Origin of the sequence: Phyllobacterium bourgognense (assembly GCF_003337575.1) — a bacterium.
Taxonomy (GTDB): Bacteria; Pseudomonadota; Alphaproteobacteria; order Rhizobiales; family Rhizobiaceae; genus Phyllobacterium; species Phyllobacterium bourgognense.
In genome coordinates, this window is the sequence record NZ_QPJM01000005.1 from 1 (window position 1) to 55814 (window position 55814).

The following is a 55814-nucleotide window of genomic DNA, read 5'->3' on the forward strand; positions in this document are numbered from 1 at the left end:
CGGACTCCAGGCGTTCATCCACTCGCCCTTCGGAACAAGCAGAAGCTGGCCGGCAGGGGGACAACGTTAGCGGGCGGTCTTCGGATCGCATTATTTATCTACAAAGACGCGCTTCGACGACCGCCCGTCTTCCCACAATGCAAGCAATGGCCAGACGCGAAAGCGGGCGTGGCGAAGGGGAAGAACATGCGACCAGATACCCGCAATGATTGCTCGACCCCCGTGCTGTTTCGGTGTATAGCGCACGCCCATAACGAACCCTTTTTAACCGGACCCAACCCTATGGAAGAATTTCATAAAGTTCGCCGCCTGCCACCTTACGTTTTCGAACAGGTCAATCGCCTGAAGGCAAGCGCGCGAGCGGCGGGTGCGGACATTATCGATCTCGGCATGGGCAACCCGGACCTGCCGACACCGCAGAGTATCGTCGACAAGCTGTGCGAGGCTGTCCAGGATCCGCGCACGCATCGATATTCGTCGTCAAAGGGCATCCCGGGTTTACGCCGCGCGCAGGCGGCCTATTACGACCGCCGGTTTGGCGTCAAGCTCAATCCAGACACGCAAGTCGTTGCGACGCTGGGCTCGAAGGAGGGCTTTGCCAATATGGCGCAGGCCATCACCGCTCCCGGCGATGTGGTGCTTTGCCCTGACCCGACCTATCCGATTCATGCTTTCGGCTTCATCATGTCGGGCGGTGTCGTCCGCTCGATCCCGGCACTGCCCGATGACCAATTCATTCCAGCACTGGAGCGCGGTGTCCGCCATTCCATTCCGAAGCCTTTGGCGCTGATTCTCAACTATCCGTCCAATCCGACCGCGCATGTTGCGTCGCTGGATTTCTACAAGGATGTGGTGGCGTTTGCCCGCAAGAATGAAATCATCATTCTGTCGGATCTGGCCTATTCGGAAATCTATTTCGACGGTGCGCCGCCTCCCTCCATTCTGCAGGTTCCCGGTGCGATCGACGTCGCTGTTGAATTCACCTCCATGTCCAAGACTTTCTCCATGCCCGGTTGGCGCATGGGATTTGCGGTCGGCAACGAACGGCTGATTTCGGCGCTGACCCGTGTTAAATCCTATCTCGACTATGGCGCGTTTACGCCTATCCAGGTTGCTGCTGCCTCGGCATTGAATGGCGACGGCTCGGATATTGCGGAGGTGCGCAATGTCTACAGGCATCGCCGTGACGTGCTGGTGGAGAGCTTTGGCCGTGCGGGCTGGGATATACCCGCACCGGCTGCGACCATGTTCGCCTGGGCGCCTATCCCGGAAAAGTTCCGCAGCCTCGGTTCGCTGGAGTTTTCCAAGCTGCTGATCGAACACGCGGACGTCGCGGTCGCGCCTGGCATCGGCTTCGGTGAGCACGGCGATGATTATATCCGCGTCGCGCTTGTTGAGAATGAGCATCGCATTCGTCAGGCCGCCCGCAATCTCAAGCGGTTTCTTTCAACTGCGGAAGAGAAATTGCATAACGTTATTTCGTTGAATGCGCACCGCTAAGCGCCCGTGTTGAAACTCTACTGCGGCGGCCATCTGACGCGATTTTCTGCGCTTCCGGTGCTCACGTACTTTATGTACGCTGCGCTCCGGTTCGCGAAAACCACGCCACCTGACTCGCCGCAGCGACTTTCAAAACGAGCTTCAAGAGGCGGTACCGGCACTGAAATTCGCGGCGCCTCTCGGCGCCGTCTCAATGAAAATTCAGGGAATTTGAATAATGAGTGAAGCGCTGCGCGTGGGAATCGCCGGACTGGGTACCGTTGGTGCCTCGGTTTTGAAAATATTGCGTGACAAGGGTGAAATGCTCACGCGTCAGTGCGGCAAGGAAATCATCGTCACCGCCGTATCGGCGCGCGATTCAAAGCGCGATCGCGGCGTCGATTTCTCGTCCGCAACCTGGTTCGATGATCCGGTTGCGTTGGTCAAGTCCAACAATATCGATGTCTTTATCGAACTGATTGGCGGAGATGAAGGGCCAGCGCGTGCCTCGGTCGAAGCTGCATTGCGGTCCGGTCGGCACGTGGTCACCGCCAACAAGGCCCTCCTTGCCAAGCACGGCGTTTCGCTTGCGAAAATCGCGGAAGACAAGGGTGTTCTCCTGAATTTCGAAGCGGCGGTTGCTGGCGGTATTCCGGTGATCAAGGCTTTGCGCGAATCCCTGACAGGCAACACGGTTTCGCGCGTTTACGGCATCATGAACGGCACCTGCAATTATATCCTGACGAGGATGTGGGACGAGGGCATTTCCTTCGAGGATTGCCTCGCCGATGCGCAGCGCCTCGGCTATGCGGAAGCTGATCCGACCTTCGACATCGAAGGCAACGACACGGCGCACAAGCTTGCGATCCTGACCAGTCTTGCTTTTGGTACGCAAATTGCGGCCGACGATATCTATCTCGAAGGTATCAGCAATATCTCGCTGGCCGATATCAAGGCGGCCGACGAACTCGGCTATCGCATCAAGCTTTTGGGCGTGGCACTCAAGACCGAGAGCGGCATCGAACAACGCGTGCATCCAACGATGGTGCCGGTCGAATCGGTCATCGCGCAGGTGCACGGCGTCACCAATGCGGTCGCGATCGAGACCGATCTCCTGGGTGAATTGCTTCTATCCGGGCCTGGGGCAGGTGGTGCGGCAACGGCGTCCGCCGTCATTGGCGACCTTGCTGATATTGCAAAAAGCCGGCCGGGCTTCCAGCATGGGCCCGTGTTTGGAACGCCGGCCAAAGCGCTCGCGCCGTATAAACGCGCCAAGATGCGTGCGCATGAAGGCGGTTACTTTATCCGCCTGACCGTGCACGACCGGGCCGGTGTGTTCGCCGCCATCGCCAAACGCATGGCCGACAATGACATTTCGCTGGAATCGATCGTTCAGCGGCAGAGCGCCACCGACCAACCGGAAGCGACGAAAACAGTTATTCTCGTGACGCATGAGACGACTGAGGCGGCGGTGAAAAAGGCGCTCGAAGGCATCGTCAAGGACGGGCATGCGACCGACAAACCGCAGATGATCCGCATCGAACGGGCGGGGTAAAGCTGCGAGAAACGCCTCCTATCGCGTTTAATCGATTAGCTTTTTCGGCAAGGCGGATTTCTTGTCTTGAAGGTCTTGCCGCTGCGTTTCGACTTTGACAAAAGGTTTGCATAGCAATGCTATGGAAGGCCGTATTCATCCGGAATGCTGCATGTCCACACCAACGCAGGGATTACTATGCTGAAAACCAACGACCAGAATGAAGCGGGTCTCGACCGCATTTTGACGCTCGAACTCGTGCGCGTAACCGAGCGCGCAGCCGTTGCTGCAGCACGTCTGCGCGGACGTGGCGACGAGATGGCGGCGGATCAGGCGGCCGTTGATGCGATGCGCCAGGAACTCAATCGCCTGCCGATATCAGGCACAGTCGTAATTGGCGAAGGCGAGCGTGACGAAGCGCCTATGCTCTACATTGGCGAGGAAGTCGGCACGCGCAATGGACCAGAGGTCGACATCGCCCTCGATCCTCTGGAAGGCACGACAATCTGCGCCAAGAACCTGCCCAACTCGCTTGCCGTTATCGCCATTGCCGAAAAGGGTAACCTTCTCTACGCACCTGATGTCTACATGGAAAAGATTGCCGTCGGACCAGGCTATCCCGCCGGTATCATCAATCTGGACGCACCTGCCATCGAAAACATCATGGCTGTGGCCAAGGCCAAGGGCGTGCCGATCAATGAAATCACAGCGTGCATCATGGACCGGCCGCGTCATGCGCGACTGATCGAGGAAGTACGCGCAACCGGTGCCGCCATCCGCCTGATCGGCGATGGCGACGTGGCTGGCGTCATCCACACGACCGACCCTGATGAAACCGGCATCGATATCTACATCGGCATCGGTGGCGCGCCGGAGGGTGTGCTTGCGGCTGCCGCTTTGCGGTGCATCGGTGGTCAGATGCAGGGTCGCCTGCAGTTGAATAGCGATGACAAGATCGCCCGTGCCGCCAAGATGGGCATCAGCGATCCCAAGAAGATCTACACGATGGAAGAGATGGCGAAGGGTGACGTCCTGTTTGCCGCAACGGGTGTTACCGATGGCAATATGTTGTCCGGCGTGAAATTTGCCCGGGACTACATTCAGACCCATACCGTAGTCATGCGCTCCCATTCGCAAACGGTGCGCGAAATCAAGGCGAAGCATCAGGATATGGCGAAGTTCCTGTAGAACCATCGTTCCGATGGGCTCGACTGCCGGTCCGAAAGGGCCGGCAGTTTTATTTTAAGGCTGTTTACTGACAATTGTCGCTGTACCCTATTGGAACGACAGTATTTTTGCTATTTTGCTCTGAGAGGAATTCATTCGGGCGGGACAACCATGAGTATCCAGCACAGAATAGCCGGTTGCGCCTTGTTGGTGGCCATGGGTTCGACACAGTTCTCGGCACTCCATGCCCAAGAAGCCGATCCCGACCTTATTCAAGGTTATCGTTCTGGGGATATTCTGATCAGTCTGCCTGACACATCCGGCCCGTTCACCGTAATCAGCCGCACCAGCGATCCGCAGAATTTCAGTGCGACAATCGAATATGGCGGGCTGGATGCGCGTGCCATCGTATCGATCAATGGTGTAAGGGCCAGCAATGTGCCCGGAATTTATCCGGTCAGGGACGGACCGGACGATCCGGTCGTGCGCAGCCTTCTCGATCAGGCTTTTCAATATCATAGTACCCAACCCGGCCAGATCGCGCAGCGGACGAACGTCAGCTATGGCAACCGGGCCATGGCCTGCGTCAGTTCCGACGATCCGCAGAAGAAGGATGATTTTTTGGTCTGCGCTACGGGCGTTCTTGGCCGTTATCTGCTTATCCAACCTGTCATCAACTACAGGCTGAGTTCCAAGGAACTCGTTGACCGCCAGCTTACGGACTTCGCGTCGTCTGTCGCATCCACCGTGAGTTCCCTCGCGCTGCCGCCTGGGAACTGAGCAAGTACGGGCAAAAGCCGTTGGATAGGTCTTTCGAAGCATTGCATTCAATGCCGCCGAGTGATTAACCGGAGTGATGGTTCCTGAACGGCTTTTCCTCGGTGTTGAACAATCGGCAACCGGTCTGAAATGGATCGACCGGCTGGGGCAACGCGAAGCCAATGTCGCGCTGGCGATGGCGCAAAACCACGGTTTTCCGGACTTGGTGACGCGGGTTTTGGCAGGGCGGGGTGTTGGGCTGGACGAGGCGGTCGCCTTCATGGAGCCGTCTGTCAAGAGCCTCATGCCTGATCCTGCTTCGCTGACCGACATGACCAAGGCTGCCGAGCGCATTGCCAGAGCGATCGCAGCCCGCGAGAAGGTCGCGATTTTTGGCGACTATGACGTGGATGGCGCCTGCTCTTCGGCGATCCTGTCGCGTTTTCTCACCCATTATGGCATTGCCAATCGAATCTACATCCCGGACCGGATTTTCGAAGGTTATGGCCCCAATGCTGCCGCCATGCAGGAACTGGCGCAGCAGGCGTCGCTGATCCTCACTGTGGATTGCGGCACCAACAGTGCGGCGGCGATCGCGGCGGCCAAGGACGCTGGCGCGGATGTGGTGGTGCTCGATCACCATCAGGTCGGCGGCGAACTGCCGGCTGCGGCGCATGCGGTGGTCAATCCCAATCGCGAGGATGAACTGTCGGGGCAGGGGCATCTTTGCGCCGCCGGGGTGGTCTTCCTGACACTGGTGCAGACGTCGCGGGTGCTGCGCGAGCAGCACGTCAACCTGGGCATTCTCGGCCCGGACCTCCTGTCACTGCTCGACCTCGTGGCGCTTGCCACCGTGTGCGATGTGGTGCCGCTAAAAGACCTAAACCGCGCTTTCGTGGTCAAAGGTATACTCGTTGCGCGGGCGCAGCAGAACGCCGGCCTCGCCGCGCTGGCACGGGTGTCGCGCATTGGCGAGCCATTAAATGCCTTTCATTTCGCGTACTTAGTGGGCCCCCGCATAAATGCAGGCGGGAGGATCGGCGATGCGGGGCTCGGTGCAAGGCTGCTGACGCTCGACGATCCCAATGAAGCGATGCGTATCGCCGAGGAACTCGACCGCCTGAACCAGGAACGCCAGGCCATGGAAACCATCATGCTGGAACAGGCGGAGGCCGAGGCGATGGTCGAGCTCTCCGCGGGGTCCGGCCCGGCGGTTCTGGTTACCGCCAGCAATGATTGGCACCCCGGCATCGTCGGGCTGATCGCGGCGCGGCTGAAGGAGCGGACGCGGCGACCGGCCTTCGCGATCGCATTCAACGCCAACGGTACGGGGAGCGGTTCGGGCCGTTCGATCAACGGTTTCGACCTCGGAAAACTGGTGCGAAACGCCGTCGAACAGGGGCTTCTGGTCAAGGGCGGTGGTCATGCGATGGCGGCCGGAATCACCGTGGAACGCAGTAAAATGGCGGCTTTACGGGCGTTTTTCGAGGAAAGCGCCAGTGAAATGGTCGGTAACCTGCGCGGCAACGCGTCGCTTGCCATCGATGGCGCGCTGAGCGCCGCCGGGGCGACTGTGCCGCTCTACGAAACCATGGAAAGGGCGGGTCCCTTCGGTTCCGGACACCCTCAGCCAGTGCTGGTTTTGCCACATCACAGGCTGGTCGATGCGAGGACGGTCGGCACGAGCCATGTCAAGGCAACGCTGGAGGGTGCGGACGGCAAACGCATCAATGCGATCGCGTTTCGGGCGGTTGGAAGTGCGCTCGGAGACTTCCTTTTCAAGGAGTTAGGTCAGTCGCTGCATGTGGCGGGGAACCTTGCGCTCAATCACTGGAACGGCTCGACCACGACGCAATTTCGTATCCTCGACGCCGCAAGAGCCGTGTGAGATCCTGAAATTCTTGTGTGAGTTCCAATTATTCTTGCGTGAGAATCGACGATTCTTGCATGAGAATCGGCGAAACTTATCCTCATTTTTTGCAGATTCCTGTTCCATTCTTTTGCGATCCATGTTCTAGTTTTGTTCTCAGCTGAGAACTTGTGACCATGCGTAAACCGACCCATACCGAAAAACTTTATCTGGATTTCGACAGCTTCTTTGCCAGCGCCGAGCAACAGCTCAATCCGGCACTGCAAGGACGCCCGGTTGCAGTGGTGCCACTGGACTCGCCTCATACGAGCGTCATCGCCGCCAGCCGCCAGGCGAAGCCATTCGGCATCAAGACGGGGACGAGCGTTGCCGAGGCGAAGCAGAAATGTCCGGATATCGTCTTCATCGAGGCACGACCGGACATATACGTAAAGTTGCATAATCGCATCCTCGAGACGATAGAGCGCTGCGTGCCGATCGCCGCCGTCCGCTCCATCGACGAGGTCGCCTGCAACCTGTTGCAATCGGAAGCCCGTGACGCGTCGGGTCTGGCCGCGCGAATCAAGCGCGCCTTGCATGATGAGATCGGCCCGGTCCTCACCTGTTCGATCGGCATTTCCGTCAACGAGCTTCTGGCCAAGATCGCGGCGGAAATGGACAAGCCCGATGGCTTCGTGTTGCTCAACCATGACGATCTGCCGGGCCGCCTGTTCGACCTGGAATTGCGCGACCTGCCGGGCATCTCCAAAGGCATGACGGCGCGCCTCGGCGAGGCAGGCGTCAGCGACATAAGGGGCCTGTGGGACCTCGCGCCCAAGCATGCGCGCGCGATCTGGAACAGCGTCGAAGGCGAGCGCTTCGTTGCCGCGCTGCATGGCTATGCGGTGGAAAAGCCGGAGACGATCAAGCGCATGTTCGGCCATGGCCGCAACCTGCCGCCGGACTGGCGCGCGCCGGAAAAGGTGCTGCAATGCGCAAGGCTGCTGAGCCTGAGCGCCGCGCGCCGCCTGCGCCGCTCGCATTACCGCGCCGGGGCGATGAGCTATACGGTCGGCGTCAGGCGCGACAGCCGTGTGACGCTGGAGGGCCAGTTCCGCCCGGCGCGCGACGATCATACTTTCCTGAATTGTCTCAATGATTTGCACGCGAAAATGATTGCAGCGGGTGAGATGCGCAATATCAGCTCGGTCACGGTGGTGCTGCATGATCTGTCGGCCGAGGAGGAGGCAAGCCGCGACCTCTTTGACACCGGCGCAAGTGTAAAGCAGCGCGGCCAGTGGGAACGCGTGTCGGACGTGCTCGACAAGATACGCGGGCGGCATGGGTCTAAGGCGCTCAACCTTGGCCCGAACAGCGGCCCGGGCAATTATATCGGCTCCAAGATCGCATTCGGGCGGATACCGGAAGCCGAGGATTTTTGAGGGCCGTAGTTGCTTCGCGTGCAATGCGCCTCCCTAGTGGAATGCTCCTTCCTCCCTCATGGTGAGCTTGTCGAACCACGCACAACCATTTTGCGTGGTTCGACAAGCTCACCATGAGGGAGGTCAGTGGATGGCAGATACACGGCAAATGCGGATGTCAAAGCGCAGCCGCCATGCTAAAGCGGGTGCAAATCCGAACGCACAAGAGGAGACAGATATGGATATTGTGAAACTGGCTGCCGCCCTTGTGGCTTTGTCCATGCTTGCCGGCTGCAATAGCACGAGCACGCGCAATAGCTGGCAGCGCGTGGAGAATTATTTCATGAACCCCGCACGGTCCTGCGCAGCCGGCTACTATGATTGCACGCTTCGCAGCAGCAACAGCGCGCGCGACCAGAGCCGCGGCATCCGACACTGAAATCATACGCGATGCAGCGCGGGCTTAATCCGCCGGCGGCGGCAAGGCGGCGATCTGTTCTTGCAGCCGCAGGAACGGGCCGGGGCTCAGTTCCGCCGGCTGGGTGTAGGGGTTGGAGAAGGCATAGATGAGAAACAGGATTACGCCGGTATAGGCGCCGAAAAGCGAGATCAGGATGACATTGCGGCGCGTTGGCGGATAGGAATAATAGGCGACGGCGATGAAGATCACCCCGGAAATGGCGGCGAACCAGAATATGCCGCTGAGGGAATCGGCAACGGTGCTCTCGCGCTTGGTGCGGCTTTCCGAGACGAGATAGATCCGGTCGAGCATGTGACCGCGCAGGCTTTGCTGGCGCGGATTTGCCGGCACCAGATCGAGGATAGCGCGATAGGCTTCATCCCACTGTGTCCAGGCTTCCGGTGAAAGCCGGTTATTCTTGCCAAGTCCCGGCCATTCCTTGTCGATGACGACGCGGATATATTCGGAAAGCTCCTTCTGGATATTCACCTTCTCGGAGTCGCCATAGCGCCCGGCATCGAAATAGATGTCGGCGATGGCATTGGCCTCGGTGGCGGTCTGAAGCCTGAGTTGCTGGTAGCTGAACATCTCCTGCGCAAAAACCAGTGCCAGGATCAGCCCGTGCAGGGCGGAGACACGGAAGACGACCGAACTTGCCAGGTCCCTTTCATGGTTCTCGTGCTCATTGCCACTCATCCACCGCATGAGGAAATAGCAGGCGAGGGTCAGCGCAATCGTTCCGCCGACGAATATGGACCCGATAAAAATCCCCAACACCATGCGTGTCTCCCCGCCAGACGGTTTGGTTCGGCCTCTGATCGCGCGCATCGAAAGGGCGCAGACCCAGCGGACCGATACAACCGATGGTACTCCCCGGGGAGCAATGTACGGAGTTTTGCCGGAAAGGCTACCGGGGACTCATCTGAGCGTGCGGCAGCTGATCAGCCCTTCGAGCTCATGCCTGCCGCTTCGAGGATGAGTGCTGCCACGGCCTCCGGTTGCGAGATCATGGAAACGTGGCTGGATTCAAGCTCGATCGTCTTCGCGCCCATGCGTTTTGCCATGAAGCGTTCGAGATCGGGATTGATCGTGCGATCGTTCTTGGAGACTGCGTAAAACCTCGGCTTCGATCGCCATGCGGCTTGTGTCGTCTTGCCGGCGAGTAAAGCCTTGTTGAAAGGCGCCTGTACCGCAAAGAGACAAGTGTTTGTTGCTGCACAGCAACAAAAGAAGAAACAATTAATCACACTATTCTGTGATCGCAACCGGCGGTTGCGGATGCGTTCGAATCGCGTGTAGTGCTTTTGGACTACTTTTGGGGCAGATCACGCGGGGCGATCATGAACGGCAGTGCTTTTGGAATTCTCGTCACCAGCAAGGAAAAGCTGCTGGCGGGGGCCTGCTCGGTCGCACTGGCCACAGGTTGCCTGCTGCCATCACCGGCATCGGCTGCCACCTATCTGGTCAGCAATGAGACGCAACTGCGCAACGCCATCACAACCGCGAATGCAGATGGGGATCCGAGCGCCGTGATTCGGCTGACTGCTGCGTTCAGTATCGGAACGTCAGCGCTGCCATTGGCGACCAAGCCCATGACCATCGACACGCAGGGTTTCACGAGCAGGCCAATGCGCTTCAGCGGGCTGGGTGCGAACGTGACGCTCGTTGGTTCGTTCCAAGGGGCGGCCGGTACTCCTGGGCAAATCGGCCTTAGCGTTCAGACCCAGGCAGTCGTCATCAACAACGCATCCATTACCGGGGGCGATGGTGGTGGCAGCAGCCTCTCCGGTACAGGAACGCATATTAATGATGGAGCAACGCTGGTCAACAACGGTACAATTCGCGGCGGCGGTTCGGGGGCTGCTACTTCTGGAGGACTCGGCGCGCAGGTCGCCGATGGCTCCACGCTGGTCAACAATGGTCTTATGCAAGGCGGGGAAGGTCAAGGAGTATCCGGTGGTGTTGGCGTCTTTATGATCGCCGGTCCTTCGACGGTCGCCAGTACACTCACCAATACGGGTACTATCCGGGGCGGTAACGATGACACCGGCGTCAGTCCAGGCGGCGTGGGCATACAAGCGCAAGGAAAACGCCAAACGATCGTCAATTCCGGCATGATCGAGGGCGGGGATCGGGCCGCTGGCATTAATTCGCTGACCGGCGGTCTGCAACTGACGAACAGCGGAACGATCCGCGCCGGCAGCGGTGGAACGACGGCGATCCAGGTATCCGGTGCGGCGACGACCGACCTGACCCTGGAGCTGCAGGCCGGATCGGTGATCGAAGACAATGTCCTCGCCAACGCGACTTCAACCACTGACACATTGCGCCTCGGTGGCACGGCAAACGACACCTTCGACGTTTCGGCAATCGGGCTGCAATACCTAAACTTCAACTCATTCGAAAAGACCGGCACCAGCACCTGGGCGTTGACCGGCACGGGCACGGCCACCACGAACTGGAATATTCAGGACGGCACCCTGCAACTCGGCAATGGCGGCACCAGCGGCAGTGTCATAGGCGATATCACCACCGCGAGTGCCGGCACGCTCGCCTTCAACCGCTCCGACATTTTCAGCTTCGACAATCTTGTTCTGGGCACTGGCACGATCAGCCAGATCGGCACTGGCACGACTATTATGACCGCCGACAATTCCGCCTTCGCAGGCAGCACCACGATCAAGGCGGGCACGCTGTCGGTGAACGGAATCCTTGGCGGGACGGTGAATGTGCAGACGGGCGGGCGGCTGCAAGGCACTGGCGAGGTCGGCACAACGACGAGCGACGGAACGATTGCGCCCGGCAACTCGATCGGCACACTGACGGTCAATGGCAACTACACGGGCAATGGCGGCACGCTGGTGATCGAGTCCGAGCTCCGCGGCGACGCGTCGCCGACAGACCGTCTCGTCGTGACCGGCGACACCGCAGGCACGACCAACGTCAAGGTCGTTAATCTCGATCCCGATAACGTGGGCGGCCAGACGGTCGAGGGCATCAAGATCATTGACGTGGGCGGTGCGTCGGGCGGCGCCTTTTCGCTGCTCGGTGACTATGTGATCTCCGGGCAGCAAGCGGTCGTCGCAGGTGCCTATGGCTATACGTTGAACAAGAACGGGGTGAGCACCCCTGGCGATGGCGACTGGTATCTGCGGTCCGAGCTGGCGCCGACAACCCCTCCAACGACGCCCCCGACCACACCGCCAACGACGCCCCCGACCACGCAGCCGACGACGCCACCGCCAGCGACCGGCCCGCTCTATCAGCCGGGGGCGCCGCTTTACGAGGCCTATGCCCAGAGCCTGCAGGTGCTCAATGGCGTTGGCTCGATGCAGCAGCGCATCGGCAACCGCTATTGGGCGGGCGCAGGCAGCGCGGTGATTGCCGAAGGCGATGGACCGGGAACGCCGGAGGCAGCACCGTTGCCTTCCGAAGGCGGCACGGCAACCATTGATGCCGGAGCCATATGGGCACGCATCGATGGCGCGCATTCGCGGGTTGATCCTGATACCTCGACCACGCAGGCGGAATATGATTACAACACCTGGCGGTTGCAGTCGGGACTTGACGGCAAGCTTTACGAAAACCAGTCCGGTACGCTGATGGGCGGCGTGACGTTCCAGTATGGCGAGATTTCAACCGACGTTTCGTCCCTGTTCGGCAAGGGTTCCATCGACACCGACGGCTACGGTTTTGGCGGCACGCTGACCTGGCTTGCCCAGAACGGCTTCTATGTCGACGGGCAGACACAACTCAACTGGTACGATAGCGACATTACCTCCGACACGCTCGGCCAGAGCCTGACCAATGGCAATGACGGTTTCGGCTACGCGTTGAGCCTCGAAACCGGCAAGCGGATCGTCGTCGACGAGAACTGGTCGATCACGCCGCAAGCGCAACTGGCCTATTCCAATGTCGATTTCGACGACTTCACCGATTCATTCGGCGCGGCCGTTTCGCTGGACAGGAGCGACAGCCTGAAGGGACGCCTTGGCGTCTCCGCCGACTACCAGAATGCTTGGCAGGACAGCTCGGGCAGGATGGCCCGCAGCAATGTCTACGGGCTCGCCAACCTCTATCACGAATTCCTCGATGGTTCGGAGGTCGACCTTGCCGGTGTCAATTTCGCCAATGAGAGCGATCGTACCTGGGGCGGCGTCGGCGCTGGCGGGTCGTATAGCTGGGCCGATGACAAATACGCGCTCTATGGCGAGGTGTCTTTGAATACCAGCCTCAGCAACTTTGCCGACAGTTACAGCGTCAATGGAACGACCGGCTTCAAGGTGAAGTTCTGATCCCTGTTTCGTCCGGGCACTTATGGCTGACCTTCGATTTGCCGTCGATCCTATCATAGCCACCGCAACTTAACTGTTACGTACTTGCCGTTTCCTCCGGACGCGGGTTCAATTGTTTCAAGCATTTTTCCGGGCGTCCCGATTGTCATGCCTTGCAGCTGAACCGGCGAGGATGAGCGCTACGAGAAGCGGTCACGGCTTGGTGTAGCGTCTGTGCCCCGGTCGAGGATGTGCATGAAAACGTTGGGGCGTGTCGCCGGGATTTTTGTGACCGATGTGCATGCCGTTCCTTTCCAATCCAGCTCTCACAAAGGACCTCCATCATGTCGGACAAGTCTAAAGATGGTCTCGACCGCCGCGACTTCATGATCGCATCCATTGCCACAGTCGGCGTGTCGGCTGCCCTTGCTGTCAGCGCTGGCGCTGCGAATGCCCAGGACACAGCTGCACCAGCTGCGCCGCAGGCAACCGTCTATACCGGTGATGTGGTACAGGGGAAAAAAGTCGTCAGTACGCTCGACGTCAACGACCTCGAGCCCGGCAAGAAGCATTTCCTGTATTTTCAGGGTGTGCAGATGCCCACGGGCCAGCAGCGGTATGCGTCTGTGATTGTCGCCAAGGGGGCAAAGCCGGGCAAGCGCGTCGTGCTGGTCAGCGGCGTTCATGGCGACGAGATGAGTTCGGTCCATACGGTCCAGACCGTATTGAACCAGCTCGACCCGGGCGAGATGTCCGGCACGGTGATGGGGGTCACGGACGTGTCCGGCCCGGCCATCGAGGCCATGCAGCGGCGATGGCCGAATTCAGGCAGAGGCCCCGATCTCGTCGATATGAACCGGGTGTGGCCCGGAAACGAGAACGGTCTCACCCCGACCAGCCGGCACGCCGGGCTGCTGTTCAACCGGCTTCTCCGGCCCAACGCCGATGTCGCGATCGACTTCCACACCGGGACAACCGGTTTCGAGGTCTCCGCATTCAATATTGCCAGCATGGATGTGCCCGAGATCAAGGCGATCGTGGATCTTTATCCCGTCGGGCAGATTTTCGACAATCACACTTATCCCGGCGTCCTGCATAATGCGTTCATCGATGCGGGCATCCCGTCCTTTTGCCCGGAGGTCGGCGCTGCGCGTGTCCTCGACCTCGAAATGATCGCCCAGTTCGTCGAAGGCACGATGAACGTTCTCAAGCATCTTGGCATCCTTGCCGGCCCGATGGGACGCACCGGTAGGGATGCGGGTGTCTTTGTCGGCAACAGCGCATTCCCGATTCTGGCAACGGAGGGCGGGTTCGTCGAGCATCTGGTCAAGCTCAACGACAAGGTCGAAGCCGGACAGAAGATATCTATCCAGCGCAACAGCTTCGGCGAGGTGGTTGCGGAGTACACCAGCGGCGTGGCTGGAGAGGTGGCGGGCCTGCGCAGCGATGTAACGTCCGAAGCCGGCAATCCCCTGGCATTTATCCTGTACCAGAAGGCGCCGCCGGAGGCTGTCGAGTCTTATCCCGAGTAGTTCACCGATCAAAAGGGAGGGAATGGAGATGACAAGACTTATCAAGACGCTTGCTGCAGTCACGCTTTGGTTCTTGGTTATCGCCGTCGGCGGTGCGCCGCCAGTGCTCGAGGCAAATGCGCAGGCAGCCGAAGATACATCGATAAAGTCGTTCACTATCCATGTGCCGGAAGAGGAACTCACCCAGCTCAAACGCCGGATCCAGGAGACGCGCTGGCCCGACCCGGAGACGGTGACCGATCAATCCCAGGGCATACAGCTCGCGAAGCTCAAGCCGCTAGTCGAGTATTGGGGCAGCGACTACGACTGGCGGAAGATCGAGGCGAGGGTAAATACCCTGCCGCAGTTCACCACCAGAATCGACGGGATCGATATTTACTTCATCCACGTCCGCTCGAAGCATCCGAATGCCTTGCCTGTGATCATCACCCATGGCTGGCCGGGATCGGTGTTCGAGCAGCTCAAGATCATCGATCCCCTCACGAATCCGACCGCCCATGGCGGAAAGCCGGAGGACGCGTTCGATGTGATCATCCCGTCGATGCCAGGCTATGGTTTTTCCGGCAAGCCGACGGACACTGGATGGGGGCCCGACCGCACCGCCAAGATCTGGGCAGAGCTAATGAAGCGCCTCGGCTACACGCGCTATGTCGCCCAGGGTGGCGACTGGGGTTCACCAGTATCCAGCGCGATGGCGCGCCAGGCCCCGGAAGGTCTGCTCGGCATCCACATCAACTTGCCGGCGATCGTACCGCCAGAGATTGCGGCAGTGCTTGCCGTCGGCGGGCCTGCACCTGAAGGATTGACCGAGAAGGAACGCGAGACGTTCGACGTGCTCGCCGCGGCCGGCAAAATGGGGAACAGGTCCTATGCGACGATGATGGGCACGCGGCCGCAGACGATCGGCTATGCCATAACGGACTCGCCAGCCGGCCTAGCGGCATGGATGCTGGGGCATCCGGGCTTTTCCAGATGGACATACAGCAACGACGATCCCGAAAAATCTGTCGACGAAGTGCTGGACGACGTCACGCTGTATTGGCTGACGAACAGCGCGACCTCCTCCGGCCGGCTCTACTGGGAATATGGCAGTGGACGCAGCCCCGCATTATCGGCCGGCGAGATGACGTCGGACATATCGCTGCCGGTGGCGATCACGGTATTTCCTTTCGAAAACTATCGTGCTCCGGAGACATGGGCCCGGCGCGCCTATCGCAACCTGATCTACTTCCACGAGGTCGACAAGGGCGGGCACTTCGCCGCGTGGGAACAGCCGGAGCTTTTCAGCACAGAGCTTCGGGCGGCGTTTAAATCGCTGCGTCAGTAGTAGATGGATTACGACTTCGTCCCGCCAGCCCGGACCAACTCGGCCATGGCCCGTGCTTCCGTCGTGTGCTGATCGGCTTCGAGCCCGTCCGCGACGCCGGTGCGGTCGTTCTCCGGGCGGTTCTGGCTGACCTTCCACTTGCCCTCGATCGCGGCGATTTCAATCTCGATGCCGACGATCCCTTTCAGCTGTGAGTCGATATAGGTTTCCGGGGCGTCATCCACCGCCCATGGCGCAACGCGGGGCGCTTCGTTGCGGGCGGTGAGGGCTGAGACATGGGTCCGCAGCCAGTCGCGATCCTCGATGATCTTTGCCGTGCCGCGCACTTGTACGATGGCATAGTTCCATGTGGGTACGACCTTGCCGGTTTCCTGCTTGGTCGCATACCAGGATGGCGTCACATAAGTCTGCGGCCCCTGAAAGACGATGAGCACGCGTCCGTCATTCGCGAGCTGGCGCCATTGCGGATTGGCGCGGGCCACATGGGCGAAGAGCGTGCCCTTCGGCGAGGCCCCTGCATCGAGCAGGAAGGGAATGGCATTGGCGTTCGGGCCGTCTTCGCCGCTGTTGATCAACAGGCCGAGCGGATGCGCCCTGATGAGCGCGTGCTGGATTTCGAGCCTCTCCTCGCGGAAATGCGGCGGCTGGTACATGGTGTGCTCCTTGGCATTTTAGCGCCGGAGTGTGCATCAGGAACGGGCTTTGCACAAGGCGGCGAGGCGCCGCGGTTCACGTGGCGGCGACCTGCCTGCCATAGGCGAGGATGAAGGCAATGAGCGCGCCGATATTGGTGAAGGTGCGGAGATGGTTCCAGGGCAGCCACTCGGCAAGATAGCGGGTCCACAGGGCGGCGCCCTCCGGACTCGTTCCCGAGACGGCGGCGAGCGCATCGTTGAGCGGGACGTTGAACGCCATGGTGACGACGATGACGCCGGCAAGGTAGAGTAGGCTGCCGGTGAGCAGCCATGCGGAGCCGGGTTCCCCCCAGCGCAGGATGCTGGCGATGCCGAGGCCGAGGCATAGCAGCGCCGTGCCGAAGAAGGCGAGGCCGAACGTGGCATTGAGGATCGTCACGTTGATCGAATTCATGGCGGCGATGCCTTGTTCGGGCGGCAGCTTCGCCAGCGCGATCATGATGAAGCTGGAGAAGGCAAAGAACAGGCCGGCCATCAAGCCGCTGCCAAGCGCGGCAATGAGGGTGAGAAGCGGGATAAGAGCGATCATTGCGCGCCTTCCCAGATGCCGATCGCCATGGCTTCGCGGGCGTAGGCGGTGAAATCGCGGGGAGCGCGGCCGAGCGCCTGCTGGACGCCGTCGGTCAAATATTCGTTGCGCCCGTCGAGCACCACGGTGAAGAGCTCGTTGACGAGCGCGGCGATATCGGCGGGCACCTGTTCCTGTTCGAGACCTTGCATGAATTCCTCCGGGCTGATGGTGGCGTAATTTATAGGGCGCCCGGTGGCCTTGGCAATCTCGGCCGTGGCTTCGGCGAAGGTCAAGGCGCGCGGGCCGGTGACCTCATAAAGCCGGCCGATGTGGCGGTCATCGGTGAGCGCGGCGGTGACGATATCGGCGATATCATCGGCATGGATGAAGGGTTCGCGCACTGTGCTGACCGGCAGCGCCATCTCGCCGGCGAGGATCGAGCCGAGCAGCATGCTTTCGCTGAAATTCTGCATGAACCAGCTGGCGCGGACAATGGTCCAATCGGCGCCGGAGGCTTGCAGCATCGCTTCCGCGCGCTGGGCCTCGGGCTCGCCCCGGCCGGAGAGGAGGACGAGACGCTTGACACCCTTGGCGATAGCGAGGCGGGCGAGATCGCCTACGGCTTCGGCGGCGCCCGGGGCGGCGAGGTCGGGATAATAGGTGATGTAGGCGGCCGAGACGCATTCGAGCGCGGCTGCCCAGGTTTCGCGATTCTCCCAATCGAAAGCGGGGCTGGCACTGCGCGAGCCGACACGCACGGGGACGCCCCGCGCGGTCAGGCGCTCGGCGACGCGGCGACCGGTCTTGCCGGTGCCGCCAATGAGCAGAACAGGGAATTTCGAGGTGCGGAAGGTGGTCATTTTCATCTCCTCTTAAACATGAGTGACTCTCATATTTGCAAATGTGATAAATCCTCATATTATAGGAGTCAAGTGAAATGTGAGGAATGCTCATGAATGAGATTGGACCCATCGAGAGCGTCCGGCGCGAGCCGACGCAAAAACGCAGTCGGGAGCGGGTAGAGCGGATATTGAGCTGCGCCTCGACGCTGATCGAGAAGAGCGGAAGCGATGCCATGCGCATGAGCGACGTGGCGGAGATGGCGGGGATTTCGATCGGTTCGCTCTACCAGTACTTTCCCGACAAGGGCGCGATCATCCGCACGCTGGCCGAGCGCTACAATGTGCTTGGCCAGCAATGTATCGCGGAAGGCCTGCAGGATGTGCAGGGCAGGGAAGACTTGCGGCGGGCGTTCGGCGAATTGATCGATGTCTATTACGCGATGTTCCTCGCCGAACCGGTGATGCGCGACATCTGGTCGGGGACGCAGGCGGACAAAGCGCTGCGCGATATCGATCTTGCCGACAGCCGTATCAACGGCGCGGTGCTGGCGGCGGCGCGAGCGCGGGTCGATCCCAAGGCGGACCGCGATGAACTGGAGGCGTCGAGCTTTCTGATCATGCAGCTCGGCGAGGCGACGATGCGGCTTGCGATCTCGGTTGAGCGCAAGGAGGGCGACGCGCTGGTCGAGCATTTCAAGCGCATGGTGCTGCGCGAGATGATGGAGGGGTGAGATGATGATGATCAAAGCCACCATCGACACCTGCGCCGGGATTTTCCTCAACGGTGAGGCGCTGATCGAGACCATTCCGGACACCTATCTTGCGCCAAGCAAAACGCAGGGGCGAGGGCTGCACACGTACCGGGCATGGGCGAAGGATGAGGTGCTTTGCGTGCTCGACGGGCAAGTGGTCGAAGCGAATCGTTATCCCGTGCTACTGACCGAAATGGAATGGAACGCCCTGCCGGGCGAGATGCTGCTGGTGCGTCCATTGCGTACGAGCTACGGTTTCATCAATCACAGCTTTGATCCGAACCTGGAGATCGGGGCGGACTACCGGACGATCAGCGCTATTCGGGCGATCGCGGCGGGAGATGAATTGAAGCTCAATTACGCCGCGCAGCCTGTGCCGGAAGGTTATCTTGAGCGCAATGACACCGATTTCCTGAGGGACTGAGTATCGACACCTGCCTCCGCAATGGTATCGCCAGTTAACCTGCTATAAGATATGGCGGGAGCCGTTGTGCTCCTTGTTTTTTACGCAATTCCGGACGGAAAATCGCTGGAATTGTTCAAAGGGGCCCGGGGCATGGAGCGCCGTCTTGCAGCCGTTCTGATCGCTGATGTCGTCGGTTACAGCCATTTGAGCCAGATCGACGAGGAGGGAACGCGCGCCCGTTTTCAGGCTGACCTCTGCGAAGTCTTCGAGCCGAAGATCGCCGAGCATGGTGGACGGCTGGTCAAGACCATGGGGGACGGCCTGCTGGTCGAGTTCCAGAGCGTGGTCGCTGCATTGCGTTGTGCTGTCGAGGTGCAGCGCGAAAAGGCTGAGCGCAATGCTGCCGCTCCAAAGGAAAAGCGCCTGGTTTTTCGCATTGGTGTCAATCTCGGGGACATCATGGTCGAGGGCGAGGATATTCACGGCGACGGCGTCAATATCGCCGACCGGATACAGACGCTCGCGGAACCTGGCGGCATTGCGATTTCCGGAACGACCTATGATCAGGTGAAATCGAAGCTCCCGATTGGCTATGTTTCGCTTGGCGAGCAGGTGGTCAAAAACATCGCCGAGCCGATCCGGATATATCGCGTCGTGCTCGACCCTGCCGGAGCGGGCAAGACAGTCGGCGCACGCAGACGCTTGCGCCGATGGCGCGTGCCGGTCGTCGCAGTCCTTGTTTTGATGGTGCTCGGCGCAGGGTTGCTGTGGTGGAAACCTGCGCAGTTGTTCCAGCCTGCGTCCCTTGTCGAGCGGTTTGCCTATCCGCTGCCGGACAAGCCTTCTGTGGCGGTGCTGCCTTTCATCAATGTGAGCGGCGACACGGATCATGACCACCTTGCGGCGGGATTGACAGACGATCTCATCACCGAGCTCTCAAAGGTCTCCGGCCTGTTCGTGATCGCACGGCATTCGGTGTTCGCCATCCAGAATACGGCCGGAAAGATCCAGGATGTGGCCGCGGAGCTCGGCGTCCATTATGTTCTCGAGGGGACATTGCAGCGCGCAGATTCCCGACTGCGGATCAACGTCAAGCTGATCGATGCGCTTACCGGTCTTTCCTTGTGGGCCGAGCGCTACGACCGCCAATATGCCGACCTTTTTGCAGTTCAGGACGATGTCATCGGCAAGATCATTTCTGCGCTGGAAGTCAAGCTAAGCGAAGGCGAGCGTGACCAGCTGGCGCGAATACCGACTGAGAACCTCGAGGCCTATGACTACTATCTTCGCGCGGAACAGGAAGGTTTTTATTACAGCGACGTAGAGACTTACCGGCGAACATTGTCATACTACCAGAAGGCACTCGATCTCGATCCGAGTTTTGCCAATGCCCATGCCGGGATCGCCCGCGTGGCTGTGGATGTCTGGCGCAACGACTACAACTATCTCTGGTCCGCAGCAGTGGCACGAAAGATTGCCTATGACGCGGCCGGTCAGGCCCTGAAGCTGGACCCAAACAACGCTCGTGCCCATACGGTGCTTGCGCTTCTTCAACTGGTCGATGGGCGCGAAGTTGAAGCGAGGGATTCCGCCAACAGGGCGGTTGCGGCACAGCCGAACGACGCGGAGATTGTCGGCAATCTTGCCCTTATCCTGGCACAGACCGGCAGCCACACGCAGGCGGTGACCGAGATGGAAAAGGCGTTGCGGCTCGATCCCACGCCGCCACCAAGCCTTCAGTTGCTTGCCGGCATTGTTTTTTACACCGCGCGCGACAGCGAACGGGCGGTTCCCCTGATGGAGACCGCGCGCGATGCTCTTCCCAAAGCGGAGCCAGCACGTGAATATCTTGCTGCTGCCTATGTGGATCGCGGCGACCAGACACTTGCATCCCGGGAAACGGGAAAGTTGCTGGAACTGTTTCCAGACACCAATCTGACCTATTACGGCTATCTCTACGACTATTGGCGGGAAGACGATCTGCGCCATCATCTGGACGGGCTACGGGCTGCCGGGGTGCCCGAGTGGCCGTTCGGCTTTGAAGCAAATCCAGCCGACCAGATCGGTGAGGCGGAATTGAGGGCGATGGTCAACGACAAGACCTGGACGGGCAAGCACAAGAACGGCACCGAGTTCATCCAGTATTTCGACACGGCAGGCAACACCGCATACCGCAGCGCCAATACGAATATAACCGGCTTCATCGAAGTTCGCGGCAATCGCCTATGCGAGCGGTTCGGGGGGTATTTCCTGGACCGGATGGTATGCGGCTATGTTTACCGCAACACGGCGCCGGAGCCCCGCGACGCGAAATATGTTCACGTCACGCCGCGCGCATTGATGTATTTTTCTATCGCTCCTTGAGGTATCTGTCAGTTGGCCGGTGCCTTCTGCCAATCCGTCTGCAACTTCTCCGCAACGAGCGTGTTCTCCACATCGGACCAGTGCTTGCGCGAGTCGGTGAGCTTGGTCGGGTTCTTTTCAAACCCATCCGCGGCACCCGGATCATAGCTTATGTAGAGCTTGCCTTCGATGATCCGCCAGGCTTTGGGGTCGACATTGGTCGTGACAGTCCCGAACGAAACGCCGTCTGCGCAATAGCCGCCATATTGCGGCGCGTACTTGGCTGGATCTGCGATGAAGAGATCGCGATTTTCTGCGCTGGCGAAATGCCATGTCGCGCCGAGCCAGCGATGTGAGTATTTGTCGGATCCCTGGACGGCCTGGTTCTGCGTGAAGTAGGCAACCGGGTCATAGCCCTTGATTGCCACGTCGCCGAAATAGCCGGTGTTGACGAGTTCTTCGGCCCCGGCAGGTGGCGTGAACGAGAGCAGCATTGCGGCCGCAGCCATAGATGCAGCAATTTGAAACTTGCGTTTCAAGCGGTGTTCCAGCATTTCAGTTTCTCCCTTGGTTCCGGTGCGGCGTTACGGGCGACCAGCCGTCATTTGCGCTTGGTGCACTCGGTAAAAAGCCATTGGCCGACCAGATCGGCCTTCTGGCATTCAGCGCCCGCCTTCATAAGCAGGGCAGCCGCATCCCAATGTTCCCGCCATCCAGCCTGGGTGAGTGGCGTATAACCGTTGCGTTCTTTTGGTTCGACTTCAGCCTTGTTGGCCAATAGAAATGCGACCACATCGGCGTGACCTTCCTCGGCAGCAGCGTGCAGAGGTGTCATGTGATAGAAGTTCTTTTCGTCATTGACCGCCGCACCTTTCTCAACCAGCAACTTTACCGTATCGAGATTTCCACCATAGGCAGCAGCGTGCAAAGCCGTCAGCCCGCCTTTGTTGCGAATTTCGATGTTCGAGCCGCGTTCGAGCAGAAGCGCCACCACGTCCGGCTTTCCTGCCAGCGAGGCGATGAGGAGAACCGGCTCGCCGGCGTCATCCGGTTGCGCGATGTCGGCACCCTGATCCAGCAATTGTTTAACGGTTGCGACATCGCCATTTTTGGCAGCGTCATGCAGCGGCCCCGCCAGCGCGGACGAGACCCCCAGCATTCCCCCGATAAATGCAACGCAAAAAAGGTTCACCGAACGTCCCCCGTCTCAGCATCCATGAGCGGCGGGGGAACGTATCACATTGGGCCCTAGACCGGAATTAACACGTAGGGATTAGGATGTGTCGATATTCACGCCATGACGGTCTGCAAACGGCATTTTTCTGCGATACGGTGCTCACGTACTATAAGTACGCTCCGCTCCGCTTCTCGAAAACCACCGTTTTCGCCTCGTCATGATCGCGAATCTCGACACATCCCGGTATTTAACTTGCGTGGGCGCTGATGATGGCATCGGCCTCTTTCCCATAAAGTTCTTCGAAATGATCGAAGTTCTTCGAAAATGTACCGATGCCCTGTGTAGCGGAGCGCAGCGAGCGTGCCAGTTCGTCGAGCGCGCTGCCGGGAATGAGCGCGCGGAAAACATCCCATCCTTTGGCGGTCTCATCGCGATCGAAGCCCAGAACCTGGCCCTTGAAGGAGGAAACGATCGGTACGAGACTGCCGGAGTAGATGGAGGGGATGTGGATCTCCACACGGAAGATCGGCTGCATCAGCACGGCGGATGCTTGGGCCAGCGCGTCCCGCACCCCCATTTTGCCCGCGGCCCGGAATGCGAATTCGGAACTATCCACGGAATGGTGCTGGCCGTCGGTCAGCGTTACGCCGACATCGATGACTCTAAGACCCAGTGGGCCTTTCTCCATCGCTTCGCGAGCTCCAGCCTCGACTGCGGGAATGAAATTGCGCGGAACAGCACCACCTTTGACCGTTTCACCGAAGCTGAAGCCTTCGCCGCGTTCATTCGGGTGTATGCTCAGTTTCACATCGGCAAATTGTCCGGCACCGCCAGTCTGCTTGCGGTGGCGGTAGTGAACATCCGATGTTTTTGAGATCGTCTCACGGTAGACCGGGCTCGGTGGGCGATCGGTTACGTTCACATGAAAGACCTCAGCCAGGGTCTTGCAGAGATCGCGCAAATGCACCGGTCCCTGGACGCAGACGAGTTGGGCGCCGGTCCCTTCCTCCTGCATGACCTTGAGGCCGTGATCGGTCTCTGCGAGCTTTGCCAGCGTTTCGGAGAGCTTGGTTTCGTCCCGTTCGCTGTCGGGTACCAGTATCCGTTCCAGCATGGGGGTAGGCGGCGTCGTCCATGCCGGTGGCGCGACAGCCGTATCGGGGGCCAGCAGCGACGGAACAGGCAAATGGTCGGATTTTACCGTGGCGAAAACGTCGCCCGGGAGTATCGCCGCTGCAACGGGTTTACCGGTTCCGGGATCCTGCACTGGTCCCAAGCGCGAGCCGGCAAGCAGGGATCCCTGCTTGAGACCATCGCCGAGACTACGGACAAGCACCGTCTTGCCGACGTTCTGGCGGTGGTAGGCGTGAAAGCTAACGCCGACCAATGCCGTGTCCTTGATGTTGGCGGCCGCTGCAAGGCGTGCGCGAAGGACATCGGATTGCGGGGCTTCGTGACGAAGTGCCTTCATCAGGCGCATGATGCCGTTGCTGTGGCTTGCGGCGCCGACGAGAACGGGGATGATCCGGTTTTCCCGCAAGACGCGCGAAGAGATGGCATAGATGGCATCGCTGGCCGGTTCGCGGTCCTCGATGAGCTCCTCGAGCAGCCAATCGTCGAATTCAGAGAGAGATTCGAGAAGTTCGGCACGCGCTTCGTGTTCGCGTTCCACAACATCGGTGGGAATTTCGACCAGCGCAGATATCTGGCCCTCGCGGTAGCGCCAGGCGCGCTCCGAAATAAGATCACAGCTGCCGACGATCTTGTCGCCTTCGCGAATCGGGATCTGCCGCAGCAATAGTGTGTGGCTGGCGAAGTCCTGGAGCGAGGCGATGACGTCTCTAAGCCGTCCTCTCGGTTCATCCATCCGGTTCACGAACACGATACACGGCGTTCCCGAAGCTTCAATCACCCGCAAATAGGGAGCTGCAAGTACAGCTTCCTCGGGGTTTGGCGACACACACAGGATGCAGGCGTCACTGGCCAAAAGCGCATGCTGGGCGTGGGCCAGGGCCTCACCCGAGCCAGGCGCGTCCAGCGCACACCATGCTTCATTTCCGAACTCGAATTCCGTCAGGCCCAATCCGTATGGAGAGATGGATTTTTTCGATGCACCTTCCAGTGCGGCCAGTTTTTCCACGAGCGTGGATTTCCCGGCCTGCGAAGGACCGAGTACCGTAAAGCAGCGCATGGCGTTCCTCCCTGCCACGAACAATCTCTACCGTCAGGATGCCCCAGACCGGCGCAAAGCGCTAGAGCGGCTTTACCTTATGGAGCCAGTTTAAAGTTCGATTGTTTTTGCGCCCACGTGGATCGAACGCCCGGCGCCCCAACCGAACACGGCCGCTCCAAGCCCCAGAAGCACGAACAGCACAGCTGTAGCGGCGAAATTCCCGGTGATGCTGTGAACAAGCCCGACCAGAAGCGGACCCGTCGCGGCAAGCGTATAGCCGATGCATTGCGCCATGCCGGAAAGATGCGAGGCTACATGTGCATTCGGCGATCGCAAAACGATGATGGTCATGGCAATGGCAATCAGTCCGCCTTGACCAAGGCCTTGGACGACACCCCACAGCCAGACGGTTGACAACGGTGCGAAGAGAAAACCGAGCAGGCCGGTGACCGCAAGCGCAACGAGCGCTATGTTGAGCAGCCGCTGGTCCCTGCAGCGCACTGCGATCGATGGAACGAGGAGGCAGGCACAAACCTGCGCCATGACCGACACGGATACGACGACGCCCGCCGTAACGCCGTCAAGCCCGCGCTCGCGCAGGATCGGCGATAACCAGCCGAAGACGCAGTAAGCCAAAGCCGATTGCAGCCCCATGAACAGGGTGACCTGCCAGGCAAGGCGATCGCGCCACAGACCTTCGACCCTGAAGCCGGCATGTTTCGTGCGGACTTTCCTGAAGAAGGCATGCGGGAACCAGATCACGGCGACGAGTATCGCCGGCAGTGCCCATGCACCCAGTGGTAGCGACCAGGAGCCGCCGAGCAGGCGCTGCAAGGGTAGGGTGAAACCGGCTGCGCTGGCAGCTCCTGCGCAAAGCGCCATCGTGTAAAGGCCAGTCATCATGCCGGTTCTCGAGGCGAAGTCGCGTTTCACAAGGCCCGGAAGCAGAACGTTGCCGACAGCGATACACGAACCGGCAAGGGCAGTCCCGAAGAACAGCAATGGCAGCGAGCCGAAGCCACGCAACGCGGTGCCCAATGCCAAAAGCAACAGCACGGCCAGCAGTGTGCGTTCGGCGCCGATGCGCTGTGCCAGCCTTGGCGCGAGCGGGGCGAAGACGCCAAGGCAGACGACGGGCAGGGTTGTCAGAACGCCGGCGCCGAAAGAGGACAGTCCCGTCTGTTCGATGATTTCGGGCAACAGCGCCGAGGCGCTGGAAAAGACCGGGCGAAGATTGAAGGCAATGAGTACGAGGCTCAGTCCGGTCAAAACTTTTGCGGCACGGCTTGCAAAAATTGGAGGCCGGGGCTGTGGGACGCTGTCGGCTTCGGCATCGATCAATTGTTCGCTGGCGATATCCTGTGGTCCGGAACTGGGGGATATATGCTGGTTCATGATGCGAGAAGCCGATCGAGTTCAAGAAGAATGGGAGCCATGAAAGCCCGGGTGGTGAGAGTTGCTTTCTCCGGATCGCCCGAGGCGATGGCATCGATGATGGCGGAATGAGCAGCCATGTCAGGTTCGGGGAGTTCGCCGGTCACCGTGGCCTTGATGATTTCCTGGGTCGAAGCCGAGAAGAATTCGTAGACCTCCATGAGTGCGCTGTTTCCGGAAGCCGCAACAACTGCCTTGTGAAATGCAAGATCCTGTTCGACATAGTGACCATGATCGGCAGGGTTGTACTCGCCGCGATCCCTCAGCATTTGCCGAAGTTCTGCGATGATCTCCGGAGTATGCCGCGTTGCCGCAAGGCGTGCGGCCTCTACTTCGAGTGCACAACGCGTCTCGACCTGATCGCGAAGCCCGGTCCGCCGGATTCGCAGCAGGCTGTCTTCCGCATCGATCACCGAACGCACGTAGGTGCCCGAGCCCTGTCTGGTTTCAAGGATGCCCTGAGAAACGAGTACGCGAACGGCTTCCCGCACGGTGCCGCGACTGACGCCCAGCATGTCGGCAAGCGTCGCTTCATTCGGGATGCGCTCTCCTATCTGCCAGCGGCTGGTGGTGATTTCAGCGCGAATATTCTGAATCGCGGTGTCTGCAAGATTGGTACGCACGGCAGGCTGCATCGGGATAATTCCTAAAGTCATTTGATGACTTAATGAGTACTCCCGACTTTTCCGTCTGTCAATTGAACGACAAACAACTGCCTGAGGCGCGAAAGACTTGCCTCATAGGGCGGATTGCACTAGCCAGTATGGAGATATTTTTTAGCCAGGAATTACACACCAGCATGACTCTCGTTGATACGCGTACGCCGGAACCCAAGCGTTTTGTTTCAGGTGCCACAGGCGATTGGGAGATTGTCGTCGGCATGGAAGTCCATGCGCAGGTCACCTCGAATTCGAAATTGTTTTCTGGCGCATCGACCACTTTCGGCGCCGAGCCGAACGAGAATGTCTCGCTGGTTGATGCCGCCATGCCGGGGATGCTGCCGGTGATCAACGAATGGTGCGTGCGCCAGGCAATCCGTACAGGGCTTGGCCTCAAGGCGCAGATCAACCTGAAGTCCGTTTTCGACCGCAAGAACTATTTCTATCCAGATCTGCCGCAGGGCTACCAGATATCCCAGTTCAAGCAGCCGATTGTCGGCGAGGGCAAGATGATCATCTCGGTCGGTCCGGATAAGAAGGGCGAGTTCGAGGACATCGAAATCGGCATCGAGCGCCTGCATCTGGAACAGGATGCCGGCAAATCCCTGCACGACCAGAATCCGACGATGTCCTATGTGGATCTGAACCGGTCCGGCGTGGCGCTGATGGAGATCGTCTCGAAGCCGGACATGCGTTCCTCCGATGAAGCGAAGGCATACCTTACCAAGCTGCGGACGATCGTACGTTATCTCGGTACCTGTGACGGCAATATGGATGAGGGCTCGATGCGTGCCGACGTCAACGTCTCGGTGCGCAAGCCCGGCGGTGAATTCGGCACGCGCTGCGAAATCAAAAATGTAAATTCGATCCGCTTTGTTGGCCAAGCCATTGAATACGAGGCGCGCCGCCAGATCGCCATCCTTGAAGATGGCGGCTCCATCGATCAGGAAACGCGGCTGTTCGATCCGGTAAAAGGCGAGACACGCTCGATGCGCTCCAAGGAAGAGGCGCATGACTATCGCTATTTTCCTGATCCAGATCTCCTGCCGCTTGAAATCGAGCAGGCCTTTGTCACTGCTCTCGCGGACGATCTGCCGGAACTGCCGGACGACAAGAAGGCGCGCCTCGTCTCGGAGCTGGGGCTCTCGGTGTATGATGCATCGATCCTCGTCACGGAAATGGCGATTGCCGATTATTACGAGGCTGTCGCCAAGGGCCGCGATGGCAAGCTTTCCGCCAACTGGGTGATCAATGATTTGCTCGGCGCCCTGAACAAGGTCGGCAAGGGCATAGAGGAATCGCCCGTGTCGCCGGAACAGCTCGGCGCCGTAATCGATTTGATCAAGGAAGGCACGATTTCAGGCAAGATCGCCAAGGATCTTTTCGAGATCGTCTGGAATGAAGGTGGCGATCCCCGCGAGTTGGTCGAAAGCCGGGGCATGAAGCAGGTCACGGATACCGGCGCGATCGAAAAGGCCATCGATGATGTCATCGCCGCCAATCCCGACAAGGTGGAGCAGGCCAAGGCAAAGCCAAGTCTTGCCGGCTGGTTCGTTGGACAGGTAATGAAATCGACGGGCGGCAAGGCCAATCCTCAGGTTCTCAGCGACATGGTCAAGGCAAAACTCGGGATCACCGAATAGATGTGGGTTCGCAGCGCAACGAAGGAAGATCTGGATGCGGTGCGTGACATGCTCGCCCTGACCTGGCACGCGACCTATGACGATGTTTACGGCGTCGAAAAAGTGAAGGCGATCACTGATCGCTATCATTCGCTCGATGCGTTGAAGAAGCAATTGGCAAAACCCTATTCGGAATTCATCATCGCCGATGATGGCGCCGATATCATGGGAATGGCCTACGCGTCGCAGAAGGATCACAAGCTCTCGATCCTCAACCAGCTCTATGTCCATCCGGAACATCAGAAGAAGGGTGTGGGTTCGCTGCTGCTGGCGGAAATGGAGAGCGCCTTTCCCGGTGTCTACGCGCTGCAGCTCGAAGTTATCGAATCGAATCAAAGGGCTCTGAGCTTTTATGAAAGCAGGGGATTCGAGCGCACCAACAACCGGATTGAAAACTGGGGTGAGCCGAATTCCGGTATTTCCGTAGTCGTGCTGGAGAAATCCCTGACTGGATTTGAGCTCGCACCGTGACAGCAGAAATTGATGTGACGTTCCGGCAGGCCACAATCGAGGATTTGCCTGCACTGATTGCACTGTTTGCAGATGATCCGATCGGTGGTCACGGCGACACAACCGATTCCTCGGCGTTGCCACTGTATGCAAGTGCCTTTGTCGCAATCGAAGCCAGTCCAAACGATCTACTTTTTGTGGGTGTTGTCAGCGATGAGGTGGTCGCAACAGCGCAGGTAACCTTCATCACGTCACTGACAGGCCGAGGGACGAAGCGCATGGTTATCGAGGCGGTGCAGACGCGATCCGACATGCGCGGCAAGGGAATTGGCGCGAAGTTGATCCAGCATTGCCTTGATGTTGCGCGCGAGCGTGACATTGCGCTGGTGCAGTTGACATCGAACGCCAAGCGCCAGGACGCGCACCGTTTTTACGAGCGGCTTGGTTTCGAGAAGAGCCACTCGGGATTCAAAATGCGCTTGGCTCCAGCGTCAACTTGACCCTTGCTATCGGGCAATGATACGGCCATACCAAACAGTCTCAAGCGTTATGGACAAAGCAGGATTGCTATGAAGACCTTCATGACCCAGTTTTTCACGTGGTGGAATGGACCGACACTCGGTACCCGCTTCTTCACATGGCGCAAAGGCACGAAAGTTGGCGAAGATCAGTTCGGCAACGTCTACTACGAGGGCACCTTCGATTCGGAAGGGCGCAAGCGGCGCTGGGTAATCTATAACGGTTATGCGGAAGCTTCAGCTATCCCTGCTGGCTGGCATGGCTGGATACACCACAGGGTTGACACTGCACCTTCGCAAGAAAATTATAAGCCGTATCCTTGGGAAAAGAATCACCAGGCGAATCTCACCGGTTCCGCCGCTGCCTATCGACCACAGGGTTCGATTGCGCATGGCGACAACCGGCCAACCGTGACGGGCGATTATGATGCCTGGACACCGGGCGCCTAGTCGGGTCTTGTTCTGCCACATTTGCTCTTTATCGACAGGCTGGAATTGAAATCCTCTTGCGCGCGCTTAAACCGGGAATGACATGATCAGTCGGAAATTTCGCTCTCTTGCCGTCGGGCTGATCGCTGCTGGTCTATGTGGTGCTGTCTCCGGCGCATCGGCCCAATCGACCGAGAAGATTTCAAATCCGATCGCCGTCTTTTCCGGCCTCGACAAGATCACCGGGCGAATCACCACTTTCGACGTCTACATCAACGAGACGGTGCAGTTCGGTGCGCTGCAATTGACGCCGCATGTCTGCTACACGCGTCCCGATACGGAGACGCCGAAGACAGATACGTTTGTCGAAGTCGACGAGATCACGTTGGACCGCAAAATCCGCAAGATCTTTTCCGGCTGGATGTTTGCCGACAGCCCAGGCCTCAATGCGGTCGAGCATCCGGTGTACGATGTGTGGCTAAAAGCCTGCAAACAGAAGTCGGACGTTCCAGCCCCGGATGCCGCCCAGACGGGCGGAACCCAGAATTAATTAGTTCACCAAAGCTGATAGCCTACATCGGCTTCGAGCAGTTGATCATCCAGGGTGTACCGTAGCGATCGACGAACATAGCAAAGCGCTGAGCCCAGGATGTTTCTCCTATCGGCATCATGATGCTGGTCGCGCCTTCAGAGAGTTCGGCAAACACTCGGTCCGCCTCATCGGGCTTATCCGTGTTGATGCTCACGGTCATGCCCTGGGCCTTCTGAAAATAAGGCGGCGGTGCATCTGATCCCATCAGCATGGTATCCCCGACCTTCATGCTGACATGCATGATATTCTTGGCGAGTTCCGGCGCCGACGTGTTGCCTTCCGGCATCTCGTCATAGCGGACCATGAACTCGATCTTCCCGCCAAGCACCTTCTCGTAAAATTTGAACGCTTCCTCACATTGACCGTCGAAGTTCAAATAAGCATTGAGTCTCACGATAGCTCTCCTTGTGGTTTTCAAGTTGTTCCGTTCCAAGGACGAACGGAAATCCAGCTCCCCGACATTCTTCTCGAAAATGTTTGAACATTGGTCGGGTTCCAACCATACAACGGATCTGCGACGGTTTTTAGAATTCAGCCGGCTGTGCCAAGGCATTTTCCAGCATCTTCTGGTATTGGCGCCGGGGGACTTCAACTGCGCCGAAGGTTTCCAGATGATTGGTGGTGAACTGCGTATCGAGCAGCGTAAATTTTTTTTCGATCAAATGACTGACCAGATGGACGAGGCAGACTTTCGACGCGTCCCGCTCGCGTGAAAACATGCTTTCGCCGAAAAACGCCGATCCCAACGCGATCCCGTAGAGGCCGCCAACAAGGTGTCCGTCGCGCCAGGCTTCGACGGTGTGGCAATAGCCAAGGTCGAACAGCTTGCCATAGGCTTCGCGGATCGGGCGATTGATCCATGTGCGGGCGCGTTCGCCGCTGCCGCTGGCACAACCAGCAATAACGCCCGCGAAATCCGTATCGTAGCGAATGTTAAAACGCCCTTGGCGCACCTTCTTGCGCAGGCTGCGCGAAACATGGAAATTCTCAAAGGGGAGGACGCCGCGCTTTTCCGGGCGCACCCAGAAGATTTCGGGATTGTCCGCCTCTTCGGCCATAGGAAAAACCCCGGTTGCATAGGCGCGCAGCAACAATTCGGGGTCTATTCTGAATGCTTCTTGCGGGTTCTTACCCGTCATGCCTTATTCTTCTGCAGCGTCTGCTGCGTCACCAGCCAGATAATGTTCCAGCCAATGGATATCATAATCGCCATTGGCAATGTCAGGATTATTGATCAGATCCTGAAACAGCGGCAGCGTGGTCTTGATACCGTCGACAACGAACTCATCGAGCGCCCGGCGCAGGCGCATCATGCATTCGACGCGGTTACGGCCATGAACGATGAGCTTGCCGATGAGACTGTCATAGTAGGGCGGAATCTTGTAGCCGGTATAGACGCCGGAATCGACGCGAATGCCAAGGCCACCCGGCGTATGCCAATGGGTGATCGTACCCGGTGACGGCGTAAACGTCCGCGGATCTTCCGCATTGATGCGGCATTCTATGGCATGACCCGAAAAGCGGATGTCGTCCTGGGTAACTGACAGTCCGCCGCCGGAGGCAACGCGGATCTGCTCGTGCACAAGATCGATACCGGTTATCGCCTCGGTTACGGGATGTTCGACCTGAAGGCGGGTGTTCATTTCGATGAAATAGAACTCGCCATTCTCGTAAAGGAACTCGATGGTGCCGGCGCCACGATAACCCATGTCGGCCATGGCATTTGCACAGATCATGCCGATGCGCTCGCGCTCATCGGAATTGAGGGCAGGCGAGTTGGCCTCTTCCCAGACCTTCTGGTGCCGGCGCTGCAACGAACAATCGCGTTCACCGAGATGGACAGCCTTGCCAAAGCCATCGCCCATGACCTGAACTTCGATGTGGCGCGGCTGCTGGAGATATTTTTCGATATAGACGGCATCGTCGCCAAAGGCAGCGCCGGCCTCGGTGCGGGCAGTCGACAGGGCGACCGACAGCTCATCTTCGTTCATTGCGACCTTCATGCCGCGGCCACCGCCGCCCGCTGAAGCCTTGATAATGACCGGGTAACCGATCTCCGCACAGATGCGTGCGGCTTCCTTGTCGTCGGTCACGCCGCCATCGGAACCCGGAACAACCGGAATGCCGAGACGTTTTGCGGTGCGCTTGGCTTCGATCTTGTCGCCCATGATGCGGATATGCGCGGCAGTCGGGCCGATGAAGGTAATGTTGTGGGCTTCGAGAATTTCGGCGAACTTGGCGTTCTCCGACAGGAAACCGTAGCCTGGATGGATCGCATCGGCACCGGTGATTTCGCAGGCCGCAACGATCTGATGGATATTCAGATAGCTGTCGCGGGAAGGAGGCGGTCCAATGCAAACGCTTTCGTCGGCAAGTCGCACATGCATGGCGTCGGCGTCGGCAGTCGAGTGGACCGCGACCGTCTGGATGCCGAGCTCCTTGCAGGCGCGCAGGACGCGCAGGGCAATCTCGCCGCGATTGGCTATGAGTATTTTCTGAAACATCATGCTCTCGCTACTCGATCACAACCAGAAACTCACCATATTCGACGGGCTGGCTGTCTGTGACGAGGATGGCGGTAACGGTACCAGAACGTGGAGACGGAATCTGGTTCATCGTCTTCATGGCTTCGATGATCAGAAGCGTCTGGCCCTCCTTGACCTGTGTTCCGACCTCGATAAAGGCGCGGGCACCAGGCGCGGGGGAAAGATAGACGGTTCCGACCATGGGCGAAGGAACGGCATTCTTCGAGGGATCGGCGACAGCAGACGCGACCGGAACGACCGCTGCAGCCGGGGCGGGAGCCGCACCAGCGGGGGCTTGGGCATAGACCGGGGCTGCGGCCTGCATCGTTATCTGCCGCGATACACGAATGCGAAGGTCGCCCTGCTCGATCTCGATATCCGTAAGATCGGTTTCATTCAGGATTTCGGCGAGATCGCGGATCATGACCTTGTCGATCCCGGTGGTTCTGTTAGCCATGCTTTTTCAAGCCCCTTATACCTGTTTGGCGGTCCGCTACTCAGACACTGCCAACTTGACGAGTGCGCGCAGGCCCATCACGTAGCCATCGACCCCGAAGCCACATATCACCCCTTTAGCCAAAGGGGAAACGTAGGAGTGATGGCGAAATGACTCGCGCGCGTGAATATTGGAGAGATGAACCTCCACCAGCGTGACAGCGGCAGCGCGGATGGCATCATGCAATGCGATGGATGTATGCGTGTAGGCGGCAGGATTGATGAGCACCAATGCCTTTTGCTCGCCTGCCTCCTGAATCCAGCTGACCAGATCACCCTCGTGATTGGACTGGCGAAACACGATGTCGACACCCAGATTATCACCTTCGGCGCGGCACAGGGCTTCGATATCGCTCAATGTCGCAGCGCCATATATTCCCGGCTCGCGCTTACCAAGCATATTCAGGTTCGGGCCGTTAAGGATAAAGATTTGCTGTTTCATGATTTACCGGATGGTTTCGCGAAATCGTGGTCCCATATAGACGGCTTATCGGCAAGCGAAAAGCCTGCAAAGCACCCTTATTGCTTGTCCACAAAGGGTTTTGCCAAGCAAAAGTAAATATTCAGGCTATTTGTTGCGAATATGGCTGATCTTTTCGGCGAGGACATCCGCACCAAGCGCGCCGGGCACGACTTCATTACCCACGACATAGGACGGGGTGCCGGTTATGCTCAGGCTGTTTGCCAGTTCGAAGTTCTCGTTGAAAGCCTTGGTGACTTCGGGAGACAGCATTTTCTCGCGGATTTGGGCTTCGTTTGCGCCCAGTTTTACCGCAATGGCCATTGCAGATGCTTCGGTTGCGCGCCCTTCACCACCGAGGAGATCACGGTGGAACTCGAGATATTTGTCTGGCATGAGCGCTTTGAACGCCTTGGCGACGATATGCGCGCGCGTGGAATCCGCACCAAGGATGGGGAATTCTTTCATCACAAAACGCAGGTTTGGATCGCTTTTCAGCAGCGCATCCATGTCCGGCAGAGCTTTTTTGCAATAGCCGCAGTTATAGTCGAAGAATTCAACGATCGTAACATCGCCTTTCGGATTGCCGAAAACCGCATCCATCGGCGATTGAAAGATCTTGTCCCGGTTTTCGCTGATGACTTCTGTCGAAGCTTCCTTCTGCGCGGCTTCCTGCTTGGCATTGAGAGCGGTCTGGACCTCGATCATGACTTCGGGGTTATTGATCAGATAGTTCCGCACAATCCCTTCGATTTCAGCTCTATCAGTCGTGGACGCGGTGGTTGACGACATCTCCGGCGCAGCACTGGCGACAACGACATCAGACCGGCCAGCCTGATAGCCCAGGGCGAGGGCGGCAACGCCAACGAGGCCGGCGGCGGCACCGATCAGGGCGACTTTTGTCATGATGAACTGTCCTTTTTCAAACTCTGTTGGAACGCGTGTTGCCGCGTCTCACTTACGCTTTGCATTGATGATATCTTGAGCCTGTATCCACTCGGGCGTGCCGTTTTTCAAGCCGCGCTGTGCACGAATGGCAAAGATTTGTGCGTCCTGGATCTTGCCTGAATAATATTTCTGTTCCGCGCTGGCGAGATCGGATCTGACCATGTCACCCATTTGCGCATAAGCCTGCGCCAGATAGCCATAACCTGACGGATATTCGCGATCACTGGCAATTCCAGCCTTGATTTCCTTTATGGACGCGTTGAGATTGTCCGGCGTGCCCGAGAGCATGAGAGCCCGCCCATAACTCATCCGGATCAGACTGGATTTGCGCGGATCGAGTGCATTTGCCTTCTGAAATGCCTTTGCCGCGTCGCTCGCCTTGTTCTGCTTCAACAGGATCTCGCCTCTGATCTCCTGGAAATAGGGGTTCTTTGGTTGTTCCTTGATCAGCACATCGATCTTTGAAAGCGCGGACTGGGAGGAGCCGTTGAGATAGGTCGCGATTGCATCACCATAGCGAGCGCCGATATTGCGCGGATCCTTGCGGAAGTTCTGCAACACGCTTGCACCACCGCCAGTATAGGCCGCAATCTTGCCTCGCATCATATCATGACGTTGCTGCAGCGCCGGACTATCAAGCTTGTCATAATATGGACTGGCGTGAGCAAGAACTTCAAGGTTTGCGATACGTTCCCGTGGCATCGGGTGGCTGATGCGGTAGGGATCAACGCTGGTTCCCGTCAATGCTAGCGCATTGGAGAAGCGCTCGAACGTCGTGAGCATCCCTTTTGCCGATTGTCCGGTGCTGGCAAGATAGGTAATCGCCGACCGGTCTGCGGCCATTTCTTCGGAGCGTTGATAGTTGAGGAGGTTGCGCATGGCGGCTTCGGGGCCGCTCATCGCAATGCCCATACCCGCTTTCGATAGACCGCTCGCTCCGCCTGCAGCGCCACCGACGACGGCGCCGATACCGAGCAGGCTTGTAACAACGGCCATAGTCTTGGCAGCGGCCAGCTGTTCGCGCAGTTTGAATTCGTGCCCCCCGGCGAGATGGCCCGTCTCATGCGCGAGAACGCCGATAATTTCATTGGGCGTCTGAGCCTGGAGCAGGGCACCTGTATTGATGAAGATGCGCCTGCCGTCGACGAAGGCATTGAAGCTGTTGTTATTGACCAGGACGATCCTGATCGCGTTTCTGGAAAGACCTGCCGCCTTGATGATCGGAGTTGCATAGTCGGTGACCAGCGCCTCGATCTCCGCATCGCGTACGATCGGTACGGATGATGACTGGGCAGTGGCAGACACGGTTTGCGCTACGCACAGTGCACTGGCGGCTCCTGCAACAATCGCACCACGCATAAAATTAGCTATTGGTTGAAATAAACCAGTCATTTGAAATGCTACCATACCTATTCGTACCGAAATCGATGTTTGAAGGAAAGTGAGCTTATTAGAACTCCTTGAATTGTGAAAAGCCAGTTGGCAACAAAATTGTGCGTGGTTCGACAAGCTCACCATAAGGGATGTGGGGTGATTGCGGGGAGCTAGGCTCTGAAACGTTGACGATTAATATGCAGGCCACCGGTCTCGCTCATGGTGAGCTTGTCGAACCACGCACAGCAGCGATGCCAACCATAGGTTAGTAAAGAAAAACCGGCGATACGCCGGTTTTTCAAAATCACTTTTTAAAGTTCAGCGCCTTTCAAAAGAAGCCTTTTTTCTGCCACCAGCCCTTTTTGGCCGGTTCGCTTTCGGATTTCTTTTCCTTGCCGGTTGAGGTGACGACAGGCGTGCTGACTTCAACCACCTGCGACGCTGGTGCCGGTGTCGATTCTACTGTGGGCTCAACCTTTGCCTCGACCGGCTCAACAGTGGCCGCTGGTTCCGGGGCCTCGGTTACAGCGGGCGCATCAGCCTTTTTCGCCGATTTGCGCGGGGCGCGTTTTGGCTTTACAGGGGCTTCGGGTTCCGCTTCGGCCAGAACTTCAGCAACGGCGATCTCTGCTGCTTCAATTGCGGCTTTCGAGCGTGATCTGCGTTTTACCGGCTTCTTTGCAAGGATTTCCTGGATCGCCACAGGCTCTTCGGCAGCAAGCACATCAGCAGTCACTGGCACGGAAGCAGCTTCAGCTGCATCTGCGATCGCCTCAAGGGTCTTCGGCTTGGAGAAGTCGGGCAACGGGATCGAGACGAACACAGGCTCGGCATCCGGCACCGTCCTGGCGGTCACGCGATTTTCCGCGTCATCGCCATCGTCGAAGCGCTTGTTCTTGCGCCCGCCGCGACGTCCCCGCCGGCGCTTCTTGCGCCGTTCGTTTTCCTCTTCGCGCGCTTTCGTTGCAGCCGCATCTTCACCTTCGACGGCTGGCTGGTCGGTGTCATCGTCATCGCTGATGACCTGCTGGCCATGCTCGGCACCTGCGGATTCCTGGCGATCGCGACCGCCGCGCCGCCGGCGCTTGCGTTTGCGCTTGCGCGACGCGTCGTCATTATCGGCGCTCCTTGCGGTTTCGGCGGTCTGCACTTCCGCGCCGTCTTCATCCGCATCTTCGATGACCGGATCGCTTTCGTCGAAATCATCGGCGATGCCGAGCGTTGGCGTCTCGGTCAACGGAACGATCGGTCCAAGTGCTATCGAACCCTTGTCGATGGCGAAGTGCTGGGCACCAACGCTGTCATCGGCTTCAATGCTGATTGTCAGGCCAAAACGTGCTTCGAGATCGGCGAGGTTCTGGCGCTTGTGGTTGAGGACATAAAGTGCGGTCGCGACAGTCGTGCGAACAATGATGTTATTCTGCGAATGACGTAGCAGATATTCCTCGATCGAGCGCATGACATGCAGCGCGACGGAGGAGGCGGAGCGTACGTGGCCCGTGCCACCGCAAACGGCGCAAACCTGGGTCGTCGATTCCAGAACGCTGGCGCGGATGCGCTGACGCGACATTTCAAGCAGGCCGAAATGGGAGATGCGGCCGACCTGGATGCGGGCACGATCATCTTTCAGACAATCCTTCATCCGCTTTTCGACCGCCCGATTGTTGCGGTTTTCTTCCATGTCGATGAAGTCGATGACAATCAGGCCGGCAAGATCGCGCAGACGCAGCTGACGTGCGATTTCATCCGCTGCTTCAAGATTTGTCTGCAAGGCAGTGTCTTCAATGGAATGTTCGCGCGTCGAGCGTCCCGAGTTGACGTCTATCGCAACCAGTGCTTCGGTCTGGTTGATGATGATATAGCCGCCGGACTTCAACGTCACTTGCGGCTGCAGCATGCGATCGAGTTGTGCCTCGATGCCGTTGCGCGCGAAGATCGGCGTCAGTTCGCGGTAGGGCTGAACGACTTTCGCGTGGCTCGGCATGAGCATGCGCATGAAGTCCTTGGCCTCGCGATAGCCTTCTTCCCCAGCAACTGCGATCTCGGTGATGTCCTTGTTGTAAAGATCGCGGATCGAACGCTTGATCAGGCTGCCTTCCTCGTAAACAAGAGTCGGTGCAGACGATGCAAGTGTAAGGCTGCGGACATTCTCCCACAGCCGCATCAGATATTCGTAGTCGCGCTTGACTTCCGGCTTGGTGCGCATGGCGCCAGCGGTGCGCAGGATTACGCCCATGCCTTTCGGCACTTCGAGATCCTTGACGATGTCCTTCAGGCGCTTGCGATCCTGGATGCTGGTGATCTTGCGCGAAATACCGCCGCCACGTGCGGTGTTTGGCATCAAGACAGAGTACCGGCCGGCGAGCGAGAGATAGGTCGTGAGAGCTGCACCCTTGTTGCCGCGTTCTTCCTTGACGACCTGAACGAGCAGGATCTGCCGGCGCTTGATGACATCCTGAATATTGTACTGACGGCGCTGGAACCGCTGATGCGTCGGAACTTCTTCCATCGCATCTTCGGCGCCAACCGATTCGACTTCATCGAGTTCGTCGTGGACCTCGTCTTTGTCCTCGTTCGAGCGGTTGCGCGATCTCCTCGAATTGCCTTCGCCGATATCATCAGATACCGGCCTTTCATCATCGCTTCCGGTGGCTTCGTCCGCAGCGCCGGTATTGACGGCTTCCGAAATCACATCCGCTTCAATGGCAGCTGCCATAGTCTGGCTACCACCCTCTGGTGTCGAGTCGTCGTCGCTTGATTCGTGCGAAACGGCCTGTGCGGAGGCTTCGCCCTCGTCATCGGAAGTGGCGAGGTCCTCGTCCGAAGCGTCGAGCTTGGGTGCGTCGTCTTCCTGCCGTGGACCACGGCGGCCGCGGCGGCGATTACGCGTACCGCGATCATTGCGATCGCGGCTACGCTGTTCGCTGGCGTTCTCCTCGTGATCCTCGTCCTGGCTAGCAGCTTCCGCCTCGGCATCAATCAGGGCCTGCCGATCGGCGACCGGGATCTGATAGTAATCAGGATGAATTTCGCTGAAAGCGAGAAAGCCATGGCGATTACCGCCATACTCGACGAATGCAGCCTGAAGGGAGGGTTCTACACGCGTCACCCGCGCCAGATAGATATTGCCTTTGATTTGTTTCTTATGTTCAGATTCAAAGTCAAATTCTTCAATTCGATTGCCGCGAACCACGACAACCCGTGTTTCCTCCTGGTGGGAGGCGTCTATTAGCATTTTGTCCGACATTATACTTCTTCTCCCCGGCCGAAACGCTGCCAACGCGAGACAGCCAGGAAACCTTCAAGGTTTCTGGCGCCGCGTCTTCACATTTGCCGGATATATTAAAGTTCGCAGAAACAGACAGACACGGCGGCACGCGGAGTTGCCCTCGGGCAGCCGCGGCTTGCAAGCCGGTGATATTCACGTCTGTAACAAACATTCCTGTTCCTGACGAAACGACCTCTACGAATGGCACGCTTCTCAGCTGTGCCGACACTGTTAATACCCCCGAAAGGGCTGGCTCGATGCGCCTTGGCTGCGCAATCTGCCGTTCACAAAAGCGTTGCCGACAATCCCTGTCGGCTCGCGCTAAATTCTTTTTTGGTTACCCCAGCGAATTCGCCGATGCCGCTCCATGTCCCTGTCTTCATTGTCAGCCGGTCATCTACCGTGACATCAAAGAGCCCGATTCTGGACGGCAGAAAAGTAACCCACCTTTGCTTTTAGGAGGTGCGCCGCGTTATGACAAGGGGTTCTTCATAATCGTGTCATCCGCGCATTAAACACATGGCACTCCATAAGATAATATTAACCATGGTTCCATACCTATTGCTTATACATAGTGTGTTCTCGGCAGGGTTCCAATGTGAGCCATGTCTGATACAACGGTGGAGAGGGGAAGCCTGTCCATCGGCGGGCCAAGCGAGATGAGCGTGATCTGTCGGATATTCATGGCTGCCGTATTTGGTCTTCTTGTCTTTGTGCAGGCAGGCAAGCCCTCTCATGCAGCAGGTGAGCTGGCTGCATTGACTTATCAAGCCGCGGGCGACGAGCTGCGCACGCGCGTCGTCATCAACTTCGACCGCGAGCCCGATGTATCGACTATGCTGCTTGATCAGCCGCACCGGCTGGCAATCGACATTCCCAAAGCGGTTTTCGCCTTTGACAAGAAATCTGTGGAGCCCCGCGGGCTGATAACAGATGTGCGCTACGGATTGATCGACGATCAGCGTTCGCGCCTCATCTTCACACTCAAGGGGCCCTTTGTGGTCGAGCAGCTCAATGTCATCAAGAATGACAATAGTCCTGGTTACCGGCTGGTGGCGGATTTCGTCGCCTCGTCAGACCGTGCATTTGCAGAAGCATTGAAGACACAAAATGCGACCACGGCTTCAACGAATGCCGCTCCAAAGGGCGACCGGCTCGCGGCCGCGGCGCCAGATGAGGCAAGCAAGGGGCCGAAACCGTTTACTATCGTCATCGATCCTGGTCACGGCGGTATCGACAGTGGTGCAGAAAGCGCAAGCGGCATTATGGAAAAGAACGTCACCTTGATGTTTGCCCAGCAATTGCGCGATGAACTCGCCAAGCTGCCGGGTCTGCGGGTGGAGATGACCCGTAGCGGCGACACTTTCCTACGCCTGACCGAACGGGTTCGTATCGCCCGCCAATACGAGGCAAACCTTTTCATTTCCATTCATGCGGATACGATCAGTCGCGGCAGCATACGCGGCGCTACGGTCTACACCGTCTCGGACAAGGCATCGGACGCGGAATCACGTGCCATGGCCGATCGTGAAAACCGTTCCGATGCGGTGGCGGGCATCGCCTACGATAACGAGACACCGGAAATCGCCGATATTCTCATGGACCTGACGCGGCGTGAAACCCACACGTTCTCCTTGAGCTTTGCCAAGACTGTGGTGAAGTCACTCAAGAAAGACGTCAACATGATCAACAACCCGCATCGTTTTGCAGGGTTTCAGGTGCTGCGCGCGCCGGATGTGCCGTCGGTTCTGGTCGAGATTGGCTATCTTTCCAACGCCGAAGACGAAAAGCTCATGCTTGATCCCGCTTGGCGAAGCCATGTGGCGGAGAGACTTGCTACGGCTGTCGGCGAGTTCGCCAACATGAAGACGGCTGGAGCGCTGAACTAGATCAGGTTTCTTCAAATGCTGCCGAACGACGACGACCTCGAGAATTTCGAAGCGCATGGCGCCGCTCCCTTGCCGGTCACAAGCGATCAAGGTTACGTGGATCACGATGGCGCGCGGATCTGGTTCGCCACATACGGCGCCGGTTCGCCCGTAATCCTGCTGCATGGGGGCCTCGGCCATAGCGGCAATTGGGGTTATCAAATTCCAATGGTGGTCGGCTCGGGCCGTCGCGTCATAGTCATTGATAGCCGAGGTCATGGGCGTAGCACGCGCGATTCGCGGCCGTTTACCTATGAGTTGATGGCGTCCGATGTTCTAGCCGTGATGGATGCACTGAACCTCGAAAAGGCTGCCGTCGTGGGCTGGAGCGACGGCGCGTGCATAGCTTTGGTCCTTGCCATGCAAGCCCCCACGCGAATTGCTGGTGTATTCTTCTTTGGTTGCAACATGGATCCCAGCGGCACAAAGGAAATCATACCCAGTCCGACCATCGACCGATGTTTCAGCCGTCACGCCAAGGACTACGCCAAGCTGTCGGCCACGCCAGATCAATTCATGGCGTTTGTCGATGCGGTTGGCCTGATGATGAAAACCGAGCCCAACTATACTGCGAGCGATTTGGCTGACATCCATACACCTGTCGCGATCATACAAAGCGAGCATGATGAGTTTATCAAGCTCGAACACGCCAAATATCTCGCCGGGAGTATTCCGGGGGCGGAGTTGTTCCTCTTGCCTGGCGTGAGCCATTTCGCACCGCTACAGAGACCAGAGCAATTCAACAGCGTACTGCAGGCCTTCCTCGACAGGGTTCTAGCCTGAAGAACGAGGATGCTCGCGTTACGGCTCAACCAGAGCACGGCAGTTAGTTGCCGTGTGTAATTTACGCAAAGTTTTTTACATACGGGAACATAAGTATTGCGCTGCAGCATGACGATTTGAAACGAAAAGCTATTTTATGCACTGGTGAAGGAACCTTTTACCAATCCATTGGTTTCATTCAAATAGAAGTCAAAATCCGATACAAATAGTGATTTGTTAAATCGGTTTAGTTCTCGTACATAGTGTGCAGTGCAACGGAATATAAATCCGATTGCGGTAAGGATTGCTCGCGTAAAGAGCGGCTTTAATGGAGGGTGTTCGAAGAATGATAACAATAACCAAAGACACATCATCATCAAATGAAACAAATGTATTGAAGATGGCACAAGTGGCCACTGTCAAGACCATCGTCAAGGCGACCAAGAAGCTAAGCGAGCCTTGCGACAAGCGCACGATTTCCCAGATTTTGCGGGAATCCAATGGTGGTTTCAGCTTCCGTCGCTGATACCATAGTCCAATTCAGATCATAACATACTGTCAGAGCGGAATATTATCGTGCTTCTTCCAAGGATTTTCGAGATCCTTGTTGCGTAACATGCGAAGTGCCCGTGAAATCCGCTTGCGGGTTGAATGGGGCATGATGACTTCATCAACATAACCCCGCTCTGCAGCGACAAATGGCGAAAGAAAACGATCCTCGTAGCGCTTCGTATGCGCTGCGATCTTTTCTGCGTCGCCAATATCCTTTCGGTAGATGATTTCGACCGCGCCCTTGGCGCCCATTACGGCGATTTGGGCCGAGGGCCATGCATAATTGATATCGCCGCGCAAATGCTTTGACGCCATGACGTCATAGGCGCCGCCATAGGCTTTGCGGGTGATCAGGGTGATCTTCGGCACGGTTGCCTCGGCGTAGGCGAAGAGCAGCTTCGCGCCGTGTTTGATCAAGCCGCCATATTCCTGTGCTGTCCCCGGAAGAAAGCCTGGAACGTCGACAAAGGTCACGATCGGGATATTGAAACAATCGCAGAAGCGGACGAAGCGCGCTGCCTTGCGGGAGGCGTCACTGTCGAGAACGCCCGCAAGAACCATGGGCTGGTTGCCGACGATGCCGACCGTGCTGCCTTCGATGCGGCCAAACCCGACAACGATGTTTCTCGCAAAATTCTCCTGGATCTCGAAGAAATCGGCCTCATCGACGGTTTTACGGATCAGCTCCTTGATATCGTAGGGCTTGTTGGCATTGTCCGGCACCAGCCGATCCAATGAGTAATCCATTTCATCTGTCGACTGATAGCACTCGACCGCGGGAATTTCGGCCGTGTTGGACGCAGGCAGGAAATCGATCAGGCGGCGCATCTGCAGGAGCGCGGCAACGTCATTGTCATAAGCGCCATCGGCAATCGAGGACTTGGTCGTGTGGATCGATGCGCCTCCGAGCTGCTCAGCCGTTACCGTTTCATTGGTGACAGTCTTCACGACGTCGGGGCCGGTGACGAACATATAGGACGTGTCGCGCACCATGAAGATGAAGTCGGTCATGGCAGGCGAGTAGACGTCGCCGCCGGCGCAAGGCCCCATGATGACGGAGATTTGCGGGATGACGCCGGAGGCGAGCACGTTGCGCTGGAAAATCTCCGCATAGCCGCCAAGAGCTGCCACGCCTTCCTGAATACGGGCACCGCCGGCGTCGTAGAGCCCTATGACAGGAGCACGATTGCGCAGCGCCATGTCCTGGATTTTTTGAACCTTCTCCGCATGGGCTTCGGAAAGCGATCCGCCGAAAACCGTAAAATCCTTGGCGAAGACGAAGACCGTGCGGCCGTTGATAGTGCCCCATCCGGTGACGACGCCGTCGCCCGCGAACTTCGTATCTTCCATGCCGAAATCGGTCGAGCGGTGTTCGACGAACATGTCGAACTCCTCGAATGAGCCTTCGTCGAGAAAAATATCGATGCGTTCGCGCGCTGTGAGCTTGCCGCGCTTGTGCTGCGCGTCGATCCGCACCTTGCCGCCGCCTTCGCGCGCAATGTTCCTCCGACGCTCAAGCTCAATCAGCACATCCTTCATGGCGTCCTCCTCGTTTTGTCGTTTTGATAACAGGAGCGGGCAGCGCGGGGAAGGAATTTGTCTTGGCGTACCCGAGCGCGGCAGAACGATGCACGGGTACGCGTTTAAGTTGCAGCTGGCGAAATAAGGTTTTACCAGGTGCCGGTGTTTGGCATCGAGAGCCAAGGCTCCTGTTGCGGTAGCGCCGGGCCCTTCTGGATGAGCTCGATCGATATGCCATCAGGCGAGCGGATGAAGGCCATGTTGCCATCGCGCGGTGGCCGGTTGATGACGACGCCTTTGTCTGCCAGGCTTTGGCAAGTCTCGTAGATATTGTCGACGACATAGGCAAGGTGCCCAAAATTCCGCCCGCCGGTATACTCCTCCGGGTCCCAATTATAGGTCAATTCGAGCTCAGGAGCCCGTTCCGCGGCCGATCTTGCCTTGTCTTCCGAGGCCGCAAGGAAGATCAAGGTGAAACGTCCCTTCTCGTTTTCCGTGCGGCGAACCTCTTCCAAGCCAAATTTGTTGCAATAGAAATCCAGTGACTCATCGATGTCACGGATACGGACCATTGTGTGAAGATAGCGCATCTTTTACCTTTGATTTCTTTCATGGGGTTGAAAGTCGACGGCAACCGGCAATTTGCACAGGTTGAACGCCGTCCAGTTTTCGTAACACTTCCTGTCTAGCTCCACAAACTTGTGATTTAGCCGAAAGGAACACTGCTGAGGATAAACACGCGTTTTGCGTGTGGTTTTCAACAAAACATGCAGATGATACTTGCTCTTCGGTGTTGGACAGGTGTTATTCTTCAAGCAGAGAATCAGTACCTCGCAGGAGAGGAGGGGCTTCGCTTCATGTCTGACCGAACAGTATCAGCCCGGCAGTCCCCCGCCGACGAAGGCATAAGCGACAGTCTGGACCTTATCGAAGTTTCGGGCGCGATAAAATGGTTTGATGTGGCCAAGGGATACGGGTTCATCATTCCCGACAATTCTGATTTACCTGACATTCTTCTCCATGTTACCTGCCTGCGCCGGGACGGCTTCCAGACGGCTCTGGAAGGGGCCCGTGTCGTTTGCGAAGTCAAGCAGGGCGAGCGTGGTATGCAGTGCTTCCGCGTCAAGTCCATGGACAACGCGACTGCCGTTCATCCGACCGAAATGCCACCCGTCCGTACGCATGTGACCGTCACGCCCTCAAGCGGACTTGAGCGCGTGCTGGTAAAGTGGTTCAACCGGACCAAGGGCTTCGGATTCCTGACGCGCGGCGAGGGAACAGAGGATATTTTCATTCACATGGAAACGCTTCGGCATTTCGGTTTGACCGAATTGCGTCCAGGTCAGGTTGTCCTGATCCGCTTCGGCCATGGCGAGAAGGGTCTGATGGCCTCCGAAATTCATCCCGACATTGGCACCCAGCTGCCGTCTTCCCACTAGGGCATGTTGATATTCAGGCCATGACAGTCTGCAAACGGCACTTTTCTGTGCTTCCGGTGCTCACGTACTTCAAGTACGCTCCGCTCGAAAATCGCCGTTTCGCCTCGTCATGATCGCGAATCCCAACGCACTCTGGAGCAATTGATGTATCGCCTGAAATCAGTTCTCGCCGTCGTCGTTTTTCTGCTGTTTTCAGCGATTCCTGCTCTGGCGCTCGATCAGACGCCGATGCATCTGCCCATCGACCACACGGCGCTGACGATCAATAGTGCCAAGGGCGACATTCCGTTCCAGGTAGAAATTGCCGATACCGACGAAGAGCGCGGGCGCGGCCTGATGTTCCGCACCGATCTGAGAGACAACAGCGCCATGCTGTTTGTTTTCGACGACACCCGTCTTGTCACCATGTGGATGGAGAATACGCCCTCCGCGCTCGACATGCTCTTTCTGGATGATAATGGCCGTATTTCCGCTATTCGTGAGAATGCGGTGCCATTTTCCCGCTCAACCATTTCGTCTGGTGGGCCGGTGCGTTTCGTTGTCGAGGTCAAAGCCGGCACGGCTAAGCGTCTCGGCTTGACAATAGGCGACAAGGTGCGGCATCCCGCTATCGAGGCGATTGCGCACTAACGGATCCAACAATGCAGTTTTTCGACAATGACGGACTGAAGCTTGCTTATCTGGATGAGGGCGAGGGCGAGCCGGTCCTGCTCATCCATGGCTTTGCTTCGTCCTCCCTCTACAACTGGGTTCAACCCGGCTGGATGCAAACGCTGACATCTGCCGGTTATCGCGCCATCGCAATTGATAATCGCGGTCACGGCCAATCGGACAAGCCGCACGACAAGGCGGTCTATACGCCGACGCTCATGGCGGGCGACGCCGCCGCGCTGCTGGATCACCTTGGCATTCCGACGGCACATGTCATGGGTTATTCCATGGGCGCGCGCATCAGTGCGTTCCTTGCGCTCGAACATCCCGAGCGCGTACATGATCTTGTTTTCGGCGGTCTTGGCATCGGCATGGTCGAAGGTGCCGGAGACTGGTCGCCCATCGCCGAGGCGCTCATGTCCGCCGATCCGGAGGCGATTACGCATCCGCGCGGAAAAATGTTCCGGATGTTTGCCGACAAGACCAAGAGCGACAAAATCGCGTTGGCGGCGTGCGTTATCACTTCCAAGGAAGAAATCAGCGCAGAAAACATGGGCCGGATTACCCAGCCAACCCTCGTCGCTGTCGGCACCAAAGACGATATTGGCGGAAACCCGCAGGATCTTGCGGCGCTAATGCCCCATGGTGAGGCGATCGATATTCCTGGCCGGGACCATATGCTCGCGGTCGGCGACAAGGTGTTCAAGCAGGCCGTTCTGGACTTCCTCAAGCGCCACAAGATTTAATTGCATCGTGTAGCGATACGCGATACATTGTCTGATGATCATTGGATTCCGGCACAAAGGCCTCGAGATTTTTTATCGTTCAGGCTCTGTGCGAGGAATTCAGGCCGCACATGCGTCCAAGATTGCCCGCATCCTGGCGGCTGTTGACGCTGCCTCCAGACCCGATGAACTGAATCTGCCGTCGTTCAAACTGCATCCATTGAAAGGCGCGCTCAAAGGTCATTGGTCAATATGGGTGAACGGCAATTGGCGCGTGACGTTTCGATTTGTAGATGCTGACGTCGAGATGGTCGACTATCTCGACTACCACTAAAGGGAGTTATAACGATGATGAAAACCCCACCGCATCCGGGCGAACTTTTGCGCGAAGACGTGCTTTCGCCGCTAGGACTTCAGGTAACAGAGGCAGCTGAGCGGCTGAGTATGTCGCGTGTTGCTCTGTCTCGGGTACTCAACGGCCGTGCAGCCATCAGTCCAGATCTCGCAATCCGATTGGAACGAGCGGGTGTCAGTACAGCACGATTTTGGATAACTCTGCAGGCAAATTACGATCTGGCACGTGCGATGGAACACGAGCAGCCGCCCGTTCGTTCCTTGCAGGACAAGGCCGCATAAGCTAAGGCAATCCTGGAGTGACGAGGCCTGACATCAGCCAAATCAATCGCAGGTTCAAAATTTCTTGCGCAATCGATCTGGAAATCAACGTGTCAAGCAACCAATTTTGCCTTATGCTCGTTGTTTGAGAATATTATTGGCCGAATGCCTGGAGTAGGAAATGTCCGCAAGCAGTCCGATAAAGATGACCGGATCGGTCAAGCAGATGGACCCGATCTGGCTCGCAATCCGCGCCGAAGCCGACGAGGCTGTCCGTAACGAACCGCTTTTGGCGACGTTCCTCTATACGACAATTCTCAACCATCAATCGCTTGAAGAAGCGGTCATTCATCGCATTTCGCAGCGGCTCGATCATCCGGATGTGGAATCGGAATTGCTGCGCCAGACGTTTACAGCGATGGTTGACGCAACACCATCCTGGTCGCAGATCCTGCGCGTCGATATCCAGGCTGTTTATGATCGTGACCCGGCCTGCGACCGTTTCATGGAACCCGTGCTCTATTTCAAGGGTTTCCAGGCAATCCAGACGCATCGGCTTGCCCATTGGCTGTGGAAGGAAGGGCGGAGAGATTTTGCGCTCTACCTGCAGAGCCGTTCCTCGTCGGTTTTCCAGACCGATATCCACCCGCAGGTTCCCATGGGACAGGGAGTGTTCTTCGACCACGCCACCGGTATTGTCGTCGGTATGACCGCGGTCATCGAAGACAATGTCTCGATCCTTCAGGGCGTCACGCTTGGCGGTACAGGCAAGGAAACCGGCGACCGGCACCCAAAGATCCGTCATGGCGTTCTCATCGGCGCTGGCGCCAATATTCTCGGTAACATCGAGATTGGCCATTGCTCCAAGGTAGCCTCAGGCTCCGTAGTGCTAAAACCCGTTCCGCACAATGTCACTGTTGCCGGCGTTCCTGCTCGTATTGTGGGTGAAACCGGCTGTGCCGAGCCCTCGCGCGCCATGGACCAGTTGATCACAAATTTCGATTGAATCGCGGCTTTACGGGTCTCGGCGCTCCAAGGCGATCGTAATCAACCCTTTACAGGGGCGACTCTCGCATGCCAAAAGCGCCTGAATTTCATATGACAGGAGACCTCCGTGAAACCCGAAGAACTGAAGAAACTCGACAGCTATTTCAAGCGGACATTCAGAAATACGGAACTCACTGTAAAGGCTCGTCCACGCAAGGATGATTCTGCCGAACTCTATCTCGGCGACGAATTTCTTGGTTTGATCTACAAGGATGAGGACGAGGGTGAACTCTCCTACAATTTCTCGATGGCCATCCTCGAGATGGATCTCTGAGTCTCTTGATTGAGTGACGCTGTAGCAGGCGTCACTTCTGCCCTTTGAGATGGGCTTCGGCAAATGTTCGTATTTGCTGATCGAGCTTTTGCCAGTCTCCGAGTATTTCCCTTGGAAAGCGGTAGGTTAGCTGCAAATCCTCACCAAGAAATATATCCCGCTGGCACGATGCAAGGTTACTTTTCGAGGTTTCCTCGTCAAGACACCGGGCAACGAATGGCATCTGTCCTGCCTGTTCCGCCGAAAGCAACAGCTCCTCATTTAAAAAGTCACTGTCGGCTCGAAACTTCTGTATCGTCAATCCAGCCGGACCCTTCGAGCCCGGACCCTCGGTCAGCGTACTATATATCGGGCCGTATCGCCCGGACATATCCTGCGAGGTAGCGCGCGGCTCGAAGTTCAGGAATAGCAGCCGCTTTTCCGGCCCCGCACCGTTGAAATCCGACAGGAACGAAGGCTGGTAACCCATCATGTCCGGCCAATGCAGATACAGATCGACGCGTTCCGCATCTCCGTCTCGGCGCTGTCTGTCGAAGCGGATCGTGTTTGCCGGAAGCTCAAGCACACTGTTGCCAATGACGATCTCCCGAGGGGTTGTGTCTTCCGTATGGCCGCCAAGCGAGATCGTGTGGCCGAGATAATCGCCGGCGATGATCAAGCACAATGATAGGAGCGCGAGCGCTGCGATGGAGTAAAAGACGCGTCGCAGGAGTACGCTGCCAAAAATCGGCTCTATTCTTTGTGCTCGATACTGCATGACTTTCGGACCAACCGTGTTGAGTGGGCTCAACTTAACGCGACATGTGCTGATTTATGGTTAATCGAAAGTGAAGGTGGTCTCGCCAAGCCTTCCGCCCTTCGTTAAGCTCGTCATGCGAATCCAGGGAGAAGCTATGCCGATTTTCATACTTGACGGGCATTCACCGGAATTTGAGCATCGGGCGTCGAATTGGATAGCACCGGACGCTACCATTGTCGGCAAGGTATTCCTGGGTGAAAACGCGAATATCTGGTTTGGCGTGGTGCTGCGCGGCGACAACGAGTTGATTCGCATCGGTCGCGACACCAATGTTCAAGAACATACCGCCATGCACACGGATATGGGCTATCCGCTGACAGTTGGCGAAGGCTGCACGATTGGCCATCGCGCCATGCTGCATGGCTGCACCATCGGCGATAATTCGCTGGTCGGCATTGGTGCCATCGTCCTGAATGGCGCAAGAATTGGCAAGAATTCCTTTGTCGGCGCGGGCGCACTCGTCACCGAGCGGAAGGAGTTTCCGGACAATTCACTGATCGTCGGTTCACCGGCAAGGGTCATACGGACTTTGGACGAAGCGACGATCGAGGGCCTCAGGCTTTCGGCTGCGCATTATGTCGAGAATGGCCGACGCTTCATGCGCGGCCTGGAGATAGACTGACGGCAAAAGCCGGCCCCGATCTGGGCCGGCTTGAGGTCGAAGTCCCTATTTGATACTGCCGACCAGGAGCTGGCGCTCGTCATTGATCGAGACCCACGCGCCGGTATTGTTCGCGGCCTGACGCTTTAGATAGTCGTAGCTGGTTTCGTTCCACGGCTTTACGCGCAGTTCAAGGTTGTCGAGAACGTAATCGCCGCGGTCCGTGCGAACGGTGAGAACCGCATGGCCTTCGCCGTTCATCTGGCGAACGACAGTGATCAGGAGATCACTGATTGGCACGCCACTCTCGTTCAGCAGCTTCCGCTTCAGAAAAACGTAATCTTCGCAATCGCCGACGGTCGTCGGATATGACCAGACTTCCGCCTTGCCCCAGATGTCCATATCCGTCGCGGGCTGGATCTGTGCATTGACCTGGCTGTTGATCTGAACCATGAGGTTCCAGATCTTCGGCGACAAGTGGGCAGGGCTGTTATCGCTGCTCCTTATATTGCATTCGTTTTTGTAGGCCTGGCAAAATTCGTAATGTCCGATCGGCTGAGACGTACGCCCGCCTGTCTTCATGAACGCCATGTTCGAATCGGCTTGTGCGGTCATGCACATCAAAAAGAACGCCGCTCCAAGCAAGATTGTATTTTTTATCATTTCCCGTCGTCTCCCCGGTTGAGGTGACAATGGCAGAGAGAGTTTGACCGAGCGGAAATGTCGATGAGTAAATATGAATCAAGTTAGTAGCAAAAAATAAACCAATTAGACTGCAACTAAGTATTAATATATATTACTATTTTATTTAAATAAGATGTATATTGTATTTATCGAAATGTAACAGGATTAAGCATTCGTTGTTGCGACTATTTGGTGATTTATAATGGCTTAATGCCTCGTGGACCATTGGCGATGTTTCGCCAGCTTTCGGTGGCAATTTGGTCAAAAAAATATCCCGGATGTAAAAAATTCACAACGAAATGCAGTCGATTGCATCGGGTCTGACGAAATTTATCAAGAGAATAGAGGGATTTACCCTTCGAAAGCGATATCGATAGCTTCGCGGCTTTGCACGGTCGCGAATTCGATTGCAATGCCTTCTTCGAAATGACGCACCACGCGGCCGCGCATGGAGCCGAGGATAACCTGGCTGTTCAGGGCAGGGCGCATGCGCAATTCAACGGCGGCTCCCGATATTGAAAGATCGAGGATACGGCAAGGATATTGCCTGCCATCAGCCATCGATAGCGTCGAGATAGGATTGCGCGGCGCGATGCGCTGGTGACGCCGGTCTTCCGGCATGTCCAGTTCATGTTTATTGGCGAGCCACGTCAGTTGCGCGGCGATCTTGTTCTTCTTGCGATCCGAAGCGGTCAGCGACACCTGAAACCCGCCGCTGACCATGCGCTCGATGGTGCCTTCTACGCGGCCGATATGGTCAATGTAGGCAACAACCCGCTCTCCATTATTCGCCATCACATCCGTGGTGATAATGACATCGCCGGGCGACATTTCATCGATCTGGCAGACATGCTCGGTACGATCCTCCAGCATGAAGCGACCGTATAGTTGCACTTTCACGCTATAGTACTTGCCCGCGGCGGCAAGGTTGGGGCTCGAAACGTCACGGTATATTTGCATGAAGGCTGTCCAGATATGGGAATCGACAGTGTCTGATGGTGAAAGATTACGTCACAAGTCTTAACGTGAAGGTAACGATGACTGCCATTGCTTAGAAATTGCTAACCTAGTCGACGGTTTTTCCGCCATTGAATACGAGCAGATGCCCGACCTTGCGGCTGATGATCGTCCGCGTGGCGGGCAGCGTTGTGGATGCTGTATTCTCCGGAATCGTGAGAATGGAATCACCTGGCAAACCGCGTGCCGGGTAACGCGGGTCGATAATCGAAATCGATTGGAGGCGGTTTTCGACGATAGGATCGGATTCGAGCCAGAAAGGCCTGCCGAGAGAGATGATCATCCCCATGAGATGCCGTTCATTGGCCTCGCTGGCGAGTGGCAAAAGAATCAATTCGAACAGGGCTCGGCGGCCACGAGTACTCTTACCTTCGTAAGTCAGCTGAACGACGGACTTGTTCGTCATGCTGTTCTTGATGAGGCGTACGATATTGCTTCGGTCTTTTATCTGCCAGAGAGAGGCAAACGACGCGCCCCTCAATTCCCGGCCATAGACCGAGCATATGCGGGTTCCGGCGAGGCGGAAGCGCGGCTCGCCCGGTCCGACTGCCTGGACGATAAAGGTATCGGCGAGATATTTCCTGATCAAAGCGGGTGCTATCTCCCGGCGCTCCGGCGCGGCGCGAGTGCCGCGCAGCCTGTTCCAATAGGCAAAAAGCTCGCTTGTTCCATCATGCCGCATAGGGTTCATCTGCTTTCGGCGCTCAACGCGATTCTTCTTGTCGTCCGGACTCTGTCACTGACAATCTGCTGGCGCCACCAAAGATGACATGGTCTCCACTGCGGCAGCCGATTAAGGTTAACAAGTGGTTTCGATTGAGCCGTGGACGGCGCTGTGAGACAGTACTTTCACTAGAGTTTGCATGATCAACTATCCTGAAATTCGAGGCTGCCCAGACCCACTGGGTGGCCTTTTTTCTGTTCATGGGGCTTTGCACCCGGGACCCGAACCAGATAGCGTTCCGTAACTAGCAATAAAGGCCATGAACAAGAATGAACGATTCAGCGGATATCCGGAACCGGTCCACAAAGGGCGAGCCGATTTTCAATATTCCGGGTGTCATATTGGCCATCATGGCCCTGTGCGGCATTGTGTTCGTTCTGGAGACCTATGTCTTGAGTGACGAGCAGAACAACGAATTTCTTCTGAATTTTGCGTTCATTCCAGCGCGTTTTTCAGAATATGGCGGGTTCGCGTCGCCGGCCGCCTGGCTGACAACCGTGACCTACTCACTGATGCATGGGAGCATCGCTCATATAGCGCTTAATATGATCTGGCTGGCCGCTTTCGGGTCACCACTGGCGGCGCGCATCGGTCCGCTGCGGACGGCGCTGTTCTGGATCGTAACGTCGATCGCTGCTGTGATGACGCATTTTGCGGTCTATCCGGACAGTATCGCGCCCTTGGTCGGCGCTTCAGGCGCAGTTTCCGGCATGATGGGCGCGGCGGCGCGTTTCGGTTTCCGCCGCTCTCCCTTGCGCAATTCAGCGGCCTTTGTCGGTGATATCCTGCCAATCGGGGAGGCGCTTCGCATGCGAACCGTGCTGACCTTTCTCGGTGTTTGGTTTGTCACCAACATTCTCACCGGAATGCTCTCCGTCGGCGTCGATAGTTCTGCGACGATTGCCTGGGAAGCGCATATTGGCGGCTTTCTTGTCGGCTTCCTTGGCATTTCCTTGTTCGACGGGCGTGACAGCGGTCGAATGGATCCGGAATTGATGGTATAATTGCAAAATAGTTGCAATAGGCATCGCATACGCGCACCATGAACTAGATCATCGGACGTATCCCGGGGGATACGATGGTCCAGAAGCCAATGTGCAAGGAGGATGTACATGACTGTCAAACTGATTCTCGAACGAAAAGGCTATGACGTATTCAGCACGACGCCGGAGACGACGCTCGGCGATGCAATTACGATCCTCGCAAAGCACAAGATCGGTGCAATTGTCGTTTGTGACGGGAACAATGCCATCAAGGGCATTTTGTCCGAGCGCGACGTTGTCAGGCAAATTGCCGCTCAGGGCGCCGATGCCTTGTGGAAGCCGATTTCGGAAAGCATGACCATGAAGGTCAAGGTCTGCAGTGAGAAACACACGATCAATCAGGTGATGGAAATCATGACACAAGGCCGGTTTCGCCACCTGCCTGTAGAAAAGGACGGGCGTCTGCACGGAATTGTCTCGATCGGTGACGTCGTCAAACTTCGCATCGAGGAAGTGGAGCGCGAGTCGGAGGAAATTCGCAGCTATATCGCCACTGCCTAAAGCGGTTCAAAAAACGAGCTTTTGCATGCGCTCCAATTCGCCGAAGCGAGCCATGGTCTCTTCATAACCGAGTTTGATCGCCTCGTCTGCACGATGGAATTCGGCGAGGCCAACGTGGCCGATCTTCGGCATCAGCATGATGTCAGGCGGATCGCCTGCCATGCGTGCGCGTGAAATCCGGTCCTGGATAATGTTGAACGATTCCATCATGACACCGGTGATGCCCAACCGCTTTGAATAGGAAGGGTTGGCGCGCACCGCTTCGCCATCGCCTGAGCCAGGATTGGGAGGTTCCGCTGCGTGCTTGATGACAGCGGCCCGGCCAAATTGATCATAGTGCAGGTTGACGGCGACAACCAGCGGATGCTCGTACGACCGGCAGACCGCGACGGGAACCGGGTTTACCAGCGCGCCATCGACGAGTGTCCTGCCGTTGCATTCTACAGGTTCGAACACGCCGGGCAGGGCATAGGAAGCCCGCATCGCGGTTATCAGGCTGCCTCGTGTCAGCCAGATTTCATGGCCGGTATTGATCTCGGTGCACACGGCGATAAAGCGCTTTGGCAGATCTTCAATAGCGAGTTCTTCCAGGTGTTCGCGCAGGCGACGATCGAGTTTCATGCCGCCGAAAAGGCCGTTGCCCCGAAAACGCAGATCGAGCAGGCTGAAAAGGCCTCGCTTGGTCAGGCTGCGGGCAAAATCCTCAAGCTGATCAAGCTTGCCGCCCAGATAGCAACCGCCAACAAGGGCGCCGATCGATGTTCCGGCAATCATGGAAATTTCGATGCCAGCTTTATCAAGGGCGCGCAGTACGCCAATATGCGCCCATCCGCGTGCGGCACCGCCGCCAAGCGCGAGCGCAATAGGTGTCTTGCGGTCGCGAGGCACTTCCGGCGTGATTACTGGCACATCCGGGGTGTTATCGATACCGATCGGTTCTGCCGCGCGCATCCGGCGCGATGCCCATTCGAGCATAGCATATACTCCTGAAACACTGCTCTTTCACTATTCCTCTGTATTGGTATCCAAAGGATGAATATTGCGGATTTGTGACCCCTTAGCCAACCAATGAAATGGGATTACAAAAGACGATGATGGCGGTTGCGAGGCATAGAGGATTTCCTGACCATTATTGTCCGTATGGCTAGGTCGTGAACTCATTGTGGGGTCGAAATGGTGTAAGGCCATCTTTTCGGATAGAAGGAGCTGAGGTGATGGAGGCGCCATTGTCGATTCTGTAGTGGAGTTCATGGCCCAGGAAGGCCTCTATTTTGTCTCTAACTGCATTACCAATGATGATGTTCCATCCGTCGTGACGATCTGACGATAAAAACAAGAACGACGTCCGGTATGGCAGGTTGGGCCATCGCCGGCGACGGTTACTTTCAGCCAAAGG

55 protein-coding genes and 2 pseudogenes (1 of these 57 running past the window's edge) are annotated in these 55814 nt (G+C 57.4%); 30 read left to right on the plus strand and 27 right to left on the minus strand.

The features are described from left to right. The first annotated feature begins 282 nt into the window (after nucleotides 1-282). The 7 genes from C7476_RS10655 to C7476_RS10685 all read left to right on the plus strand — a co-directional run bounded on the left by C7476_RS10655 (nucleotide 283) and on the right by C7476_RS10685 (nucleotide 8648). On the plus strand, nucleotides 283-1500 hold the full coding sequence (locus tag C7476_RS10655) for an LL-diaminopimelate aminotransferase (protein WP_114429919.1): 1218 nt from the start codon (nucleotides 283-285) through the stop codon (nucleotides 1498-1500). A gap of 217 nt (nucleotides 1501-1717) precedes the next feature. Then, entirely contained in the window at nucleotides 1718-3034 is a 1317-nt protein-coding gene (locus C7476_RS10660; protein WP_114429920.1) for a homoserine dehydrogenase, read from the plus strand. Between the two features lie 177 nt (nucleotides 3035-3211). Further along, nucleotides 3212-4201, plus strand: a complete 990-nt coding sequence (gene glpX / locus C7476_RS10665) for a class II fructose-bisphosphatase (protein ID WP_114430184.1) — start codon at nucleotides 3212-3214, stop codon at nucleotides 4199-4201. A gap of 150 nt (nucleotides 4202-4351) precedes the next feature. Continuing rightward, nucleotides 4352-4960 carry a hypothetical protein gene (locus C7476_RS10670; protein ID WP_114429921.1) on the plus strand — a complete coding sequence of 203 codons (609 nt, stop codon included), beginning with the start codon at nucleotides 4352-4354 and terminating at the stop codon, nucleotides 4958-4960. Nucleotides 4961-5036: 76 nt separating this feature from the next. Continuing rightward, the gene (recJ, locus tag C7476_RS10675) at nucleotides 5037-6827 is read left to right on the plus strand and encodes a single-stranded-DNA-specific exonuclease RecJ (RefSeq protein WP_114429922.1); all 1791 of its coding nucleotides are present in this window, start codon (nucleotides 5037-5039) and stop codon (nucleotides 6825-6827) included. 158 nt (nucleotides 6828-6985) lie between these two features. Beyond that, nucleotides 6986-8230, plus strand: a complete 1245-nt coding sequence (locus tag C7476_RS10680; RefSeq protein ID WP_114429923.1) for a Y-family DNA polymerase — start codon at nucleotides 6986-6988, stop codon at nucleotides 8228-8230. Nucleotides 8231-8447: 217 nt separating this feature from the next. Then, a complete protein-coding gene (locus tag C7476_RS10685) occupies nucleotides 8448-8648 on the plus strand; it encodes a hypothetical protein (protein WP_147274644.1) in 201 nt (66 codons plus the stop codon). A gap of 24 nt (nucleotides 8649-8672) precedes the next feature. On the opposite strand, the gene C7476_RS10690 is transcribed toward C7476_RS10685, so the two are convergent. Further along, the gene (locus C7476_RS10690; RefSeq protein WP_114429925.1) at nucleotides 8673-9449 is read right to left on the minus strand and encodes a bestrophin-like domain; all 777 of its coding nucleotides are present in this window, start codon (nucleotides 9447-9449) and stop codon (nucleotides 8673-8675) included. 161 nt (nucleotides 9450-9610) lie between these two features. Next, nucleotides 9611-9868: pseudogene (locus C7476_RS10695) on the minus strand (alpha/beta hydrolase); the annotation flags it as partial. A 141-nt stretch (nucleotides 9869-10009) separates the two neighbouring features. On the opposite strand from C7476_RS10695, the gene C7476_RS10700 reads away from it, so the two are divergent. From C7476_RS10700 to C7476_RS10710, 3 genes are all read left to right on the plus strand, one after another. Continuing rightward, complete coding sequence (locus C7476_RS10700) at nucleotides 10010-12964, plus strand: autotransporter family protein (RefSeq protein ID WP_114429926.1); 2955 nt, start codon at nucleotides 10010-10012, stop codon at nucleotides 12962-12964. Nucleotides 12965-13287: 323 nt separating this feature from the next. Continuing rightward, the gene (locus tag C7476_RS10705; RefSeq protein ID WP_114429927.1) at nucleotides 13288-14475 is read left to right on the plus strand and encodes a M14 family metallopeptidase; all 1188 of its coding nucleotides are present in this window, start codon (nucleotides 13288-13290) and stop codon (nucleotides 14473-14475) included. Between the two features lie 22 nt (nucleotides 14476-14497). Then, nucleotides 14498-15802, plus strand: a complete 1305-nt coding sequence (locus tag C7476_RS10710) for an epoxide hydrolase family protein (RefSeq protein WP_114429928.1) — start codon at nucleotides 14498-14500, stop codon at nucleotides 15800-15802. Nucleotides 15803-15810: 8 nt separating this feature from the next. Here the strand turns inward: C7476_RS10710 and C7476_RS10715 are convergent, their stop codons facing one another. The 3 genes from C7476_RS10715 to C7476_RS10725 form a co-directional block, all read right to left on the minus strand. Next, a complete protein-coding gene (locus tag C7476_RS10715) occupies nucleotides 15811-16455 on the minus strand; it encodes an FMN-binding negative transcriptional regulator (protein WP_114429929.1) in 645 nt (214 codons plus the stop codon). A 76-nt stretch (nucleotides 16456-16531) separates the two neighbouring features. Next, nucleotides 16532-17026 carry an anthrone oxygenase family protein gene (locus C7476_RS10720; protein WP_114429930.1) on the minus strand — a complete coding sequence of 165 codons (495 nt, stop codon included), beginning with the start codon at nucleotides 17024-17026 and terminating at the stop codon, nucleotides 16532-16534. Beyond that, nucleotides 17023-17868 (minus strand): NmrA family NAD(P)-binding protein, encoded by an 846-nt coding sequence (locus tag C7476_RS10725; protein WP_114429931.1) that lies wholly within the window; start codon nucleotides 17866-17868, stop codon nucleotides 17023-17025. Before C7476_RS10725 ends, C7476_RS10720 begins: the two co-directional genes overlap by 4 nt. Before the next feature lie 92 nt (nucleotides 17869-17960). Here C7476_RS10725 and C7476_RS10730 point away from each other — a divergent pair, with 92 nt between their 5' ends. The 3 genes from C7476_RS10730 to C7476_RS10740 all read left to right on the plus strand — a co-directional run bounded on the left by C7476_RS10730 (nucleotide 17961) and on the right by C7476_RS10740 (nucleotide 21372). Beyond that, complete coding sequence (locus C7476_RS10730; protein WP_114430185.1) at nucleotides 17961-18581, plus strand: TetR/AcrR family transcriptional regulator; 621 nt, start codon at nucleotides 17961-17963, stop codon at nucleotides 18579-18581. A 1-nt stretch (nucleotide 18582) separates the two neighbouring features. After that, the gene (locus C7476_RS10735) at nucleotides 18583-19026 is read left to right on the plus strand and encodes an SET domain-containing protein-lysine N-methyltransferase (protein ID WP_114429932.1); all 444 of its coding nucleotides are present in this window, start codon (nucleotides 18583-18585) and stop codon (nucleotides 19024-19026) included. Between the two features lie 132 nt (nucleotides 19027-19158). Beyond that, entirely contained in the window at nucleotides 19159-21372 is a 2214-nt protein-coding gene (locus tag C7476_RS10740) for an adenylate/guanylate cyclase domain-containing protein (protein ID WP_114430186.1), read from the plus strand. 8 nt (nucleotides 21373-21380) lie between these two features. Here C7476_RS10740 and C7476_RS10745 read toward each other — a convergent pair whose 3' ends face one another. The 5 genes from C7476_RS10745 to C7476_RS10765 all read right to left on the minus strand — a co-directional run bounded on the left by C7476_RS10745 (nucleotide 21381) and on the right by C7476_RS10765 (nucleotide 26770). Beyond that, on the minus strand, nucleotides 21381-21905 hold the full coding sequence (locus tag C7476_RS10745) for a YHS domain-containing (seleno)protein (protein ID WP_114429933.1): 525 nt from the start codon (nucleotides 21903-21905) through the stop codon (nucleotides 21381-21383). 47 nt (nucleotides 21906-21952) lie between these two features. Further along, complete coding sequence (locus tag C7476_RS10750) at nucleotides 21953-22510, minus strand: ankyrin repeat domain-containing protein (protein ID WP_114429934.1); 558 nt, start codon at nucleotides 22508-22510, stop codon at nucleotides 21953-21955. A gap of 265 nt (nucleotides 22511-22775) precedes the next feature. After that, nucleotides 22776-24719 (minus strand): elongation factor G, encoded by a 1944-nt coding sequence (locus tag C7476_RS10755; protein ID WP_114429935.1) that lies wholly within the window; start codon nucleotides 24717-24719, stop codon nucleotides 22776-22778. Nucleotides 24720-24809: 90 nt separating this feature from the next. After that, nucleotides 24810-26096 (minus strand): CynX/NimT family MFS transporter, encoded by a 1287-nt coding sequence (locus tag C7476_RS10760; protein WP_114429936.1) that lies wholly within the window; start codon nucleotides 26094-26096, stop codon nucleotides 24810-24812. Beyond that, on the minus strand, nucleotides 26093-26770 hold the full coding sequence (locus tag C7476_RS10765; RefSeq protein ID WP_114429937.1) for a FadR/GntR family transcriptional regulator: 678 nt from the start codon (nucleotides 26768-26770) through the stop codon (nucleotides 26093-26095). The genes C7476_RS10760 and C7476_RS10765 overlap by 4 nt, the downstream gene beginning before the upstream one ends. A 164-nt stretch (nucleotides 26771-26934) precedes the next feature. On the opposite strand from C7476_RS10765, the gene gatB reads away from it, so the two are divergent. The 4 genes from gatB to C7476_RS10785 all read left to right on the plus strand — a co-directional run bounded on the left by gatB (nucleotide 26935) and on the right by C7476_RS10785 (nucleotide 29894). Then, complete coding sequence (gene gatB / locus C7476_RS10770; protein WP_114429938.1) at nucleotides 26935-28437, plus strand: Asp-tRNA(Asn)/Glu-tRNA(Gln) amidotransferase subunit GatB; 1503 nt, start codon at nucleotides 26935-26937, stop codon at nucleotides 28435-28437. Beyond that, entirely contained in the window at nucleotides 28438-28947 is a 510-nt protein-coding gene (locus tag C7476_RS10775) for a GNAT family N-acetyltransferase (RefSeq protein ID WP_112531297.1), read from the plus strand. Continuing rightward, nucleotides 28944-29426, plus strand: coding sequence for a GNAT family N-acetyltransferase (locus C7476_RS10780; protein ID WP_114429939.1), 483 nt, complete (start codon nucleotides 28944-28946; stop codon nucleotides 29424-29426). The genes C7476_RS10775 and C7476_RS10780 overlap by 4 nt, the downstream gene beginning before the upstream one ends. A gap of 69 nt (nucleotides 29427-29495) precedes the next feature. After that, nucleotides 29496-29894 (plus strand): NADH:ubiquinone oxidoreductase subunit NDUFA12, encoded by a 399-nt coding sequence (locus C7476_RS10785; RefSeq protein WP_112531299.1) that lies wholly within the window; start codon nucleotides 29496-29498, stop codon nucleotides 29892-29894. On the opposite strand, the pseudogene C7476_RS29370 reads toward C7476_RS10785, so the two are convergent. After that, a pseudogene (locus tag C7476_RS29370) lies at nucleotides 29891-29944 on the minus strand (hypothetical protein); the annotation flags it as partial. The gene C7476_RS10785 and the pseudogene C7476_RS29370 overlap by 4 nt on opposite strands. Before the next feature lie 32 nt (nucleotides 29945-29976). Here C7476_RS29370 and C7476_RS10790 point away from each other — a divergent pair. Continuing rightward, a complete protein-coding gene (locus C7476_RS10790) occupies nucleotides 29977-30423 on the plus strand; it encodes a DUF2155 domain-containing protein (protein ID WP_114429940.1) in 447 nt (148 codons plus the stop codon). Between the two features lie 22 nt (nucleotides 30424-30445). Here C7476_RS10790 and C7476_RS10795 read toward each other — a convergent pair whose 3' ends face one another. From C7476_RS10795 to C7476_RS10830, 8 genes are all read right to left on the minus strand, one after another. Then, the gene (locus tag C7476_RS10795; RefSeq protein ID WP_114429941.1) at nucleotides 30446-30859 is read right to left on the minus strand and encodes a VOC family protein; all 414 of its coding nucleotides are present in this window, start codon (nucleotides 30857-30859) and stop codon (nucleotides 30446-30448) included. Nucleotides 30860-30989: 130 nt separating this feature from the next. Next, on the minus strand, nucleotides 30990-31604 hold the full coding sequence (gene aat, locus C7476_RS10800) for a leucyl/phenylalanyl-tRNA--protein transferase (RefSeq protein ID WP_114429942.1): 615 nt from the start codon (nucleotides 31602-31604) through the stop codon (nucleotides 30990-30992). A gap of 3 nt (nucleotides 31605-31607) precedes the next feature. Next, nucleotides 31608-32969 (minus strand): acetyl-CoA carboxylase biotin carboxylase subunit, encoded by a 1362-nt coding sequence (gene accC, locus C7476_RS10805; protein WP_114429943.1) that lies wholly within the window; start codon nucleotides 32967-32969, stop codon nucleotides 31608-31610. A gap of 10 nt (nucleotides 32970-32979) precedes the next feature. After that, nucleotides 32980-33447 (minus strand): acetyl-CoA carboxylase biotin carboxyl carrier protein, encoded by a 468-nt coding sequence (accB, locus tag C7476_RS10810; protein WP_114429944.1) that lies wholly within the window; start codon nucleotides 33445-33447, stop codon nucleotides 32980-32982. A gap of 36 nt (nucleotides 33448-33483) precedes the next feature. Continuing rightward, entirely contained in the window at nucleotides 33484-33927 is a 444-nt protein-coding gene (aroQ, locus tag C7476_RS10815) for a type II 3-dehydroquinate dehydratase (RefSeq protein WP_114429945.1), read from the minus strand. A 126-nt stretch (nucleotides 33928-34053) separates the two neighbouring features. Further along, the gene (locus C7476_RS10820) at nucleotides 34054-34851 is read right to left on the minus strand and encodes a DsbA family protein (RefSeq protein WP_114429946.1); all 798 of its coding nucleotides are present in this window, start codon (nucleotides 34849-34851) and stop codon (nucleotides 34054-34056) included. Nucleotides 34852-34899: 48 nt separating this feature from the next. Then, a complete protein-coding gene (locus C7476_RS10825) occupies nucleotides 34900-36285 on the minus strand; it encodes a M48 family metalloprotease (RefSeq protein ID WP_425373966.1) in 1386 nt (461 codons plus the stop codon). Nucleotides 36286-36595: 310 nt separating this feature from the next. Next, nucleotides 36596-39514 (minus strand): Rne/Rng family ribonuclease, encoded by a 2919-nt coding sequence (locus C7476_RS10830; RefSeq protein ID WP_114429948.1) that lies wholly within the window; start codon nucleotides 39512-39514, stop codon nucleotides 36596-36598. Nucleotides 39515-40218: 704 nt separating this feature from the next. On the opposite strand from C7476_RS10830, the gene C7476_RS10835 reads away from it, so the two are divergent. Both C7476_RS10835 and C7476_RS10840 read left to right on the plus strand, forming a co-directional pair. Next, nucleotides 40219-41424: an N-acetylmuramoyl-L-alanine amidase gene (locus tag C7476_RS10835; protein ID WP_425373970.1), complete on the plus strand. Its 1206-nt coding sequence runs from the start codon at nucleotides 40219-40221 to the stop codon at nucleotides 41422-41424. A gap of 15 nt (nucleotides 41425-41439) precedes the next feature. Continuing rightward, complete coding sequence (locus C7476_RS10840) at nucleotides 41440-42246, plus strand: alpha/beta fold hydrolase (RefSeq protein ID WP_114429950.1); 807 nt, start codon at nucleotides 41440-41442, stop codon at nucleotides 42244-42246. A gap of 537 nt (nucleotides 42247-42783) precedes the next feature. Here C7476_RS10840 and C7476_RS10850 read toward each other — a convergent pair. Together C7476_RS10850 and C7476_RS10855 are read right to left on the minus strand one after the other, a co-directional pair. After that, a complete protein-coding gene (locus C7476_RS10850; RefSeq protein WP_114429951.1) occupies nucleotides 42784-44316 on the minus strand; it encodes an acyl-CoA carboxylase subunit beta in 1533 nt (510 codons plus the stop codon). A 131-nt stretch (nucleotides 44317-44447) separates the two neighbouring features. Then, nucleotides 44448-44888, minus strand: a complete 441-nt coding sequence (locus tag C7476_RS10855) for a VOC family protein (protein ID WP_114429952.1) — start codon at nucleotides 44886-44888, stop codon at nucleotides 44448-44450. 267 nt (nucleotides 44889-45155) lie between these two features. Here C7476_RS10855 and C7476_RS10860 point away from each other — a divergent pair, with 267 nt between their 5' ends. The 7 genes from C7476_RS10860 to C7476_RS10890 all read left to right on the plus strand — a co-directional run bounded on the left by C7476_RS10860 (nucleotide 45156) and on the right by C7476_RS10890 (nucleotide 49049). Further along, nucleotides 45156-45737: a cold-shock protein gene (locus C7476_RS10860; RefSeq protein WP_114429953.1), complete on the plus strand. Its 582-nt coding sequence runs from the start codon at nucleotides 45156-45158 to the stop codon at nucleotides 45735-45737. Between the two features lie 144 nt (nucleotides 45738-45881). After that, complete coding sequence (locus C7476_RS10865; RefSeq protein ID WP_114429954.1) at nucleotides 45882-46367, plus strand: DUF192 domain-containing protein; 486 nt, start codon at nucleotides 45882-45884, stop codon at nucleotides 46365-46367. A gap of 11 nt (nucleotides 46368-46378) precedes the next feature. Next, nucleotides 46379-47134: an alpha/beta fold hydrolase gene (locus C7476_RS10870; protein ID WP_114429955.1), complete on the plus strand. Its 756-nt coding sequence runs from the start codon at nucleotides 46379-46381 to the stop codon at nucleotides 47132-47134. 34 nt (nucleotides 47135-47168) lie between these two features. Then, nucleotides 47169-47447, plus strand: coding sequence for a type II toxin-antitoxin system RelE/ParE family toxin (locus tag C7476_RS10875; RefSeq protein ID WP_114429956.1), 279 nt, complete (start codon nucleotides 47169-47171; stop codon nucleotides 47445-47447). A 14-nt stretch (nucleotides 47448-47461) separates the two neighbouring features. After that, entirely contained in the window at nucleotides 47462-47749 is a 288-nt protein-coding gene (locus C7476_RS10880; RefSeq protein WP_114429957.1) for a HigA family addiction module antitoxin, read from the plus strand. Between the two features lie 160 nt (nucleotides 47750-47909). Then, nucleotides 47910-48734, plus strand: a complete 825-nt coding sequence (cysE, locus tag C7476_RS10885) for a serine O-acetyltransferase (RefSeq protein ID WP_114429958.1) — start codon at nucleotides 47910-47912, stop codon at nucleotides 48732-48734. A 108-nt stretch (nucleotides 48735-48842) separates the two neighbouring features. Next, complete coding sequence (locus tag C7476_RS10890) at nucleotides 48843-49049, plus strand: DUF3126 family protein (RefSeq protein WP_099999261.1); 207 nt, start codon at nucleotides 48843-48845, stop codon at nucleotides 49047-49049. A gap of 31 nt (nucleotides 49050-49080) precedes the next feature. Here the strand turns inward: C7476_RS10890 and C7476_RS10895 are convergent, their stop codons facing one another. Continuing rightward, nucleotides 49081-49806, minus strand: coding sequence for a hypothetical protein (locus tag C7476_RS10895; protein ID WP_114429959.1), 726 nt, complete (start codon nucleotides 49804-49806; stop codon nucleotides 49081-49083). Nucleotides 49807-49942: 136 nt separating this feature from the next. On the opposite strand from C7476_RS10895, the gene C7476_RS10900 reads away from it, so the two are divergent. Then, nucleotides 49943-50470, plus strand: coding sequence for a gamma carbonic anhydrase family protein (locus C7476_RS10900; protein ID WP_114429960.1), 528 nt, complete (start codon nucleotides 49943-49945; stop codon nucleotides 50468-50470). 45 nt (nucleotides 50471-50515) lie between these two features. Here C7476_RS10900 and C7476_RS10905 read toward each other — a convergent pair whose 3' ends face one another. The 3 genes from C7476_RS10905 to C7476_RS10915 form a co-directional block, all read right to left on the minus strand. Beyond that, complete coding sequence (locus C7476_RS10905; RefSeq protein WP_114429961.1) at nucleotides 50516-51112, minus strand: transglutaminase-like cysteine peptidase; 597 nt, start codon at nucleotides 51110-51112, stop codon at nucleotides 50516-50518. Nucleotides 51113-51484: 372 nt separating this feature from the next. Next, nucleotides 51485-52093, minus strand: coding sequence for a PilZ domain-containing protein (locus C7476_RS10910; protein ID WP_114429962.1), 609 nt, complete (start codon nucleotides 52091-52093; stop codon nucleotides 51485-51487). Nucleotides 52094-52199: 106 nt separating this feature from the next. Continuing rightward, the gene (locus C7476_RS10915; RefSeq protein ID WP_210207789.1) at nucleotides 52200-52832 is read right to left on the minus strand and encodes a PAS domain-containing protein; all 633 of its coding nucleotides are present in this window, start codon (nucleotides 52830-52832) and stop codon (nucleotides 52200-52202) included. Nucleotides 52833-53143: 311 nt separating this feature from the next. Between C7476_RS10915 and C7476_RS10920 the strand changes: the two genes are divergently transcribed. Both C7476_RS10920 and C7476_RS10925 read left to right on the plus strand, forming a co-directional pair. Further along, nucleotides 53144-53878 (plus strand): rhomboid family intramembrane serine protease, encoded by a 735-nt coding sequence (locus C7476_RS10920; protein WP_114429964.1) that lies wholly within the window; start codon nucleotides 53144-53146, stop codon nucleotides 53876-53878. Nucleotides 53879-53986: 108 nt separating this feature from the next. Beyond that, entirely contained in the window at nucleotides 53987-54418 is a 432-nt protein-coding gene (locus tag C7476_RS10925; protein WP_114429965.1) for a CBS domain-containing protein, read from the plus strand. A 6-nt stretch (nucleotides 54419-54424) separates the two neighbouring features. On the opposite strand, the gene C7476_RS10930 is transcribed toward C7476_RS10925, so the two are convergent. Then, on the minus strand, nucleotides 54425-55393 hold the full coding sequence (locus tag C7476_RS10930; protein ID WP_181872405.1) for a patatin family protein: 969 nt from the start codon (nucleotides 55391-55393) through the stop codon (nucleotides 54425-54427). A gap of 291 nt (nucleotides 55394-55684) precedes the next feature. After that, nucleotides 55685-55814: the 3' portion of a phosphoribosyl-AMP cyclohydrolase gene (hisI, locus tag C7476_RS10935; protein WP_114429966.1), read on the minus strand. Its footprint extends 293 nt past the window's final position; only the last 130 of its 423 coding nucleotides appear in the window; its start codon lies beyond the right edge, outside the window; its stop codon occupies nucleotides 55685-55687.

What these genes read in the sequence shown, in the direction of transcription:
- C7476_RS10655 (WP_114429919.1), top strand. Translation starts at nt 283, where the DNA reads ATGGAAGAATTTCATAAAGTTCGCCGCCTGCCACCTTACGTTTTCGAA.
- C7476_RS10660 (WP_114429920.1), top strand. Translation starts at nt 1,718, where the DNA reads ATGAGTGAAGCGCTGCGCGTGGGAATCGCCGGACTGGGTACCGTTGGT.
- glpX (WP_114430184.1), top strand. Translation starts at nt 3,212, where the DNA reads ATGCTGAAAACCAACGACCAGAATGAAGCGGGTCTCGACCGCATTTTG.
- C7476_RS10670 (WP_114429921.1), top strand. Translation starts at nt 4,352, where the DNA reads ATGAGTATCCAGCACAGAATAGCCGGTTGCGCCTTGTTGGTGGCCATG.
- recJ (WP_114429922.1), top strand. Translation starts at nt 5,037, where the DNA reads ATGGTTCCTGAACGGCTTTTCCTCGGTGTTGAACAATCGGCAACCGGT.
- C7476_RS10680 (WP_114429923.1), top strand. Translation starts at nt 6,986, where the DNA reads ATGCGTAAACCGACCCATACCGAAAAACTTTATCTGGATTTCGACAGC.
- C7476_RS10685 (WP_147274644.1), top strand. Translation starts at nt 8,448, where the DNA reads ATGGATATTGTGAAACTGGCTGCCGCCCTTGTGGCTTTGTCCATGCTT.
- C7476_RS10690 (WP_114429925.1), bottom strand. Translation starts at nt 9,449, where the DNA reads ATGGTGTTGGGGATTTTTATCGGGTCCATATTCGTCGGCGGAACGATT.
- C7476_RS10700 (WP_114429926.1), top strand. Translation starts at nt 10,010, where the DNA reads ATGAACGGCAGTGCTTTTGGAATTCTCGTCACCAGCAAGGAAAAGCTG.
- C7476_RS10705 (WP_114429927.1), top strand. Translation starts at nt 13,288, where the DNA reads ATGTCGGACAAGTCTAAAGATGGTCTCGACCGCCGCGACTTCATGATC.
- C7476_RS10710 (WP_114429928.1), top strand. Translation starts at nt 14,498, where the DNA reads ATGGAGATGACAAGACTTATCAAGACGCTTGCTGCAGTCACGCTTTGG.
- C7476_RS10715 (WP_114429929.1), bottom strand. Translation starts at nt 16,455, where the DNA reads ATGTACCAGCCGCCGCATTTCCGCGAGGAGAGGCTCGAAATCCAGCAC.
- C7476_RS10720 (WP_114429930.1), bottom strand. Translation starts at nt 17,026, where the DNA reads ATGATCGCTCTTATCCCGCTTCTCACCCTCATTGCCGCGCTTGGCAGC.
- C7476_RS10725 (WP_114429931.1), bottom strand. Translation starts at nt 17,868, where the DNA reads ATGACCACCTTCCGCACCTCGAAATTCCCTGTTCTGCTCATTGGCGGC.
- C7476_RS10730 (WP_114430185.1), top strand. Translation starts at nt 17,961, where the DNA reads ATGAATGAGATTGGACCCATCGAGAGCGTCCGGCGCGAGCCGACGCAA.
- C7476_RS10735 (WP_114429932.1), top strand. Translation starts at nt 18,583, where the DNA reads ATGATGATGATCAAAGCCACCATCGACACCTGCGCCGGGATTTTCCTC.
- C7476_RS10740 (WP_114430186.1), top strand. Translation starts at nt 19,159, where the DNA reads ATGGAGCGCCGTCTTGCAGCCGTTCTGATCGCTGATGTCGTCGGTTAC.
- C7476_RS10745 (WP_114429933.1), bottom strand. Translation starts at nt 21,905, where the DNA reads ATGCTGGAACACCGCTTGAAACGCAAGTTTCAAATTGCTGCATCTATG.
- C7476_RS10750 (WP_114429934.1), bottom strand. Translation starts at nt 22,510, where the DNA reads ATGCTGGGGGTCTCGTCCGCGCTGGCGGGGCCGCTGCATGACGCTGCC.
- C7476_RS10755 (WP_114429935.1), bottom strand. Translation starts at nt 24,719, where the DNA reads ATGCGCTGCTTTACGGTACTCGGTCCTTCGCAGGCCGGGAAATCCACG.
- C7476_RS10760 (WP_114429936.1), bottom strand. Translation starts at nt 26,096, where the DNA reads ATGAACCAGCATATATCCCCCAGTTCCGGACCACAGGATATCGCCAGC.
- C7476_RS10765 (WP_114429937.1), bottom strand. Translation starts at nt 26,770, where the DNA reads ATGCAGCCTGCCGTGCGTACCAATCTTGCAGACACCGCGATTCAGAAT.
- gatB (WP_114429938.1), top strand. Translation starts at nt 26,935, where the DNA reads ATGACTCTCGTTGATACGCGTACGCCGGAACCCAAGCGTTTTGTTTCA.
- C7476_RS10775 (WP_112531297.1), top strand. Translation starts at nt 28,438, where the DNA reads ATGTGGGTTCGCAGCGCAACGAAGGAAGATCTGGATGCGGTGCGTGAC.
- C7476_RS10785 (WP_112531299.1), top strand. Translation starts at nt 29,496, where the DNA reads ATGAAGACCTTCATGACCCAGTTTTTCACGTGGTGGAATGGACCGACA.
- C7476_RS10790 (WP_114429940.1), top strand. Translation starts at nt 29,977, where the DNA reads ATGATCAGTCGGAAATTTCGCTCTCTTGCCGTCGGGCTGATCGCTGCT.
- aat (WP_114429942.1), bottom strand. Translation starts at nt 31,604, where the DNA reads ATGACGGGTAAGAACCCGCAAGAAGCATTCAGAATAGACCCCGAATTG.
- accC (WP_114429943.1), bottom strand. Translation starts at nt 32,969, where the DNA reads ATGTTTCAGAAAATACTCATAGCCAATCGCGGCGAGATTGCCCTGCGC.
- accB (WP_114429944.1), bottom strand. Translation starts at nt 33,447, where the DNA reads ATGGCTAACAGAACCACCGGGATCGACAAGGTCATGATCCGCGATCTC.
- aroQ (WP_114429945.1), bottom strand. Translation starts at nt 33,927, where the DNA reads ATGAAACAGCAAATCTTTATCCTTAACGGCCCGAACCTGAATATGCTT.
- C7476_RS10820 (WP_114429946.1), bottom strand. Translation starts at nt 34,851, where the DNA reads ATGACAAAAGTCGCCCTGATCGGTGCCGCCGCCGGCCTCGTTGGCGTT.
- C7476_RS10825 (WP_425373966.1), bottom strand. Translation starts at nt 36,285, where the DNA reads ATGACTGGTTTATTTCAACCAATAGCTAATTTTATGCGTGGTGCGATT.
- C7476_RS10830 (WP_114429948.1), bottom strand. Translation starts at nt 39,514, where the DNA reads ATGTCGGACAAAATGCTAATAGACGCCTCCCACCAGGAGGAAACACGG.
- C7476_RS10835 (WP_425373970.1), top strand. Translation starts at nt 40,219, where the DNA reads ATGGCTGCCGTATTTGGTCTTCTTGTCTTTGTGCAGGCAGGCAAGCCC.
- C7476_RS10840 (WP_114429950.1), top strand. Translation starts at nt 41,440, where the DNA reads ATGCTGCCGAACGACGACGACCTCGAGAATTTCGAAGCGCATGGCGCC.
- C7476_RS10850 (WP_114429951.1), bottom strand. Translation starts at nt 44,316, where the DNA reads ATGAAGGATGTGCTGATTGAGCTTGAGCGTCGGAGGAACATTGCGCGC.
- C7476_RS10855 (WP_114429952.1), bottom strand. Translation starts at nt 44,888, where the DNA reads ATGCGCTATCTTCACACAATGGTCCGTATCCGTGACATCGATGAGTCA.
- C7476_RS10860 (WP_114429953.1), top strand. Translation starts at nt 45,156, where the DNA reads ATGTCTGACCGAACAGTATCAGCCCGGCAGTCCCCCGCCGACGAAGGC.
- C7476_RS10865 (WP_114429954.1), top strand. Translation starts at nt 45,882, where the DNA reads ATGTATCGCCTGAAATCAGTTCTCGCCGTCGTCGTTTTTCTGCTGTTT.
- C7476_RS10870 (WP_114429955.1), top strand. Translation starts at nt 46,379, where the DNA reads ATGCAGTTTTTCGACAATGACGGACTGAAGCTTGCTTATCTGGATGAG.
- C7476_RS10875 (WP_114429956.1), top strand. Translation starts at nt 47,169, where the DNA reads ATGATCATTGGATTCCGGCACAAAGGCCTCGAGATTTTTTATCGTTCA.
- C7476_RS10880 (WP_114429957.1), top strand. Translation starts at nt 47,462, where the DNA reads ATGATGAAAACCCCACCGCATCCGGGCGAACTTTTGCGCGAAGACGTG.
- cysE (WP_114429958.1), top strand. Translation starts at nt 47,910, where the DNA reads ATGTCCGCAAGCAGTCCGATAAAGATGACCGGATCGGTCAAGCAGATG.
- C7476_RS10895 (WP_114429959.1), bottom strand. Translation starts at nt 49,806, where the DNA reads ATGCAGTATCGAGCACAAAGAATAGAGCCGATTTTTGGCAGCGTACTC.
- C7476_RS10900 (WP_114429960.1), top strand. Translation starts at nt 49,943, where the DNA reads ATGCCGATTTTCATACTTGACGGGCATTCACCGGAATTTGAGCATCGG.
- C7476_RS10905 (WP_114429961.1), bottom strand. Translation starts at nt 51,112, where the DNA reads ATGATAAAAAATACAATCTTGCTTGGAGCGGCGTTCTTTTTGATGTGC.
- C7476_RS10910 (WP_114429962.1), bottom strand. Translation starts at nt 52,093, where the DNA reads ATGCAAATATACCGTGACGTTTCGAGCCCCAACCTTGCCGCCGCGGGC.
- C7476_RS10915 (WP_210207789.1), bottom strand. Translation starts at nt 52,832, where the DNA reads ATGCGGCATGATGGAACAAGCGAGCTTTTTGCCTATTGGAACAGGCTG.
- C7476_RS10920 (WP_114429964.1), top strand. Translation starts at nt 53,144, where the DNA reads ATGAACGATTCAGCGGATATCCGGAACCGGTCCACAAAGGGCGAGCCG.
- C7476_RS10925 (WP_114429965.1), top strand. Translation starts at nt 53,987, where the DNA reads ATGACTGTCAAACTGATTCTCGAACGAAAAGGCTATGACGTATTCAGC.
- C7476_RS10930 (WP_181872405.1), bottom strand. Translation starts at nt 55,393, where the DNA reads ATGCTCGAATGGGCATCGCGCCGGATGCGCGCGGCAGAACCGATCGGT.